This window comes from Streptomyces sp. NPDC048416, from assembly GCF_043200435.1.
Lineage (GTDB): Bacteria > Actinomycetota > Actinomycetes > Streptomycetales > Streptomycetaceae > Streptomyces.
In genome coordinates this window covers 55875-109649 of sequence record NZ_JBICXU010000023.1, presented here as the reverse complement: position 1 = coordinate 109649, position 53775 = coordinate 55875, and the positions used below count along the sequence as shown (strand labels likewise).

Annotated in this window: 66 protein-coding genes (2 of these 66 running past the window's edge); 25 read left to right on the top strand and 41 right to left on the bottom strand. The window is 68.0% G+C overall.

Going from position 1 to position 53775, the window contains the following annotated elements; all coding sequences use genetic code 11:
• From ACGFW5_RS25625 to ACGFW5_RS25495, 27 genes are all read right to left on the bottom strand, one after another.
• Positions 1-18 carry the 5' end (the start) of an adenylate kinase gene (locus ACGFW5_RS25625; RefSeq protein WP_393836617.1) on the bottom strand. 639 nt of this gene lie to the left of the window's left edge, so 18 of the gene's 657 nt are visible here — the first part of the coding sequence; the start codon lies at positions 16-18; its stop codon lies off the left edge, out of view.
• Positions 18-1331, bottom strand: a complete 1314-nt coding sequence (gene secY, locus ACGFW5_RS25620) for a preprotein translocase subunit SecY (RefSeq protein WP_393836616.1) — start codon at positions 1329-1331, stop codon at positions 18-20. The genes ACGFW5_RS25625 and secY overlap by 1 nt, the downstream gene beginning before the upstream one ends.
• A gap of 246 nt (positions 1332-1577) precedes the next feature.
• On the bottom strand, positions 1578-2033 hold the full coding sequence (rplO, locus tag ACGFW5_RS25615; RefSeq protein WP_120721896.1) for a 50S ribosomal protein L15: 456 nt from the start codon (positions 2031-2033) through the stop codon (positions 1578-1580).
• Position 2034: 1 nt separating this feature from the next.
• Positions 2035-2217: a 50S ribosomal protein L30 gene (gene rpmD / locus ACGFW5_RS25610; RefSeq protein ID WP_053682614.1), complete on the bottom strand. Its 183-nt coding sequence runs from the start codon at positions 2215-2217 to the stop codon at positions 2035-2037.
• A complete protein-coding gene (gene rpsE / locus ACGFW5_RS25605; RefSeq protein ID WP_267055816.1) occupies positions 2217-2819 on the bottom strand; it encodes a 30S ribosomal protein S5 in 603 nt (200 codons plus the stop codon). Before rpsE ends, rpmD begins: the two co-directional genes overlap by 1 nt.
• A 46-nt stretch (positions 2820-2865) precedes the next feature.
• Positions 2866-3249, bottom strand: coding sequence for a 50S ribosomal protein L18 (rplR, locus tag ACGFW5_RS25600; RefSeq protein WP_100578126.1), 384 nt, complete (start codon positions 3247-3249; stop codon positions 2866-2868).
• Positions 3250-3252: 3 nt separating this feature from the next.
• On the bottom strand, positions 3253-3792 hold the full coding sequence (rplF, locus tag ACGFW5_RS25595) for a 50S ribosomal protein L6 (protein WP_393836615.1): 540 nt from the start codon (positions 3790-3792) through the stop codon (positions 3253-3255).
• A gap of 21 nt (positions 3793-3813) precedes the next feature.
• Complete coding sequence (gene rpsH / locus ACGFW5_RS25590) at positions 3814-4212, bottom strand: 30S ribosomal protein S8 (protein WP_003966947.1); 399 nt, start codon at positions 4210-4212, stop codon at positions 3814-3816.
• A 223-nt stretch (positions 4213-4435) separates the two neighbouring features.
• Entirely contained in the window at positions 4436-4621 is a 186-nt protein-coding gene (locus tag ACGFW5_RS25585) for a type Z 30S ribosomal protein S14 (RefSeq protein WP_003948630.1), read from the bottom strand.
• Positions 4622-4626: 5 nt separating this feature from the next.
• Positions 4627-5184 carry a 50S ribosomal protein L5 gene (gene rplE / locus ACGFW5_RS25580; protein ID WP_053727613.1) on the bottom strand — a complete coding sequence of 186 codons (558 nt, stop codon included), beginning with the start codon at positions 5182-5184 and terminating at the stop codon, positions 4627-4629.
• Positions 5184-5507 (bottom strand): 50S ribosomal protein L24, encoded by a 324-nt coding sequence (gene rplX, locus ACGFW5_RS25575; protein ID WP_053727612.1) that lies wholly within the window; start codon positions 5505-5507, stop codon positions 5184-5186. The genes rplE and rplX overlap by 1 nt, the downstream gene beginning before the upstream one ends.
• A 2-nt stretch (positions 5508-5509) precedes the next feature.
• Complete coding sequence (gene rplN / locus ACGFW5_RS25570; protein WP_053727611.1) at positions 5510-5878, bottom strand: 50S ribosomal protein L14; 369 nt, start codon at positions 5876-5878, stop codon at positions 5510-5512.
• A gap of 114 nt (positions 5879-5992) precedes the next feature.
• Complete coding sequence (gene rpsQ, locus ACGFW5_RS25565; protein WP_100578124.1) at positions 5993-6277, bottom strand: 30S ribosomal protein S17; 285 nt, start codon at positions 6275-6277, stop codon at positions 5993-5995.
• Positions 6277-6501, bottom strand: a complete 225-nt coding sequence (gene rpmC, locus ACGFW5_RS25560) for a 50S ribosomal protein L29 (RefSeq protein ID WP_100578218.1) — start codon at positions 6499-6501, stop codon at positions 6277-6279. The genes rpsQ and rpmC overlap by 1 nt, the downstream gene beginning before the upstream one ends.
• Complete coding sequence (rplP, locus tag ACGFW5_RS25555; protein ID WP_053727610.1) at positions 6501-6920, bottom strand: 50S ribosomal protein L16; 420 nt, start codon at positions 6918-6920, stop codon at positions 6501-6503. The genes rpmC and rplP overlap by 1 nt, the downstream gene beginning before the upstream one ends.
• A 5-nt stretch (positions 6921-6925) precedes the next feature.
• Positions 6926-7768 carry a 30S ribosomal protein S3 gene (gene rpsC / locus ACGFW5_RS25550; protein WP_053727609.1) on the bottom strand — a complete coding sequence of 281 codons (843 nt, stop codon included), beginning with the start codon at positions 7766-7768 and terminating at the stop codon, positions 6926-6928.
• On the bottom strand, positions 7768-8115 hold the full coding sequence (gene rplV / locus ACGFW5_RS25545) for a 50S ribosomal protein L22 (RefSeq protein WP_004571827.1): 348 nt from the start codon (positions 8113-8115) through the stop codon (positions 7768-7770). Before rplV ends, rpsC begins: the two co-directional genes overlap by 1 nt.
• Before the next feature lie 43 nt (positions 8116-8158).
• Complete coding sequence (gene rpsS / locus ACGFW5_RS25540) at positions 8159-8440, bottom strand: 30S ribosomal protein S19 (protein WP_100578122.1); 282 nt, start codon at positions 8438-8440, stop codon at positions 8159-8161.
• 12 nt (positions 8441-8452) lie between these two features.
• Positions 8453-9289 (bottom strand): 50S ribosomal protein L2, encoded by an 837-nt coding sequence (gene rplB, locus ACGFW5_RS25535; RefSeq protein WP_120721901.1) that lies wholly within the window; start codon positions 9287-9289, stop codon positions 8453-8455.
• Between the two features lie 39 nt (positions 9290-9328).
• On the bottom strand, positions 9329-9643 hold the full coding sequence (gene rplW / locus ACGFW5_RS25530) for a 50S ribosomal protein L23 (RefSeq protein ID WP_053727606.1): 315 nt from the start codon (positions 9641-9643) through the stop codon (positions 9329-9331).
• The gene (rplD, locus tag ACGFW5_RS25525) at positions 9643-10293 is read right to left on the bottom strand and encodes a 50S ribosomal protein L4 (protein ID WP_189963079.1); all 651 of its coding nucleotides are present in this window, start codon (positions 10291-10293) and stop codon (positions 9643-9645) included. Before rplD ends, rplW begins: the two co-directional genes overlap by 1 nt.
• A gap of 4 nt (positions 10294-10297) precedes the next feature.
• Positions 10298-10942 carry a 50S ribosomal protein L3 gene (gene rplC / locus ACGFW5_RS25520; RefSeq protein WP_120721902.1) on the bottom strand — a complete coding sequence of 215 codons (645 nt, stop codon included), beginning with the start codon at positions 10940-10942 and terminating at the stop codon, positions 10298-10300.
• A gap of 14 nt (positions 10943-10956) precedes the next feature.
• Positions 10957-11265: a 30S ribosomal protein S10 gene (rpsJ, locus tag ACGFW5_RS25515; protein ID WP_003948644.1), complete on the bottom strand. Its 309-nt coding sequence runs from the start codon at positions 11263-11265 to the stop codon at positions 10957-10959.
• 554 nt (positions 11266-11819) lie between these two features.
• A complete protein-coding gene (locus ACGFW5_RS25510) occupies positions 11820-12761 on the bottom strand; it encodes a hypothetical protein (protein ID WP_393836614.1) in 942 nt (313 codons plus the stop codon).
• Entirely contained in the window at positions 12758-14578 is a 1821-nt protein-coding gene (locus ACGFW5_RS25505) for an alpha/beta hydrolase (protein WP_393836630.1), read from the bottom strand. Before ACGFW5_RS25505 ends, ACGFW5_RS25510 begins: the two co-directional genes overlap by 4 nt.
• A gap of 5 nt (positions 14579-14583) precedes the next feature.
• Entirely contained in the window at positions 14584-15021 is a 438-nt protein-coding gene (locus ACGFW5_RS25500) for a hypothetical protein (RefSeq protein WP_393836613.1), read from the bottom strand.
• Between the two features lie 190 nt (positions 15022-15211).
• Complete coding sequence (locus ACGFW5_RS25495) at positions 15212-15508, bottom strand: putative T7SS-secreted protein (RefSeq protein WP_393836629.1); 297 nt, start codon at positions 15506-15508, stop codon at positions 15212-15214.
• On the opposite strand from ACGFW5_RS25495, the gene ACGFW5_RS25490 reads away from it, so the two are divergent.
• Positions 15422-15619, top strand: a complete 198-nt coding sequence (locus tag ACGFW5_RS25490) for a hypothetical protein (RefSeq protein WP_393836631.1) — start codon at positions 15422-15424, stop codon at positions 15617-15619. The genes ACGFW5_RS25495 and ACGFW5_RS25490 overlap by 87 nt on opposite strands.
• 226 nt (positions 15620-15845) lie before the next feature.
• On the opposite strand, the gene ACGFW5_RS25485 is transcribed toward ACGFW5_RS25490, so the two are convergent.
• Together ACGFW5_RS25485 and ACGFW5_RS25480 are read right to left on the bottom strand one after the other, a co-directional pair.
• Positions 15846-16055 carry a DUF397 domain-containing protein gene (locus ACGFW5_RS25485; RefSeq protein WP_393836612.1) on the bottom strand — a complete coding sequence of 70 codons (210 nt, stop codon included), beginning with the start codon at positions 16053-16055 and terminating at the stop codon, positions 15846-15848.
• The gene (locus tag ACGFW5_RS25480; protein WP_393836611.1) at positions 16052-16930 is read right to left on the bottom strand and encodes a helix-turn-helix transcriptional regulator; all 879 of its coding nucleotides are present in this window, start codon (positions 16928-16930) and stop codon (positions 16052-16054) included. Before ACGFW5_RS25480 ends, ACGFW5_RS25485 begins: the two co-directional genes overlap by 4 nt.
• A gap of 155 nt (positions 16931-17085) precedes the next feature.
• Between ACGFW5_RS25480 and ACGFW5_RS25475 the strand changes: the two genes are divergently transcribed.
• The 6 genes from ACGFW5_RS25475 to ACGFW5_RS25450 all read left to right on the top strand — a co-directional run bounded on the left by ACGFW5_RS25475 (position 17086) and on the right by ACGFW5_RS25450 (position 23167).
• Positions 17086-17580, top strand: coding sequence for an ATP-binding protein (locus ACGFW5_RS25475; protein ID WP_393836610.1), 495 nt, complete (start codon positions 17086-17088; stop codon positions 17578-17580).
• Positions 17581-17833: 253 nt separating this feature from the next.
• The gene (locus ACGFW5_RS25470; RefSeq protein ID WP_393836609.1) at positions 17834-18688 is read left to right on the top strand and encodes a helix-turn-helix domain-containing protein; all 855 of its coding nucleotides are present in this window, start codon (positions 17834-17836) and stop codon (positions 18686-18688) included.
• A gap of 36 nt (positions 18689-18724) precedes the next feature.
• A complete protein-coding gene (locus ACGFW5_RS25465) occupies positions 18725-19633 on the top strand; it encodes a hypothetical protein (protein WP_393836608.1) in 909 nt (302 codons plus the stop codon).
• Positions 19634-20080: 447 nt separating this feature from the next.
• Entirely contained in the window at positions 20081-20671 is a 591-nt protein-coding gene (locus ACGFW5_RS25460; protein WP_359000875.1) for a Uma2 family endonuclease, read from the top strand.
• Between the two features lie 51 nt (positions 20672-20722).
• Positions 20723-20962 (top strand): hypothetical protein, encoded by a 240-nt coding sequence (locus ACGFW5_RS25455; protein WP_393836607.1) that lies wholly within the window; start codon positions 20723-20725, stop codon positions 20960-20962.
• Positions 20963-21088: 126 nt separating this feature from the next.
• On the top strand, positions 21089-23167 hold the full coding sequence (locus ACGFW5_RS25450; protein WP_393836628.1) for a PIG-L family deacetylase: 2079 nt from the start codon (positions 21089-21091) through the stop codon (positions 23165-23167).
• A 158-nt stretch (positions 23168-23325) separates the two neighbouring features.
• Here ACGFW5_RS25450 and tuf read toward each other — a convergent pair whose 3' ends face one another.
• The 5 genes from tuf to ACGFW5_RS25425 all read right to left on the bottom strand — a co-directional run bounded on the left by tuf (position 23326) and on the right by ACGFW5_RS25425 (position 28689).
• Positions 23326-24519: an elongation factor Tu gene (gene tuf, locus ACGFW5_RS25445; RefSeq protein ID WP_393836606.1), complete on the bottom strand. Its 1194-nt coding sequence runs from the start codon at positions 24517-24519 to the stop codon at positions 23326-23328.
• A 163-nt stretch (positions 24520-24682) separates the two neighbouring features.
• On the bottom strand, positions 24683-26809 hold the full coding sequence (gene fusA / locus ACGFW5_RS25440) for an elongation factor G (protein ID WP_100578110.1): 2127 nt from the start codon (positions 26807-26809) through the stop codon (positions 24683-24685).
• 39 nt (positions 26810-26848) lie between these two features.
• Entirely contained in the window at positions 26849-27319 is a 471-nt protein-coding gene (rpsG, locus tag ACGFW5_RS25435; RefSeq protein WP_014154599.1) for a 30S ribosomal protein S7, read from the bottom strand.
• Positions 27320-27321: 2 nt separating this feature from the next.
• Positions 27322-27693 carry a 30S ribosomal protein S12 gene (gene rpsL / locus ACGFW5_RS25430; RefSeq protein WP_003948652.1) on the bottom strand — a complete coding sequence of 124 codons (372 nt, stop codon included), beginning with the start codon at positions 27691-27693 and terminating at the stop codon, positions 27322-27324.
• A 549-nt stretch (positions 27694-28242) separates the two neighbouring features.
• Complete coding sequence (locus ACGFW5_RS25425) at positions 28243-28689, bottom strand: helix-turn-helix domain-containing protein (protein WP_393836627.1); 447 nt, start codon at positions 28687-28689, stop codon at positions 28243-28245.
• Positions 28690-29048: 359 nt separating this feature from the next.
• Between ACGFW5_RS25425 and ACGFW5_RS25420 the strand changes: the two genes are divergently transcribed.
• From ACGFW5_RS25420 to ACGFW5_RS25410, 3 genes are read left to right on the top strand one after another with little or no spacing between them, the layout of a single operon-like run.
• Positions 29049-29366, top strand: coding sequence for a WhiB family transcriptional regulator (locus tag ACGFW5_RS25420; RefSeq protein ID WP_393836605.1), 318 nt, complete (start codon positions 29049-29051; stop codon positions 29364-29366).
• Positions 29363-30334, top strand: coding sequence for a hypothetical protein (locus ACGFW5_RS25415; protein ID WP_393836604.1), 972 nt, complete (start codon positions 29363-29365; stop codon positions 30332-30334). Before ACGFW5_RS25420 ends, ACGFW5_RS25415 begins: the two co-directional genes overlap by 4 nt.
• Positions 30331-30567, top strand: coding sequence for a hypothetical protein (locus tag ACGFW5_RS25410; protein ID WP_393836603.1), 237 nt, complete (start codon positions 30331-30333; stop codon positions 30565-30567). The genes ACGFW5_RS25415 and ACGFW5_RS25410 overlap by 4 nt, the downstream gene beginning before the upstream one ends.
• Positions 30568-30771: 204 nt before the next feature.
• On the opposite strand, the gene ACGFW5_RS25405 is transcribed toward ACGFW5_RS25410, so the two are convergent.
• The gene (locus ACGFW5_RS25405; protein WP_393836602.1) at positions 30772-31071 is read right to left on the bottom strand and encodes a hypothetical protein; all 300 of its coding nucleotides are present in this window, start codon (positions 31069-31071) and stop codon (positions 30772-30774) included.
• A 626-nt stretch (positions 31072-31697) separates the two neighbouring features.
• Between ACGFW5_RS25405 and ACGFW5_RS25400 the strand changes: the two genes are divergently transcribed.
• From ACGFW5_RS25400 to ACGFW5_RS25385, 4 genes are all read left to right on the top strand, one after another.
• The gene (locus ACGFW5_RS25400; RefSeq protein WP_393836601.1) at positions 31698-32105 is read left to right on the top strand and encodes a hypothetical protein; all 408 of its coding nucleotides are present in this window, start codon (positions 31698-31700) and stop codon (positions 32103-32105) included.
• Between the two features lie 79 nt (positions 32106-32184).
• The gene (locus tag ACGFW5_RS25395) at positions 32185-32760 is read left to right on the top strand and encodes a phage tail protein (RefSeq protein ID WP_393836600.1); all 576 of its coding nucleotides are present in this window, start codon (positions 32185-32187) and stop codon (positions 32758-32760) included.
• A gap of 191 nt (positions 32761-32951) precedes the next feature.
• Positions 32952-33242: a hypothetical protein gene (locus ACGFW5_RS25390; RefSeq protein ID WP_393836599.1), complete on the top strand. Its 291-nt coding sequence runs from the start codon at positions 32952-32954 to the stop codon at positions 33240-33242.
• Between the two features lie 74 nt (positions 33243-33316).
• Positions 33317-33658: a hypothetical protein gene (locus ACGFW5_RS25385; RefSeq protein ID WP_393836598.1), complete on the top strand. Its 342-nt coding sequence runs from the start codon at positions 33317-33319 to the stop codon at positions 33656-33658.
• 15 nt (positions 33659-33673) lie between these two features.
• Here the strand turns inward: ACGFW5_RS25385 and ACGFW5_RS25380 are convergent, their stop codons facing one another.
• Positions 33674-34084 carry a hypothetical protein gene (locus tag ACGFW5_RS25380; RefSeq protein WP_393836597.1) on the bottom strand — a complete coding sequence of 137 codons (411 nt, stop codon included), beginning with the start codon at positions 34082-34084 and terminating at the stop codon, positions 33674-33676.
• A 125-nt stretch (positions 34085-34209) separates the two neighbouring features.
• Between ACGFW5_RS25380 and ACGFW5_RS25375 the strand changes: the two genes are divergently transcribed.
• The 11 genes from ACGFW5_RS25375 (at position 34210) to ACGFW5_RS25325 (ending at position 44296) form a co-directional block, all read left to right on the top strand.
• Complete coding sequence (locus ACGFW5_RS25375) at positions 34210-34788, top strand: hypothetical protein (protein WP_393836596.1); 579 nt, start codon at positions 34210-34212, stop codon at positions 34786-34788.
• 35 nt (positions 34789-34823) lie between these two features.
• The gene (locus tag ACGFW5_RS25370; protein ID WP_393836595.1) at positions 34824-35888 is read left to right on the top strand and encodes a phage tail protein; all 1065 of its coding nucleotides are present in this window, start codon (positions 34824-34826) and stop codon (positions 35886-35888) included.
• Between the two features lie 48 nt (positions 35889-35936).
• Entirely contained in the window at positions 35937-37094 is a 1158-nt protein-coding gene (locus ACGFW5_RS25365) for a hypothetical protein (RefSeq protein WP_393836594.1), read from the top strand.
• A 25-nt stretch (positions 37095-37119) separates the two neighbouring features.
• Positions 37120-38214 carry a phage distal tail protein gene (locus ACGFW5_RS25360; protein ID WP_393836593.1) on the top strand — a complete coding sequence of 365 codons (1095 nt, stop codon included), beginning with the start codon at positions 37120-37122 and terminating at the stop codon, positions 38212-38214.
• 47 nt (positions 38215-38261) lie between these two features.
• Positions 38262-39386 (top strand): hypothetical protein, encoded by a 1125-nt coding sequence (locus tag ACGFW5_RS25355; protein WP_393836592.1) that lies wholly within the window; start codon positions 38262-38264, stop codon positions 39384-39386.
• Complete coding sequence (locus ACGFW5_RS25350; protein ID WP_393836591.1) at positions 39383-40510, top strand: hypothetical protein; 1128 nt, start codon at positions 39383-39385, stop codon at positions 40508-40510. Before ACGFW5_RS25355 ends, ACGFW5_RS25350 begins: the two co-directional genes overlap by 4 nt.
• Entirely contained in the window at positions 40511-41224 is a 714-nt protein-coding gene (locus ACGFW5_RS25345) for a hypothetical protein (protein ID WP_393836590.1), read from the top strand. It abuts the gene before it with no gap.
• A 23-nt stretch (positions 41225-41247) separates the two neighbouring features.
• Entirely contained in the window at positions 41248-42699 is a 1452-nt protein-coding gene (locus ACGFW5_RS25340; protein WP_393836589.1) for a phage tail protein, read from the top strand.
• A 122-nt stretch (positions 42700-42821) separates the two neighbouring features.
• Positions 42822-43739, top strand: a complete 918-nt coding sequence (locus tag ACGFW5_RS25335; protein ID WP_393836588.1) for a peptidoglycan-binding protein — start codon at positions 42822-42824, stop codon at positions 43737-43739.
• Positions 43740-43803: 64 nt separating this feature from the next.
• Positions 43804-44046, top strand: a complete 243-nt coding sequence (locus ACGFW5_RS25330; protein WP_393836587.1) for a hypothetical protein — start codon at positions 43804-43806, stop codon at positions 44044-44046.
• The gene (locus ACGFW5_RS25325) at positions 44033-44296 is read left to right on the top strand and encodes a hypothetical protein (RefSeq protein ID WP_393836586.1); all 264 of its coding nucleotides are present in this window, start codon (positions 44033-44035) and stop codon (positions 44294-44296) included. The genes ACGFW5_RS25330 and ACGFW5_RS25325 overlap by 14 nt, the downstream gene beginning before the upstream one ends.
• A 66-nt stretch (positions 44297-44362) precedes the next feature.
• Here the strand turns inward: ACGFW5_RS25325 and ACGFW5_RS25320 are convergent, their stop codons facing one another.
• The 5 genes from ACGFW5_RS25320 to ACGFW5_RS25300 form a co-directional block, all read right to left on the bottom strand.
• A complete protein-coding gene (locus ACGFW5_RS25320) occupies positions 44363-48262 on the bottom strand; it encodes a DNA-directed RNA polymerase subunit beta' (protein WP_393836585.1) in 3900 nt (1299 codons plus the stop codon).
• 96 nt (positions 48263-48358) lie between these two features.
• Entirely contained in the window at positions 48359-51844 is a 3486-nt protein-coding gene (rpoB, locus tag ACGFW5_RS25315; protein WP_267055806.1) for a DNA-directed RNA polymerase subunit beta, read from the bottom strand.
• Between the two features lie 616 nt (positions 51845-52460).
• Positions 52461-52841 carry a 50S ribosomal protein L7/L12 gene (gene rplL, locus ACGFW5_RS25310; protein WP_393836584.1) on the bottom strand — a complete coding sequence of 127 codons (381 nt, stop codon included), beginning with the start codon at positions 52839-52841 and terminating at the stop codon, positions 52461-52463.
• A gap of 113 nt (positions 52842-52954) precedes the next feature.
• Complete coding sequence (gene rplJ / locus ACGFW5_RS25305) at positions 52955-53485, bottom strand: 50S ribosomal protein L10 (protein WP_393836583.1); 531 nt, start codon at positions 53483-53485, stop codon at positions 52955-52957.
• Positions 53486-53763: 278 nt separating this feature from the next.
• Positions 53764-53775, bottom strand: partial view of a hypothetical protein gene (locus ACGFW5_RS25300; protein WP_393836582.1) — the end only. The gene runs 915 nt beyond the window's last position; the window shows 12 of its 927 coding nt (coding positions 916-927); the start codon falls outside the window, past its right edge; it ends in the stop codon at positions 53764-53766.

Sequence of the window (53775 nt, the reverse complement as noted above, 5' to 3'; positions counted from 1 at the left end):
GACGAGGACGATTCGCATCAGCGGAGGAACCCTTCGTAATTGCGCTGCTGAAGCTGGCTCTCGATCTGCTTAACGGTTTCCAGACCCACACCCACGATGATGAGGATGCTCGTCCCGCCGAGCGGGAAGCTCTGGACGCCGCCGAAGATGATCAACGCCATTGTCGGTACGAGCGCGATCAGCCCCAGATACAGCGACCCCGGCCAGGTGATCCGGTTGAGTACGTAGCTCAGGTACTCGGCGGTCGGTCGGCCAGCCCGGATGCCCGGGATGAAGCCACCATACTTCTTCATGTTGTCGGCGACTTCCTCGGGGTTGAACGAGATCGCCACGTAGAAGAACGCGAAGAACACGATCAGCAGGAAGTAGCTGACGATGTAGTAAGGATGGTCGCCCTTGGTCAAATTGTCCTTGACCCAGGTCGCCCAGCCGGCCGTCGAGTTGGAGAACTGGACGATCAGCGCCGGGATGTAGAGCAGCGACGAAGCGAAGATGACGGGAATCACACCCGCCTGATTGACCTTCAGCGGAATGTAGGTCGACGTCCCGCCGTACGACCTGCGGCCGATCATGCGTTTCGCGTACTGCACGGGCACGCGCCGCTGGGCCTGTTCCACGAAGACCACGAGTCCGACCATGACCAGGCCGACGAGCAGCACCGTGCCGAACTCGATCCAGCCACCGGCGAGGTGGCCCTGCTTCTTGATGGCCCACAGGGAGCTCGGGAAGCTGGAGGCGATCGAGATGAACATCAGGATGGACATGCCGTTGCCGATGCCGCGGTCGGTGATGACCTCACCGAGCCACATGACGCAGGCGGTACCGGCCGTCATCGTGATCACCATGGTGATGGTGGTGAAGATCGAACGGTTCGGGATGATCTCGGTGGCGACCTGGCAGCCACTGAAGAGCGCGCCGTTGCGGGCCGTGGCCACAAGACCGGTGCCCTGGAGGATCGCCAGCGCCACGGTCAGGTACCGCGTGTACTGCGTGATCTTGGCCGTGCCCGCCTGGCCCTCCTTCTTGAGGGCTTCCAGGCGTGGGATCACCACGGTCAGCAGCTGCAGGATGATGCTCGCCGTGATGTACGGCATGATGCCGAGCGCGAAGATCGTGATCTGCAGCAGCGCGCCGCCGCTGAACATGTTGACCAGGCCGAACAGACCGCTGTTCTGCTGAGCCTGGTCCACACAGGTCTGCACGTTCTTGTAGTTCACGCCGGGCATCGGCACATGCGTACCGAGCCGGTAGATCACGATGATGCCGAGTGTGAAGAGCAGCTTCTTGCGCAGGTCAGGCGTCTTGAACGCCTGGGCGAACGCGGTGAGCACGGTGCCTCCTGCGACCCCCGCGCACGTGCGTCAGGGTGACGGTCTTGAGGTTCGACGAATAAGGAATGGAACGACTGAAAGGTCTTGATCTGCCAAAAATCCGTGCTGGGGCCGTCCAGGCACACAGCACGGAACTTAGACAGTGCACGCCACCATACCGGCGACCGTGCCCCCCTAGGAACGACCAACCGGGGATGCCCCATATGAGAGGCATCCCCGGTCGGATGTTCAAGCCATCAAGCTGTCTCAGACAAGCTCGGTGACGGTGCCGCCGGCGGCGGCAATCTTCTCCTTGGCGGAGCCGGAGACGGCGTCAACCGAAACCTGCAGCGCCACGGAGATCTCGCCCTGGCCAAGGACCTTGACGAGGCTGTTCTTGCGAACCGCGCCCTTGGCGACCAGGTCGGCCACCGTGACCTCTCCACCCTCGGGGTAGAGAGCGCCGAGCTTGTCCAGGTTCACGACCTGGAACTCGGTGCGGAACGGGTTACGGAAACCCTTCAGCTTCGGCAGGCGCATGTGGAGGGGCATCTGGCCACCCTCGAAGCGCTGCGGAACCTGGTAACGGGCCTTCGTACCCTTGGTACCACGACCAGCGGTCTTACCCTTGGACGCCTCACCACGACCCACACGGGTCTTGGCGGTCTTGGCGCCCGGGGCAGGACGGAGGTTATGGGCCTTCAGCGGGCTGTTCTCACCCATGTCAGTCGACCTCCTCAACCGTCACGAGGTGGCGGACGGTCTGCACCATGCCGCGGAACTCGGGGCGGTCCTCCTTGACAACCACGTCGTTCAGGCGCTTGAGCCCGAGCGAACGCAGGGTGTCGCGGTGGTTCTGCTTGCTGCCGATGTACGACTTCGTCTGCGTGATCTTGAGGCGGGCCATTAGACACCCGCTCCCGCACGTGCACGCAGCAGAGCCGCGGGGGCGACGGCCTCGAGGGGCAGACCGCGGCGGGCCGCGATCTCCTCGGGACGCTGCAGGCCCTTGAGGGCCGCCACGGTCGCGTGCACGATGTTGATCGCGTTCGAGGAGCCGAGCGACTTCGACAGGATGTCGTGAACGCCGGCGCACTCCAGAACGGCGCGCACCGGGCCACCGGCGATAACACCGGTACCGGGAGCAGCCGGCTTCAGGAGCACGACGCCCGCCGCACGCTCGCCCGTGATCGGGTGAGGGATGGTGCCCTGGATGCGCGGAACCTTGAAGAAGTTCTTCTTGGCTTCCTCGACACCCTTGGCAATGGCCGCGGGAACTTCCTTGGCCTTGCCGTAACCGACACCTACGGTGCCGTCACCGTCGCCCACCACGACCAGCGCGGTGAAGCTGAAGCGGCGACCACCCTTGACAACCTTGGCAACGCGGTTGATCGCGACAACGCGCTCAACGTAAGCGGTCTTCTCGGCGGCAGCGCCACCGTCGCGACCCTTCCGGTCCCGCCGCTCGCCGCCACCGGCACCGCTTCCGCGGCGCTGGGGTCCAGCCATTGGATTTACCTCTCTCTGTTACGTCCGTTAGTCCCGGAACCGGGGCTTAGAACTTCAGCCCGGCTTCGCGGGCGGCGTCAGCCAGAGCGGCAATGCGCCCGGCGTACCTGTTGCCACCACGGTCGAACACGACGGTCTCGACGCCCGCGGCCTTGGCGCGCTCGGCGACCAGGGCCCCGACCGACTTGGCCTGCGCGGACTTGTCGCCCTCGCCACCACGGATCGACGCGTCCAGAGTCGACGCCGACGCCAGGGTGTGACCCTTGAGGTCGTCGATGACCTGAGCGGTGATTCCGCGGTTGGAACGCGTCACGACGAGGCGCGGACGCTCCGCCGTACCCGACACGTGCTTGCGGATGCGGACGTGGCGACGTGCCTTGGCGGCACGCTTGTAAGCGTCGCCCTTGGCGATCTTCACACCGTATGCCATGGCTTACTTACCAGCCTTTCCGACCTTGCGGCGGATGACTTCGCCGGCGTACTTGACACCCTTGGCCTTGTACGGGTCGGGCTTCCGCAGCTTGCGGATGTTGGCGGCGACCTCGCCGACCTTCTGCTTGTCGATGCCCTCGACCGAGAACTTCGTGGGCGACTCGACCTTGAAGGTGATGCCTTCGGGAGCCTCGATGGTGATCGAGTGGCTGTATCCGAGCGCGAACTCCAGGTTGGAGCCCTTCGCCTGGACGCGGTAACCGACACCGCTGATTTCGAGCGCCTTGATGTATCCCTGGGTCACACCGGTGATCATGTTGGCCACCAGCGTGCGGGACAGGCCGTGCAGGGCCTTGTTCTGACGCTCGTCGTTGGGGCGGGTGACGTTCAGAACGCCGTCCTCACCCTCCACGATCTCGATGGGAGCCGCAACAGCGTGCGTGAGGGAACCCTTGGGGCCCTTCACGTGGACCGTACGGCCATCGATGGTGACGTCCACACCGGCGGGAACCTGGATGGGGAGCTTGCCGATTCGCGACATTAGCTTTTCCTCCGTTCCCGACTACCAGACGTAGGCGAGGACTTCCCCACCTACGCCCTTCTTGCCTGCCTGCTGGCCGGTGAGCAGACCGTGGGACGTGGAGATGATCGCCACGCCCAGGCCGCCGAGCACCTTCGGCAGGTTGGTGGACTTCGCGTACACACGCAGACCGGGCTTCGAGATCCGCTTGATGCCCGCAATGGAGCGCTCACGGTTCGGCCCGAACTTCAGCTCAAGGACGAGGTTCTTGCCGACTTCGGCATCCTCGACCTTCCAGCCGGTGATGAAGCCCTCCTGCTGGAGGATCTCCGCGATGTGCGACTTGATCTTGCTGTGCGGCATCACCACGGAGTCGTGGTACGCCGAGTTAGCGTTGCGCAGACGAGTCAGCATGTCTGCGATCGGGTCAGTCATGGTCATGAATCGGCCTTCGGCCTCTCTCGCCGCGGTTTCCTGTATGCGCCATCCCTCTCCCCACTCAGTGGCGGGACGGGTGCGGTGCGGGGACCTACGGCGTAGTAAGTCGTTATGGGCGGCGGACGCCCAACCCCACAAGCCTACGGCATGGGGAGTCGGGCACCCGCCGACCAGATACTTACCGAGAGCGTCCGGAAATTCCCAAGTCCCAAGGGACAGAGGGGAATTACCAGGAGCTCTTGGTCACGCCCGGCAGCTCGCCACGGTGAGCCATCTCACGGAGGCACACGCGGCACAGGCCGAACTTGCGGTACACGGAGTGGGGACGACCGCAACGCTGGCAGCGCGTGTAACCGCGCACACCGAACTTGGGCTTGCGGGCAGCCTTCGCGATGAGAGCCTTCTTCGCCATCTCGCTTACGCCTCCTTGAAGGGGAAGCCGAGGTGACGAAGGAGGGCACGGCCCTCGTCGTCGTTGGTCGCCGTGGTGACCACGGTGATGTCCATACCCCGGGTACGGTCGATCTTGTCCTGGTCGATCTCGTGGAACATGACCTGCTCCGTGAGACCGAAGGTGTAGTTGCCACGGCCGTCGAACTGCTTCGGCGACAGACCACGGAAGTCACGGATACGCGGCAGCGCGAGCGACAGCGTACGGTCCAGGAACTCCCACATGCGGTCACCGCGGAGGGTGACGTGGCAGCCGATCGGCTGACCCTCGCGCAGCTTGAACTGCGCGATGGACTTGCGGGCCTTGGTGACGGCCGGCTTCTGTCCGGTGATCGTGGTGAGGTCGCGAACCGCGCCGTCCATCAGCTTGGAGTCGCGGGCGGCGTCGCCCACACCCATGTTGACCACGATCTTGACGAGGCCGGGAACCTGCATGACGTTCTCGTACGAGAACTCCTCACGCAGCTTGCCCGCGATTTCCTCGCGGTACTTCGTCTTGAGACGCGGAGTGGTGGTGGTAGCCATCAGATGTCCTCACCCGTCCGCTTGGCAACGCGGATCTTGTTGCCCTCGTCGTCGAAGCGGAAACCGACGCGGGTGACGACCTTGTTGCCGTCCTTCTCCACGACGAGCTGAACGTTGCTCACGTGGATCGGGGCCTCGGTCGTCACAATGCCACCGGTCTGCGAACCGCGAGCGGTCTGGCCGGCCTTGGTGTGCTTCTTGACCCGGTTGACACCCTCGACCAGGACGCGGTCCTCGCGGGGGAAGGCCGCGATGACCTTGCCCTGCTTGCCCTTGTCCTTACCGGTGATGACCTGAACCAGGTCGCCCTTCTTGATCTTCATGCTTACAGCACCTCCGGCGCGAGCGAGATGATCTTCATGAACTTCTTCTCGCGCAGCTCCCGGCCCACCGGGCCGAAGATGCGGGTGCCGCGGGGGTCGCCATCGTTCTTGAGGATGACGGCCGCGTTCTCGTCGAAGCGGATGTACGAGCCGTCCTGACGACGACGCTCCTTGACGGTGCGCACGACGACAGCCTTGACGACGTCGCCCTTCTTCACGTTGCCACCGGGGATCGCGTCCTTGACGGTGGCGACGATGACGTCACCGATACCCGCGTAGCGGCGACCTGAGCCACCGAGCACACGGATGCAAAGGATTTCCTTCGCACCAGTGTTGTCGGCGACGCGCAGTCGCGACTCCTGCTGGATCACGTCTATCTCCTGATCGTCTGCCGGTTCCCGGCGGGGGCCACGGACCTCTTACGAGGTGCGGCCCCCACCGAGCCTGGCGGAACCACTCTGAGGGAAACCCCTCAGAGAATTTCCTTACTTGGCCTTCTCGAGGATCTCGACGATGCGCCAGCGCTTGCTCGCCGACAGCGGACGCGTCTCCATGATGAGGACGCGGTCGCCGACGCCGGCAGCGTTCTGCTCGTCGTGCGCCTTGAGCTTGTTCGTACGGCGGATGACCTTGCCGTACAGCGCGTGCTTCACACGGTCCTCGACAGCGACGACGACGGTCTTGTCCATCTTGTCGCTGACGACCAGACCCTCACGGGTCTTGCGGAAACCGCGCGCTTCAGTCGTCTCAGTCACATTCTTCTCGCTCATCAGGCGCTCTCCACCGTCTCGATGCCCAGCTCGCGCTCGCGCATCAGGGTGTAGATCCGGGCGATGTCCTTACGGACGGACTTGAGCCGACCGTGGTTCTCGAGCTGGCCCGTCGCCGCCTGGAAGCGGAGGTTGAACAGCTCTTCCTTGGCTTCGCGGAGCTTGCCGAGAAGCTCCTCGTCACCCAGCTCGCGCAGTTCGGACGCCTTGGTTCCGGCCGACATCACGCCTCACCTGCCTCGCGCCGGACGATGCGGCACTTCATCGGGAGCTTGTGAGCGGCTCGGGTGAGCGCCTCACGAGCAATCTTCTCGTTCGGGTAGGACAGCTCGAACATCACCCGGCCCGGGTGAACGTTCGCGACCCACCACTCCGGAGAACCCTTACCGGAACCCATGCGGGTCTCGGCAGGCTTCTTCGTCAGGGGGCGGTCCGGGTAGATGTTGATCCAGACCTTGCCGCCACGCTTGATGTGGCGGGTCATCGCGATACGAGCCGCCTCGATCTGGCGGTTGGTCACGTACGCCGGCGTGAGGGCCTGAATGCCGTACTCGCCGAACGCAACCGTCGTACCACCCTTGGCCATACCGCGGCGCTTGGGGTGGTGCTGCTTGCGGTGCTTGACCCTACGGGGGATCAGCATGTCGGTCAGGCCTCCGTTCCGGTGCTCTCAGCCGGAGCGGCGGCGGCGGGAGCCTCGGCCTTGGGGGCCTCGGCAGCCGGCGCAGCCTGCTGCGGCTTGCGGCCGCGACCGCCACGCTCGCCGCCACGACCACCGCGGCCACCGGCCGGACGGTCGTTGGCGCCACCACGGGCCGGGCGGTTACCCGCACGGGCCGCTGCGTTCTCGGCGCGAACCTCGGCGATGTTCTTGACGTCGCCCTTGTAGATCCAGACCTTCACGCCGATGCGGCCGAAGGTCGTCTTGGCCTCGAAGAAGCCGTAGTCGATGTTCGCGCGCAGGGTGTGCAGCGGCACACGGCCTTCGCGGTAGAACTCCGAGCGGGACATCTCGGCGCCGCCGAGACGGCCACCACACTGGATCTTGATGCCCTTGGCGCCGGCCTTCATGGTGCCCTGCATGCTCTTGCGCATGGCACGACGGAAGGAGACGCGGGAGGAGAGCTGCTCGGCAACGGCCTGAGCAACCAGCTGAGCGTCCATCTCGGGGTTCTTGACCTCAAGAATGTTCAGCTGGACCTGCTTGCCCGTGAGCTTCTCGAGGTCGCCGCGGATGCGGTCGGCCTCGGCGCCACGGCGGCCGATGACGATGCCGGGACGCGCGGTGTGGATGTCCACCCGCACGCGGTCACGGGTGCGCTCGATCTCAACCTTCGAGATGCCGGCGCGCTCCATGCCGGACGTCATCATCCTGCGGATGGCGACGTCTTCCTTGACGTAGTCCTTGTACAGCTTGTCGGCGTACCAACGGGACTTGAAGTCCGTGGTAATGCCGAGTCGGAACCCGTGCGGGTTTACCTTCTGGCCCATTACCGGGTTCCTTCCTTGCTGCTGACGACCACGGTGATGTGGCTGGTCCGCTTACGGATCCGGTAGGCACGGCCCTGAGCACGCGGTCGGAACCGCTTCAGGGTCGGGCCCTCGTCCACGTACGCCTCGCTGATGACCAGCGAAGAGGCGTCGGTGTGGTCGTAGTTGTGCGCGGCGTTGGCAATGGCGCTGTCCAGCACCTTGCCGACCGGCACGCTCGCGGCCTGCGGGGCGAAGCGCAGGACCGCCTGAGCCTCCGTGGCATCCATGCCACGGATAAGGTCCACCACGCGGCGGGCCTTCATGGGCGTGACGCGGATGTACCGCGCCTGGGCCCTGGCTTCCATGGTTGTCCCTTCGGTGTAAGTCATAGTCGTTACCCACCCCGCGTTAGCGGCGCTTCGACTTCCGGTCGTCCTTGACGTGGCCGCGGAAGGTGCGAGTCGGCGAGAACTCGCCGAGCTTGTGGCCGACCATCGACTCGGAGACAAACACCGGGACGTGGGTCTTGCCGTTGTGCACCGCGATCGTGTGGCCGAGCATGGCCGGGATGATCATCGAGCGACGGGACCAGGTCTTGATGACGTTCTTGGTTCCAGCTTCGTTCTGAGCGTCCACCTTCTTTACGAGGTGGCCGTCAACGAAGGGTCCCTTCTTGAGACTGCGCGGCATCTAAACCCGCTCCTAGCGCTTCTTGTTCGTCTTGCGGCGGCGGACGATGTACTTGCTCGATGCCTTCTTCGGCGAGCGAGTACGACCCTCCTTCTGACCCCACGGGCTGACCGGGTGGCGACCACCACTGGTCTTGCCCTCACCACCACCGTGCGGGTGGTCGACCGGGTTCATGGCGACACCGCGGACGGAGGGGCGAACGCCCTTCCAGCGCATGCGGCCGGCCTTGCCCCAGTTGATGTTCGACTGCTCGGCGTTGCCGACCTCGCCGATGGTGGCGCGGCAGCGGGCGTCGACCAGGCGAATTTCGCCGGACGGCATACGAAGGTGGGCCATCGTGCCCTCCTTCGCCAGCAGCTGCACCGAAGCACCCGCGGAGCGGGCGAACTTCGCACCGCCGCCGGGACGCAGCTCGATGGCGTGGATGGTCGTACCGACCGGGATGTTGCGCAGCGCCAGGTTGTTGCCCGGCTTGATGTCGGCCCCGGGGCCGTTCTCAACGCGGTCACCCTGGCCGAGGCCACGGGGCGCGATGATGTAGCGCTTCTCGCCGTCTGCGTAGTGCAGGAGCGCGATGCGAGCGGTGCGGTTCGGGTCGTACTCGATGTGAGCGACCTTCGCCGGCACGCCGTCCTTGTCGTGACGACGGAAGTCGATCACGCGGTAGGCACGCTTGTGGCCACCGCCCTGGTGACGGACGGTCACACGACCGGTGTTGTTACGGCCGCCCTTGCTGTGCAGGGGGCGGACCAGCGACTTCTCCGGCGTGGACCGCGTGATCTCGACGAAGTCGGCGACGCTGGAGCCACGACGGCCCGGAGTCGTCGGCTTGTACTTGCGGATACCCATTTCTCAGTCCTCGTCCGATATTCGGACCAGGGCGCTCCGTTAGGAGGCCTGGCCGAAGATGTCGATACGGTCGCCCTCAGCAAGGGTCACGATGGCGCGCTTGGTGTCGGCACGCTTGCCGAAACCGGTCTTCGTGCGCTTGCGCTTGCCCTGGCGGTTGATCGTGTTGACCCCGGTGACCTTGACCGAGAAGACCGCTTCCACGGCCTGCTTGATCTGGGTCTTGTTGGAGCCCGGCTTCACGATGAACGTGTACTTGTTCTCGTCGAGCAGCGCGTAGCTCTTCTCGGACACAACCGGCTTGACAAGAATGTCGCGCGGGTCCGTGAAGGTCTTGCTGGTGATCTCGGCCATCAGGCCTCGCTCCCCTCGTTGTCATCGGCCTTGGGGCCAGACACGAAGGACTCGAAAGCGGCCTGGGTGAAGACCACGTCGTCGGAGACGATCACGTCGTACGTGTTCAGCTGGCCCGGCTCCAGGATGTGGACCTGGGGCAGGTTGCGTGCGGACAGCCACGCGGCCTCTTCGGCGCGGTCGACGACCAGGAGCAGGTTGGCGCGCTCCGAGATCTTGCCGAACAGCGTCTTGGCGGCCTTGGTGGAAGCCGTGCCCTCGACCACGCCGGTGACGACGTGGATGCGGGAGTGGCGCGCCCGGTCGGAGAGGGCACCGCGCAGGGCGGCGGCCTTCATCTTCTTGGGGGTGCGCTGCGAGTAGTCACGCGGCTGCGGGCCGTGGACGACGCCACCGCCGGCGAACTGCGGCGCACGGGTCGAACCCTGGCGCGCGCGGCCGGTGCCCTTCTGGCGGTACGGCTTGCGGCCACCACCACGGACTTCGCCGCGGGTCTTGGTCTTGTGCGTGCCCTGACGGGCAGCTGCCAGCTGTGCGACGACGACCTGGTGGATCAGCGGAACGCTGGTCTTCGCGTCGAAGATCTCCGCGGGGAGCTCGACGGTACCGGCCTTGTCGCCTGCCGGCGAAAGGATGTCAATGGTGCTCATTACCTCAAGCCCCCTTGGCCGCGGTACGGACCAGGACGAGGCCGCCGTTCGGACCGGGGACCGCGCCCTTGATGAGGAGCAGACCCTTCTCCGCGTCAACCGCGTGGATGGTCAGGTTCTGGGTGGTGACACGCTCGTTGCCCATGCGGCCCGCCATGCGGACGCCCTTGAACACGCGGCCAGGGGTGGCGCAGCCACCGATGGAACCGGGCGAGCGGTGCTTGCGCTGGACGCCGTGTCCGGCGCCGAGGCCCTTGAAGTTGTGACGCTTCATGACACCGGCGAAGCCCTTGCCCTTGCTCTTGCCCGTGACGTCGACCTTGACGCCGGACTCGAACACCTCGGCAGTGATCTCCTGGCCCAGCGTGTACTCGCTGGCGTCAGGGGTGCGGAGCTCCACCAGGTGGCGGCGGGGCGTCACGTCGGCCTTGGCGAAGTGACCCTTGAGGGGCTTGTTCACCTTGCGCGGGTCAATCTCGCCGAAGGCGATCTGGACCGACTCGTAGCCGTCGACGTCGTTCGTGCGGACCTGCGTCACGACACACGGCCCGGCCTTGATGACGGTGACCGGGACAACCCGGTTGTTCTCGTCCCAGACCTGCGTCATGCCGAGCTTCTCGCCCAGGACGCCCTTGATGTTCTTGCTCATCTCGGCCCGTCCCTTCAGAGCTTGATCTCGATGTCGACGCCGGCCGGGAGGTCGAGACGCATCAGCGAGTCAACCGTCTTCGGCGTGGGGTCGAGGATGTCGATGAGGCGCTTGTGGGTGCGCATCTCGAAGTGCTCGCGAGAGTCCTTGTACTTGTGCGGCGACTTGATGACGCAGTACACGTTCTTCTCAGTGGGCAGCGGCACCGGGCCTGCGACCGACGCACCAGTGCGGGTCACCGTCTCGACGATCTTCTTCGCCGAGGAGTCGATGACCTCGTGGTCGTAGGCCTTGAGCCGGATGCGGATCTTCTGTCCCGCCATGGCTACCTAGTAGTCCTTTGTCTCGTAACGCTCTGGAACCCGGGGGTTCTACTGACTTCCGCCTCCGACCCACGCGGTCGGGCGTGTCGCACTCCCTCTACGCAGAAATCCCATACGGGATTTCCCAACCAAGGGGATGCGGGCCACAAGACCTCGCAATCGGGGGCAGAACACCCACCGGACGCCTGGCCGGAGCCCCGCTGACACTTCCCGGAAGATTCCCGTACGTCCGCCCCTGATCAGGGGCGACGAGTACTGTGGGACTCGCTTCCGGTCCTCCCGGCGGGAGACGCGCAGCATCGGCACTCAACCGAGCAACCCCGACAGTCTGCCATACCGGGACAGGGCCTGGCCAATCGCAGCCGGGAAGCGTACCCCACGTCACATGGGCTCACGCATTCGGCACGCGGCGTCTCTGCGCCGGCAGCCGCCCAGGCAGGCCGCACTCCCCGCCGTCCGGAATCATTCCGCGCCCCGACGCCGATGCTCCGGGGTCGCGCAAGTGGGCCTTCGCCGGGACTCATGTGCAGCCGTATGTGAGAGACGGAGCCGGTCTAAACCCGAGTGCTGGCGACCGGCAGCATAGGGGTGGTGACTGCAACGCGGATCATCCCGGTGTCGTCTGCCGCGATCTGCGCCACGCTGTGATCATCAGGATTGAGCCCCCTCAGCGCCGCTGCACTCTGCCTGCGCACGACCCATCCTGCTGCTTCGAAGTACGCCTGTCCCCGCGCCACGGCCCGAGTGGCTTCGTCGCGTCCAGTCACCTTTGCGGACCACGTGTGATGAAGGAAGGCGCGTCCGCGGTGGTCGTTGACCGGCCTCAGCCCATCCCCCGGGATCTGAGCATGTGGGGTGCGGAGGGCGTCATAAATACGGCTGGAGTGGCCCAGTACCCGGCGCTCGGCAGTGGGGTCGACCAAGGGGGCATGAAGAGATGCGACGTGCGCGGCAGGTGTGGCCGAACCCCCTGATGCTTGGAAGCACGGCGACGTAACCGTGATGGCGGCCAGCCCTTCACCCTTGGCCCGATCGAGAACGCCTGCGGTCGCGTCCATCCAGAAGTCGTCGTTCTTCGTTCGCAGGAAGACCGTGGGGAAGGGGTCGGACCAGTCGGGCGCACCGGCCGACGACTGATATGCGTATCCCAGTTTCAGCCAAGCCTCGGCGGCCTGCTTCACGAGGCTTTTCGCCGCGGTCCCCGGCACCCCGGTGAGCTGGTATCCGAGCCGGACCTGTACGCGATCGTCCTCGGTGTGGTCGTCATAAGCCAGGCACGGACCCACGGACGCCGGCCTGACGACCTTCAGAGTCGGTCGCGGTGTCATACGGTCCACCGCCTGATGAAGGATCTCTTCCGCACGCGCGATCGCCTGCTGGTCGTCCATGCTGACCTGCCCCGGTGTCGTTCCGTCGTTCTTCTGCATCCCGCATCCCGTCAGGATGAGGGCGACTGCCGCCAGCGCGACGGCCCAGCGCGCTCCTCGCAGATTCATGGCTTTCCTCCGGTCGCGATTTTCGCCGTGGAAGTGAGGGGCGCGTTTTCCCAGTACTGCGAGTGTGCTGGTATGCCATTCAAGCCCCAGTCCTCCCCGTCGGGAACAGAAAATACCTGCCCACCAAACTCGTCCGATGTGGGGTCATTCCCATACAGCACCGAATGATCATCGAAGAATTTCTCATACGCAAGCGGATTCAGCGGAGCGAGCCGGCCGGGGTTCGGCGGGGCCAAGTTGATGAGGTCATTCTTTGCCGTCGCCGACCATACGTGGTCGGCCGGCAGGTGCAGATCCTTGGCATGCTCGACACCGACACCCGGGCTGCCCACGAAAATGGCATTGTCCACAGGCAGCCCGGGATGATCCCGCAGAGTCTCACCTGCGACCAAGGTGCCATAACTGTGGCCCATCACCGTCGAGTTCACGTTGCCGCCGTTGCCGGTGCCGACCCCGGCGAGGAACTTACTCAGCGGTTCCCTAGCATCATCGGCCCACTTCGTCTCGGTGGCGTCGCCGAGAATGCTTTGCGGAGCGTCGTATCCCAACCACATGACGGAGGCTGTCTTGTGCCCGGGATCGATGTACTGGGCTCTCTCGTTCATCAGTTGGGCACGGTGCAGGTCGCCGTCAACAGAACTCAGTTTCGCCCCCGTTCCCGGCACGTACGTCACCACGTTGTCTGCCGTGTCGGGGTTCCCGAACGAAACTATGGCGTGTCCCAGCTTGTTGTTGTCGAATCCGAGAAGATAGCCGCGCTCCGCACCGTCGGACGACGGCTCCATCCGGGAGGTGATGCTGTCCATCCCGTTCAGCCTGTCTTGAAGCTCCTCTGTCCTCTCATTCCACTTCTTCCATTCGTCGGTTTCGACTTGCACACCCTTCAATACGGCTCCAGTGTAGGGATCGATGTAGGGGCGGAGGTGGTCAGCGGGTTCCTTTTTCATCCAGGCATCAAGTTGACTCTGCACACTGCCGTGCGTTTCTGCCAGCACAACGCGATTCACCTCGTCACGGACTGATGCGGGAATTCCGTCCAGTGCCCCGATGCTCGCCGGATACATGGCAATGTAGTCATCTCTCTCCTGATCGGAGAGCCCCTTCCACCAGTCCCTGTTGTGCGCTGGGGCGCCGTCCTTGGGCGGGGGCTTCATATGCCCCAGATATCCCTCCGCGTCCTTGTGGACCAGCTCCATGTCGTCCTGAGTGTCGCGCCAGTCTCCGTCCGACACCGTCAGATCGTCATCGGCCTTGAGCTTTCGCAGCGCGGGGGCCCACTTCTGATCGGTCTCCGTGGCCGCCTTGAGCGCCTCGGCGATGCGGTCGGCTATCTCCTGTGCGGGGCCGAAGTTGGGGTTGGGGTCGAAATGGGCCGCCTGCCGGTTGAGAGCGCGGGCCTGGTCCGAAAGCGTTCCATGTGCGGCGCCTGCCCCTGGTGGCGCCCCCCCAGGGTTGTCACCTGCCGCCGGGTAGCCAACCGAACCGTCGGAGCCGAGCGAGAAGTGCTTGGCCTCGGCATCCGCGATCGCGGCATTCAATGTGGCTTGCGCGGAGCGCATCTCGGCGGCAAAGGCGTCCAGGGCAACGCCGACCAGGCCGCACTCGACCTGGACGTACTGGTAGTCCTTCGACAGTTCTTGAAGCTGCTCCACCGCCGCGTCTGTCGCCTCGCCCTTCAGGCCCTTTCGCATCCCGGGGACAACCACGTTGTTCAGATGCTCCGTCGCCTGCGCGGCTATGTTGCCGACCGATCGGTACCCGCCCGCTGCCTCCTCGAACTCCGACGGCTTGAGGGCTTTGAGCGCTGCCAAGTCCATCGCGCTCACCGACCCGTTTCCTGGCCACCGACTGCGGGCGTGTCCTTGTACTGGACCTTCACCGCAGCCAGCGCAGCCTCAATCTCGTGGTCGCTCTTGTGTTGATCCGAGCCGGCCTTCCGGAGAAGGTCCTGCAATCCGTCACAGCGGTCGCCCAGCGCATGCAGGTACTTCTGCCAGGACTGGTGCAGCTCCCGCTGCGCGGCCGCACTCTCGCCCCCCACGTCCGCGCCCAGACCCCGCTGCCCGCCATCCAGCCCCGCCAGCGCCTTCGTGGTGTCTCCTGCGAGCAGGGCCACATCGCTGCCGGCGGCATTCCACACAGACCGGTCGGACCGCAGCCCCGCACCATCGTTGCCGCCACTGGCGCTCGCAAGGCGCATGGTGGACCGCTCCGCTGCTGCCGCCTTCAACTGTGCCCACTCCGCCGCGAAGGACGTCATTTCCCAAATCCCCCATGCCCCTGCCGGTTTCACGTCCCGGCAAGCCTAGGGAACCTCTCGCACCGCAACGTGAGTACTGCTACTCATTCGTCACGGGTACTTCGGCGCACCGTATCGAAGGCCCAGGCCCGCCTTCCCAACGCTGCTGTGCACGCGCGTCGTTGACTGAGCCATGCACGCCGTGAAACCCTCAGCCAGGGCATGGGCTGCCTCTGGGATCCGCGTACCCAACACGCGGACGGCAGCGGGCTATCGCAACAGCGCCACCACACGGCGACCCCGGCGGACCCTGTCGCGGTGAACCAATTGAACAGGTCGGTCTGACCGTGCTGCTTCTCATAAACATGGCGCGGAGGTCCGGCGCGACGGCATCGCCGAAGTCGTCGACCTGATCGGCCAGATGGTGCGCGCCTACCCGATCCAGAAGACCGCTGTCGGCATGCGCACCGTCGTCGACAGCACCGACCGCCTTCTTACCGGCGTCGATCCGCTTCTCGACCTTGCCCTGGCCCTTGTTCAGCAGGTGCTTCCCGCGGTCAACCAATCCCACGAAAGCCACCATCAGCCGTTGTTGCCTGGCAGAGGCTCACCGCGGTAGCCCCCTGACGCGTAGCGCCGCCCGCGCTCCCCCGGGAGAAGTACGACGCCGAGCTCCGCGGCGATCATTGCGCTGAGGCCAACCAGCTTCACCACCGAGGCGAACCCGGACGTCGCGAAACTTCAGCGACGGCCTGTCCCCGCAGCCGGACGCCGTCTTCTGATCTCCTACGCCAACGCACCCCCGCCCTCAGCATTAACCACATGGGCCGTGAGCAGTTGGGCGGTCAGCTCGCCGACGCGTACGTTACGAAGTCCGCCCACGCCTCCGGCGCAAGCGCGAGCTGTGGCCCCTCTGTGTTCTTGGAGTCACGGACGTGCACCATGCCGGGGGCGGCGGAGACCTCGACGCAGTCGTTGCCGTCACCGCTGCTGCTGTAGCTGCTCTTGAACCACACCAGAGCGGAGGCGTCCCGGGTAGCGGGGGTGACGATCATGTTTCTCCAAGCATCTGCTCGATGAAAGCCCGTGACTCTCGGGGCGTGAGTGCGTGGGCCCGGATCATGCCATAGCGCAGTTCCAGGATCCTGAGCTGCTTCGGATCGGACACGGGCCGGCCGTTGAATGCCCCCTCAGTGCGCCCCACCGCCGAACCGTCCGGAAACTTGAGCACCTCGATCAGCCCGCCTGTGCTGAAGTGTTCCTCGGAGTCTGTCGGCATCACCTGAATCGACACGTTCCGCAACTGCCCCAGCTCCATGAGCCGTTCGAGCTGCCGACGCCATACCATTCTGCCTCCGACCGGGCGGCGGAGCGTCACCTCTTCCTGGACGAAACCGAGAGTCGGCGCGGGCGACCTCTCGAAGACCGACCGACGGGCCATCCTTGCGGCCACCATGCGCTCCGTCTCCTCTTCCGAGTAGGCGGGAAGCCATGCGTCGAAGAGCGCTCGCATGTGCTCCTCAGTCTGCAACAGACCATGGATGTTGTGGTTGCTGTACAACCCAACCTCGACCGCCTGCGCCTCTGACTTGGCCAGTTCCCGAACCTTTTTCGGATACCTGACCTTCGCCACGTCCTCCTTCATCGCCGAGATCAGCCCGCCCGCCCCCAGGACCTCGTCCGCCTTGTCCAGATACTCAGGCTGAGGGATCCGCTTGCCTCCCTCGATCTTGTAGACCATGTCCTCGCCATACCCCACCGCCACCCCGAACTCCGCGGCCCGCATCCCCTTCGCCTCGCGTCGCAGCCTCAGCTGCCGCCCCACCGTCGCGACGACCGCCACACCCCAGTCGTCGTCCGGGTCCACCTCCCAGCCCGGCTCGTCCGCCTCGCCCTTGAGCCGGCCCTCAGCGCCATCCTCGTACTCCATCTCACACCCCTCCGCCGCACGTCCTAATCGCCTCGCCCCTTACCCGTACGGCCCGTGCCGACAGCCAAGACAACGCCGGACAAGCTCCGGACAGTGACCATACGGACCGGCTGAGTCACTATTCACGGTACGCACATGCCGCCACGCTCAGTCACGTGAACCAGGAAACCTCCACCCAACTCCCCGCCGCTGCCCGGCACTTCAGCGTTCTGCTGTCTTCCACCCCACGCGGCGCCCGCCTCGCCCGCATCCTCGCCATCTCCTGGCTGCGCGACTGGCGCCTGTCGCCCGGCGTCATCGACACCGCCGAACACCTCGTCGCCGAGCTCGCCGCGAATGCCGCCACCCACGGCCGGCTCCCCGGCCGGGACTTCCGGCTCGCCCTTGACGCCACCACGGACGTGCTCCGCGTCGAAGTGACGGACACCCGGGGCGACGACCTCCCCCGATACGCAACGCCACCGCCGCTCGCCGAATCGGGGCGCGGCCTGGTCCTCGTGGAGGCGTTCGCCGACCGGTGGGGCGTCAGCCTCGGCCCCGTCCCCCGCAAGACCGTCTGGGCCGAACTCGATCTGCTCCCGCAACCGCGACCACCGGCGCCACCGGAGCACGGCGGCCCGTGTTCCGGTGCGGCCAGCTCTCTTCTTTGAGAACCGCTTGAGAGAAAGAACCCCACCAAACCCCACCCCGCCCTCCCTCCCCCTCGCACATCCGTCCACCCACCGCGCAAACTCACTCACGCGGGTGAACATCAGCAACTGGGGTGGATTCGGGGCCAGTTGGCTGCTCTACGCTCAGCGCGAGCGACGCACCACCAAAACCACCCCAGACATGCGACGGCCCCCGCCGGGACTGGCATCCCGAGGCGAGGGCCTGACCGCCGAGGAAGAAGAGACCTTCCCGATGGATGTTCAGAACCCTAGCGCGCCCCCGCGCGCCCAGTCCCGAGTCCCGCGCAAAAACCACCCCCACCGACGCCCCCACGCCGGCATCGTTCACGACAACACCCGCCACACCACCCGCTTCACGGTGATCGGCAACCACCTCGCCCAGCACACCGAGCTGTCGGGGCTCGCGATCGGGCTCGCGGTGTACATCCAGTCGCTGCCCGCAGGCGCATCGGCCGACATCAAGACCCTCGCCGCCCGGTTCCCCGAGGGCTCGGCCCGTATCGCCGCCGCCCTGCGCGAGCTGGAAGCGCACGGCTACCTCCGCCGCACCCGCGAGCGCGTCCCCGGCGGGCGGATCGTCACCCGTACGGTCTCCTGCAACCAGCCCGGCGCACCCCGGGAGGCCGCCGCCCCGACCGTACGCAAGGCCGCCCCCGACAAGCCCCCGCCCCGCAAGCTCCTTCCCGCCGTACCTCGGCCCGCGTACCCGTCGCCCTGCCTGCTCCAGACCGCCACCGACCTCCTCGCCGGCCTCCGCCGCCAGGACCTCCGCCTTCTCCTCTCCACCGCCGATACGGAACACCTCGCCCCCGGCGTCGCAGCCTGGCTGGAACGCGAGGTCACCCCCACCGCCGTACGCCACGCGCTGACAGCGGACCTGCCACCCGACGACCTGCGCCGCCCAGCGGCCCTGCTGGCCCACCGCCTCGCCGCCCACTTGCCGCCTCCGCCACCGACCCGCGCGTCCGCGCCGGCCCTGGACGTACGGCATCCGCTCCAGACCTGCGACGGCTGCGACCGGGCCTTCCGCTCTCCCGCGCCGGGCCGCTGCCGCGGTTGCCGGGCTCCGTCGCCCCCGTCCTCCTGACGACCCACTCAAGAACAACGACCCGCAAGGAACCCCATGGTCAGCTCGCCCCACGAGGCGATGCACCGCGTCTTCCAGGAGTATCCGGAGCTCTTCGCCCGGGTCTCGGAAGTTCTCGGCGTCGGCTTCAAACCGCCCACTTCGATCACTGTCCTGCCCAACGACCTCACCGAGACCAGCCCTGTCGAACGCCGGGTCGACACGCTGGTGCGGCTGGAGATGGCGGATGACGAGCCGCTTCTTCTCGCCGTCGAGGCCCAGGGCAAGAAGGACCCGGCCAAGCCCGCGAGCTGGGCGTACTACGCCTCGTACCTGCTCACGAAGTACCAATTACAACCGGTGCTACTGGTCGTCTGCCAGGACCGTGCCACCGCCGAATGGGCGGACCGGCCGGTCAGCTTCGGCCCTCCCCAGTGGCCCACGCTCACCCTGCGTCCACTGGTCGCGGGCCCGCACAACATGCCGTTGATGACCGACCCCACGGAGGTCCGCAAAGATGTTGCCCTGGCCACTCTGGCCGCGATCACGCATGGCAAGAACCCGGACATCGGCGTCGTACTCAAAGCAATGACGACCGCTCTGGTGGACACGCCGGACGCCGTCAAGAATCCCGTCATCGAATTCATCTCACAGGGCCTGGGCAAGCTGCCCGCCGCAGCGCTATGGAGGAAACTAGTGGCCGTGGACCTTTCTTTCTACAAGTCGCCCCTCTTCGAGGAAATCCGTGACGAAGCCCGGGTCGAGGGCCGGGCCGAGGGTCGGGCCGAGGGCGAGACGCACCGGGCCGCCGAGGACGTCCTGGCAGTCCTGGCCGAGCGCGGCATCGACGTCCCCGAGGAAGCTCGTGAACGCATCACCGACTGTGATGATCCCGAGATCCTGCGCCGCTGGCTCCGGCGCGCCGTCACGGCTCCGACGGCTGAAGACATCTTCAGGGACGAGTAGCCAGGCCGCGGCGGGGAGGCCGACCCACGCCGTCACAGGCAGGCGTTCCGCCACTCGGGCCGAACGGCAAACGCCGCCACCCGCCGCATCCGCACCCCGCCACTACCCCGCGAACCAGTCCACCGTCAGCACACCTCGCTGATCTCCACCGAATCGCTGCCCCCGCCCCGCATAGGCAACCCCGCCATCGCTCCCCCTTTCACTGGGCGCGCCCGCCCTGGACACGTGGACCAAACAAGCGTGGGACGGGGCGCATGCCGACATGCGCCCGCACCCCCTCCAGACCTGCGAAACCTGCGACCGGGCGTTCCGCGCACACCTGCGACCGGGCGTCCCGCGCACCCAGTCCCGGGCGCTGCCATGACTGCCGCCCCGACCTGAAAAAGTCCACCTAGCATGAACGTGACGACCCTTGCCCTTGGGCAGCGACCACGAGGAGCGCACGCCATGAGCATCGCCCCGGACAACGCACGGCGGGACACACACCACCTGTACCGGACGATGCGGGAGTTCGTTGAGTCGATGGACGACACCCTCCCCGGCAAGTTCGAGATCACCAAGGAAGGGATCGTCCACGACATGATGGCGCCCGTCGGCCCCCATGAACTCACCGCCCTACGCGTGCGCAAGCGTTTGGAGAAGGTGATGCCGGACGAGTTCGTCGCCCATACGGGCACACCCGATGTGGAGATCGAGAACGAGAGAATCCTGCGGCATCCGGACATCATGGTGATCGCTGAAGCGGATATGGAGGTTCCGGCGTCATTCGACCCCCGCACCCTCATCGCCGCCATCGAAGTCGTCTCCCGCTCCAACCCCGACAACGACTGGGTCGGCAAGATGCGGGACTACCCCCTGCTCGGCGTCCCCGTCTACGCGATCTTCGACCCCCGCACGGGGACCGGCGCCGTCCTGTCCGAGATCCACTCCACCCCCGACGGCCCGCGTTACGCGACCCGCAAGGACTTCGTCTACGGCGAGGACGTCACCATCGCCGACTGGACGATCTCCACCGAATCGCTGCCCCGCTACCCCTGACGTACCCGGGCACGCAAGCCCGCCGCAGCGCCATAAAGGAAACCAGTGGCCGTGGACCTTTCTTTCTACAAGTCGCCCCTCTTCGAGGAAATCCGTGACGAAGCCCGGGTCGAGGGCGAGACGCACCGGGCCGCCGAGGACGTCCTGGCAGTCCTGGCCGAGCGCGGCATCGACGTCCCCGAGGAAGCTCGTGAACGCATCACCGACTGTGATGATCCCGAGATCCTGCGCCGCTGGCTCCGGCGCGCCGTCACGGCTCCGACGGCTGAAGACATCTTCAGGGACGAGTAGCCAGGCCTTGGCGGGGAGGCCGACCCACGCCGCAGGCATGCCCCGCCCCCTAGGCAACCCCGTCGCCCGCTCCCCCGTCTCACTGGGCGCGCCCGCCCTGGACGCGTGGACCGGGACGAGCGAGCGATGGACGGGGCGCACGTGGAGGAGACAGCAAGGCTCGGGGGGCCGGGGCGGCGGGTCGTGCTCGGGGGTGCCGTCGCCGCGGGGCTCGCCGTCACCGTCGCGGGGTGTGCCGTGCCCCCGCCGGGGCGGGGAAGGACGGCGGCCCCGGCCGCCCCGCTCTCCGCCCCGCGCACACCCCTCCTCCTCCAGATCCTCGCCCACCCCGACGACGACCTGTACTTCATGAACCCGGACACCCAGCACGCCCTGGACTCCGGTGTGCCGCTCGTCAGCGTGTACGTCACCGGGGGCGAGGCCAACGGCGACAACCGGGTCGTCAGCGACACCTCGCCGCACGTCTACGACAAGGCCGCCTATTCGTCCGCCCGGCACCAGGGGCTGCGGCAGGCGTACGCCGTCCTGCTCGGGCTCGACAAGTACGCCCCCTGGGAGAAGTCCGTCGCCGAGCTGCGCGGCGGGCACCGCGCCGAGGTCAACCGGCTCCAACACCGGGGCCGCAGCGTGGAGTTGGTGTTTCTCAACACCGCGATGCACACCCCGCTCGGGGGGCGGATGGGGCTGCCCAGCCTCTGGGAGGACCACCGCCTCCAGCTCCCCGTCGTCATCGCCGAGGGGTCGCCCCTCACCCGGGCCAAGTCCTACACGTACGACGACCTCGTCGACGTGCTGGCCGGGCTCCTCGCCGATTACTCCCCCACCCTCGTCCAGACCCTCGACCCCGACCCGGACATCCAGCACAGCTCCCCCGCCGACCGCGCCCACGACTCCGAGCAGCCCGGGTACGCCGACCACGCCGACCACACCGCCGCCGCATCCTTCGCCTGGGCCGCACTGATCCGGCACGCCGAGCGCGGCAACGCCTTCCTCGCCACCGCCTACCGCGCGTACTACAACCGCCACTGGCCCAAGAACCTCCCGGCGGGCGTCCTCGCCGAGAAGGCGGCGCACCTCGTTCCGTACGGCGGGAGCAAGGACTGGCAGTGCGGGAACCCCGGCGGCTGCGGGGACTACAACGTCGGCGGGAAGCGGCCGCTGACCAACTGGAAGGGCTGGGTGCGGTCCACCCACCACCGGCATCCCGGCGCCCGGCTGCTCGTCTCCGAGGACGGCGCCCATGCCTACGGCGTGCTCGGGCTGCGGGCGGTGCGCTGGAGCCGGAGCGGCGACGATCAGTGGGGCGCGCCGCAGGACCTCGGCGGATCGCCGCTCGCTCCCGTCCTCGGCGGCGCCACCCTGCCCGACGGACGACAGCTGCTGTTCGCGCTGCGCTTCTCCTCGCTCCAAGGGCGGGCCGGCGCCAACACCCGCGAGGTCGTGCTGCTCGAACAGGCCGCGCCCGGTGGGGAGTTCACCGCCTGGAAGGGGCTCGGCAACCCCGAGCGCGGGGACGACAGGGGGCGGCGGATCGGGCCGCCGGTCGCCGTGACCGCGCCGGACGGCCGCGTCCACCTCTTCGTGCGCAACGCCGACCGTGGCATCAGCTCCCGCATCCGGGGCGGGGACGGCGCCTGGTCGCCCTGGCGCGATCTGGGCGGGGAATCCGTACAGGAGGGTCTGAGCGGGGTCGTCGACGGGCGCGGGCGCGTGCATGTCTTCGCGGCCGGCGCCGACACCGTCCACCACTGGACGCAGAGCGCCCCGGGCGCGCCCCTCGGCCCCGTGCCGTCCCGGCTGCCGCTCGCCGTCGACCCGGTGGCGCCGGTCGTACTCGGTGACAGCGCCGGTGACGGCGACGGCGTACAGCTCCTGTACCGCACCTGCGCCGACCCGGCGAAGGCCCGCAAGGACCCCGGCTCCCCCGCGTCCCCGCGCCTCACCTCCGTACGCCTGGACGGCAGCCCGGCGCGGCCGGTCGCGCTCGACGGGTACGGCCCGGTCGCCGCGGCGGGCGGCCACGTGCTGGGCACGGACGAGCAGGGGCGGGTCCAACTCGCGGGCGCGCTCGCGGGCGCGGGGCGGGTGTCCAAGCGGACCCGGGGCGCCGTCCCGGTGGGGCCGCCCACGCTGTACGTCCGCGACGGGCACCCCCTCGCAATGGGTCTCGGCGTCGACGCCACGCCCTGGAGCTGGCGCCCGTAACGCCCCGAGCGCCCCACGCCTCGGCGGCGCCCCATGCCGGGCGCACGACGCCATCCGCGCACGACGCGACCCGCGGACAACGCGAAGAGCCCCGCACCTCGAAAGGTGCGGGGCTCTTCTGACAGCTCAGCGAGCTACCAGGTCAGACAGTCAAGTACTTACTTGACGATCTTGACGACCTGGCCGGCGCCCACGGTCCGGCCACCCTCACGGATGGCGAACTTGAGGCCCTCCTCCATGGCGACCGGCTGAATCAGCGAGACGTTCATGGAGGTGTTGTCGCCCGGCATGACCATCTCGGTGCCCTCGGGGAGGGTAACGACACCGGTCACGTCAGTCGTACGGAAGTAGAACTGCGGGCGGTAGTTGTTGAAGAACGGCGTGTGACGGCCACCCTCGTCCTTGGACAGGATGTACGCCTGGGCCTCGAACTCGGTGTGCGGGGTGACCGAACCGGGCTTGATGATGACCTGGCCGCGCTCGACGTCCTCGCGCTTGATGCCACGAAGCAGCAGACCGACGTTCTCACCGGCCTGGCCCTCGTCGAGCAGCTTGCGGAACATCTCGATGCCGGTGACCGTGGTGGTGGTCTTCTCGGTCTTGATACCGACGATGTCGACGGTCTCGTTGACCTTCAGGACACCACGCTCGATACGACCGGTGACGACGGTGCCACGACCGGTGATCGTGAAGACGTCCTCGATCGGCATCAGGAACGGCTTGTCGACGTCACGCTCGGGCTGCGGGATCGCCTCGTCGACGGCGGCCATCAGGTTCAGGACCGACTGGCCCCACTCCTTGTCGCCCTCAAGCGCCTTGAGCGCCGAGACCTTGACGACCGGCAGGTCGTCGCCCGGGAACTCGTACTCGGAGAGGAGCTCACGAACCTCAAGCTCGACGAGCTCCAGGATCTCCTCGTCGTCCACCATGTCGGCCTTGTTCAGGGCGACAACGATGTACGGAACGCCGACCTGGCGGGCCAGGAGCACGTGCTCCTTGGTCTGCGGCATCGGGCCGTCGGTGGCGGCAACCACGAGGATCGCGCCGTCCATCTGCGCGGCACCCGTGATCATGTTCTTGATGTAGTCCGCGTGACCGGGGCAGTCGACGTGGGCGTAGTGACGCGACTCGGTCTGGTACTCGACGTGCGCGATCGAGATCGTGATACCGCGCTGGCGCTCCTCAGGAGCCTTGTCGATCTGGTCGAAGGCCGAGGCCTCGTTCAGGTCCGGGTACGCGTCGTGCAGCACCTTGGTAATGGCGGCCGTGAGGGTCGTCTTACCGTGGTCAATGTGACCGATGGTGCCGATGTTGACGTGCGGCTTAGTCCGCTCGAACTTTGCCTTCGCCACTGGGGTCCTCCTGCGGAGTGGTTCTGGTACGCCTTACTCATCGGCGCCAGGTGATCTTTGCTGGGATGCCGGGTCCGCCCGGGGCATTCACCGTAAACCTGATGGTTTACGCCGAATGCCCCAGTGGCTCCGGTGACAAGCCTAAAGCGTGAACTCGGAAGAGTTACTCGCCCTTGGCCTTCGCGATGATCTCCTCGGCGACGTTCCTCGGAACCTCGGCGTAGGAGTCGAACTGCATCGAGTAGCTTGCGCGACCCGAGGTCTTGCTGCGGAGGTCGCCGACGTAGCCGAACATCTCCGAGAGGGGCACGAGGCCCTTCACGACGCGGGCGCCGCTGCGCTCCTCCATGGCCTGGATCTGGCCACGGCGGGAGTTGATGTCGCCGATGACTTCACCCATGTAGTCCTCGGGCGTGGTGACCTCGACGGACATCATCGGCTCAAGGAGCACGGGCGAAGCCTTGCGCGCGGCCTCCTTGAAGGCCTGCGAACCGGCGATCTTGAACGCGAGCTCGGAGGAGTCGACCTCGTGGTAGCCACCGTCGAGAAGGATGACGCGGACGCCAGTCATCTCGTAGCCGGCCAGGATGCCGAACTGCATGGCCTCCTGCGCACCCGCGTCCACCGACGGGATGTACTCCCGGGGGATGCGGCCACCGGTGACCTTGTTCACGAACTCGTACGACGCCTCGCCGCCCTCGATGGGCTCGATCGCGATCTGCACCTTGGCGAACTGACCGGTACCACCGGTCTGCTTCTTGTGGGTGTAGTCCACGCGCTCGACGACCTTGCGGATCGTCTCGCGGTAGGCGACCTGCGGCTTGCCGACGTTCGCCTCGACCTTGAACTCGCGACGCATACGGTCGACGAGGACGTCGAGGTGGAGCTCGCCCATACCACCGATGATGGTCTGGCCGGTCTCCTCGTCCGAGTGCACCTGGAAGGAGGGGTCCTCCTCCGCGAGACGCTGGATGGCGACACCCAGCTTCTCCTGGTCACCCTTGGACTTGGGCTCGATGGCGACCTGGATGACCGGTGCCGGGAAGTCCATGGACTCCAGGATGACCGGGGCCTTGTCGTCACACAGCGTCTCACCGGTGGTGGTCTGCTTCAGGCCCATGACGGCGACGATGTCACCGGCGCCCACCGACTCGATCTCCTCACGCTTGTTCGCGTGCATACGGTAGATCTTGCCGATGCGCTCCTTCTTGCCCTTGATGGGGTTCAGCACCGCGGTGCCGGCCTCAAGGCGTCCGGAGTAGATCCGGATGAAGGTGAGCTTGCCCAGGTGCGGGTCGGACGCGATCTTGAACGCCAGCGCCGAGAGGGGCTCCTCGTCGGACGGCTTGCGCTTGACCACGACCTCCGGGTCCTTGACGTCGTGGCCCTCGATGGCCTCGACGTCCAGGGGGGAAGGCAGGTAGCGGACCACGGCGTCGAGCAGGGGCTGGACGCCCTTGTTCTTGAACGCGGTGCCACAGAACACGGGGGTGACGGTGGTGTCGCCGCCCTTGCCGGACGCGATGGTGATACGACGCACCGCGGCGTACAGCTGCTCCTCGGTGGGCTCGACGCCCTCAAGGAAGAGCTCCATGATCTGGTCGTCGTTCTCCGCGACGGTCTCGACCAGCTTGCCGCGCCACTCTTCAGCGGCCTCGGTGTGCGTGGCCGGGATGTCGACGACGTCGTACATCTCGCCCTTGGTCGCTTCCGCGGACCACACGAGGGCCTTCATGCGGACCAGGTCCACAACGCCCTCGAAGTTGGCCTCGGAACCGATCGGCAGCTGCATCACGATCGGGGTCGCGCCGAGGCGGTCCACGATCATGTCCACGCAACGGTGGAACTCGGCGCCGGTACGGTCGAGCTTGTTGACGAAGCAGATGCGCGGGACGCCGTAACGGTCGGCCTGACGCCAGACCGTCTCGGACTGCGGCTCCACACCGGCGACACCGTCGAACACGGTGACCGCACCGTCGAGGACGCGGAGCGAACGCTCCACCTCGACCGTGAAGTCCACGTGGCCCGGGGTGTCGATGATGTTGATGGTGTGGTCGACGTCCTCAAGCGGCCAGTGGCAGGTCGTCGCGGCGGACGTGATGGTGATGCCGCGCTCCTGCTCCTGCTCCATCCAGTCCATCGTGGCAGCGCCGTCGTGGACCTCACCGATCTTGTACGACACACCGGTGTAGAACAGGATCCGCTCGGTGGTGGTCGTCTTGCCCGCGTCGATGTGAGCCATGATCCCGATGTTGCGGACCTTGGCCAGGTCAAGTGAAGTGGTAGCCATATCGGCTCAGTCTTCTCTCGGTCTCGATGTGGGTAGCGACTACCAGCGGTAGTGCGCGAAGGCCTTGTTGGACTCGGCCATCTTGTGGGTGTCCTCACGCTTCTTGACCGCAGCGCCGAGGCCGTTGGAGGCGTCGAGCAGCTCGTTCATGAGGCGTTCGGTCATGGTCTTCTCACGGCGGGCGCGGGAGTAACCCACGATCCAGCGGAGCGAGAGGGTGGCGGCGCGGCCGGGCTTGACCTCGATCGGCACCTGGTACGTGGCGCCACCGACACGGCGGGACTTGACCTCAAGAGACGGCTTGACGTTCTCAAGGGCACGCTTCAGCGTGATGACCGGGTCAGCGCCGGTCTTCTCGCGGAGGCCTTCCATGGCGCCGTAGACGATGCGCTCGGCGGTGGAGCGCTTGCCGTCCAGGAGGATCTTGTTGATCAGCGAGGTGACAAGAGGAGAGCTGTAGACCGGGTCGATGATGACCGGGCGCTTCGGGGCGGGGCCCTTACGAGGCATTCTTACTTCTCCTTCTTGGCGCCGTAGCGGCTGCGGGCCTGCTTGCGGTTCTTGACACCCTGGGTGTCGAGCGAACCGCGGATGATCTTGTAACGAACACCCGGCAGGTCCTTCACACGGCCACCACGCACGAGCACGATCGAGTGCTCCTGCAGGTTGTGTCCCTCACCCGGGATGTAAGCCGTGACCTCGATGCCGGAGGTCAGACGCACACGCGCGACCTTACGGAGCGCCGAGTTCGGCTTCTTCGGGGTGGTCGTGAAGACACGCGTGCAGACGCCACGGCGCTGGGGCGAACCCTCGAGCGCGGGCGTCTTGTTCTTCTCGACCTTGTCCTGCCGGCCCTTCCGGACCAGCTGCTGGATCGTAGGCACTACTTCTCCGGTTTCTGTGTGCCGTAGTAAAACTAACCTGGAACACGTCACCGACCCACGCGGTCGGGTGTGTCGAATACCGCGGACCCCCGCCGCGAAGGCGGGAGAAGCGCGGATTGCGGTGGCCGGTCCAGAAGCTCGCGCTGCGGACGTAGGCACGCAGCGGAGCCCAGGCACACCCCAGGCACAAGGTCTGAGCGTACCTACCGCATCGACTTGGGTCAAAACAAATGCCGTCCACGCCGACACGCCGGGCGCCGCACGATTCCCGGCCGCCCGCCCGTGAGCCGGATTCCCGGCCCTCCGGCGGGCGGCCGGGCGAGGGCCGGCTCCCGGGCGCCAGGACGGCGGTGACGGCCAACCTGGCCGACCGTAGCCGACCCTGGCCGCCGGGTTCCGCGACGGCGGTGACGGCCGTGACGGCCGACCGCGACCGACCGTGACGGGCGCCACGGCGGCGGTGGCGGCTGATGTGGCCGACTCTGGGCGCCGGGTGCCGCGACGGCGGTGACCGCCGACCGCGACTGATCGCGGCCGACAGCCGTGCGCTCAGCTGCTCGCCGAGATGTCGCGCTGCCGGGGCCGTACGCCCTCGGGCCGGGTCCGGCTCACCGCGATGATCATTTCTGCCATCTCGACGAACTGGCGCCGGTGGGAGTCCGGGATACCGAGGAGCGCGGCCGCCTCCGCGGGCGTAACGCGCCCCTGGTCGTCGCGTCCGCCGCCCTGCGCGGCGCCTTCGGGCAGCGGCAGGTCCTCGGCGGTCACCCGGCCCGAAGCGATCAGCATGTCCCGGAGCCCCACTCCGAGGACGCGCGCGAGGGCGCGCATGGTCTCCAGGTCGGGCAGGCTCTGCCGCTGGAGCAGCCGCGTCACTGCGGCCCGGTGCACGCCCGCGTCCTCGGCGAGCCGGGATCTGCCGCCGCCGCGTGGACTGTCGATGTCGTATCCGCGTTCGCGCATCAGGTCCTCGACCCAGCTCGCGAACCGTTCCATGTCAGAGCTCTTCTCACCCACAGCACGCTCCCTCCGCAACAACGCCGACCCTACCGTCCGTTCGCGCGCGCAATGACCAGCATGCTGCGCGTGTCCGCAACTAGCCACCCCGGTAGGCAAAAACCCGGCATTCCCAAGGGAAAGGAGGGCTAACGCCGTGGTGAAGGCGTGGTCATTGGGACGTTTGTTGCGAGCTCGCACGCAATATCGGTAGAGTTGATTGCGCCACCGCAACAAGGGAGACCGCAACCTCCCGTCGGAGATCTCAGCCTTCCCCCCGGGGTCCGCAACCTCCCCGCCGGAGCCCGCAACCTCCCCGCCGGCGATCTCGGCCTCCCCGTCGTCCCGAGAGGGATCCCATGCCCGCACCAGCGCTCGTCAGTCCCTCCCTGTCCCGCGGCGCCCACCCCGCCGCCCGGCGCACCACCGACTGGCGCACCCACGCCGCCTGTATCGGCCTGCCCGACCGCGCCGTCTTCGCCCGCGATCCCGAGGCCGCCCTGCCCGCCCTGCGCGCCTGCGCCATCTGCCCGGTCCGCCGCTCCTGTCTGGAAGCGGTCGAGCCGCGCCGCAGCTGGTTCGACGGAGTCAGCGGCGGACGACTGTGGCGCAACGGCCAGGAAGTCACCCTGCCCACCCGGCCCCGCGCCGTCCGTCTCCAGGAGCAGCAGTCATGAGCCACCGTCCCGACCCCGCCGCCGTCTGGCTGGGGATCCTGCGGCGCCAGTTCCCCGAACTCCACCGGGAACTCGCCCCGTCGCGGGGCGCCCGCCCGCTCGGCGCACCGCGCTCCGGCCGGCCCACCGCCCCCGCCGCGCCGATCCGCCTCTTCGTCTCCGACACCATCCGGGACATCACCGACGGGGTGGTCGAGCTGGAGGAGGCGGTGTGCGAGAAGCTGCGCCTGCCGCGTCCGCCGCGCGGCACCGTCCTGGAGCGGCTGCGCCGGCTGGTCGGTCTGCTCGACCGGATCGCCGCGCGGCCGGTCCTCGCCGAGCATGTACGGGGCGAGGCGCGCCGGATGGCGCGGCGCTGCTCCATGGCCCTGGGCGACGCCGAGGCCCCGGTCCGCGTCAGTGGCCGCTGCCCGCACTGCGACTCCGTCTCCTTGCGGGTCTTCCCGCACCACGAGGCCGTACTGTGCGTCAATCCCGGCTGCCGCTGCGCGGCCCCTGAGTGCGGCTGCCGTACGGACGAGGCGCACCGGCACTCCTGGGTCCGCGCCGAGTGGGAAGGGCTCGCGCGGGCGGCCGACGGCGACCTGGCGGAACTGACGTCGGCCCAGGACGCCGAAGCGGCTCCGGGGCGGACGGCCGAGGCCAGGGACGGGGTCGAGACCAGGGACGGGGTCGAGCCTCGCCCGGACGCGGTCCCCGCCGCGACCTCCACCGCGACCGACCCGACTTCCTGCGGCACCGGCGCGGCTAGTGGCGTGGCTCCCGCTGCGACTTCCGGCGGCACCGGCCCCGCTGCCGGCCCGGCCCTCGCCGCGACTTCCGGCGGCACCGGCCCCGCTACTGGCGCGGCCCGCGCCGCGAGTTCCGGCGGCACCGGCCCCGCTGCCGGCCCGGCTCCTGGCCCGGCTGTCGGCGCCGCGCCCCTTGCGGCCGGCTCCGCTGTCGGTGTCGCGGGAGGTGTCCGATGACCACGGTCGGCACGATGCGTTCGGCCGCCGGGCGCGCGCCGGGTGCCGCGGCGCTCATCACCACGGCGATGGCGGCCGACGAGGTCGCGGTGGCGCCCGACACCATCCGCAAGTGGGTCCAGCTCGGGCACATCGCTCCGGCCGGCCGGCGCGGGCGCTCCCACCTCTTCCATCTGGCGGACGTCTTCGCCGCGGAACGCGCGACCCGCAGGGCGCACGAGCTCAGGACCTGACAGCCGTACCGCTTCCCGGACGCACCCCGGACGCCGCCCGGACGCCCCCGGGACACCGCGTCCCCCGGACAAGACCCTACGGAAACGAGTGCCCCGCAACCGGTGTGGTTGCGGGGCACTCCTGCGTTCACCTGAGGGACGGCGCCCCACCGGGACCGGATCCCGCTCCCCCAGCGAGATGGGGTCCTGCCCCCGGCCGGACGGTCAACGCACCCTGGGCCGTGGGCCGTTGCGGCCGACCGGGCCCCGCACGTCCCAGGCGGGCACCTGGTAGACCTGCGCGTCGGCCGACGCGTCGTCGTCGAGGGTGGCCACGGCCTCCTGCCATCCGGCGACGAAGCCGCTCAGCTCGGCGTCCCCTATGACCCGCTCCGCCACCTTGCCGACGACCGCGGTGAGCGCCCGGGCGACCTCGGGAGTGAACGACCCGGCGGTGGCCGTGTCGGCGGCCACCTCAACGGTGGCGATCACGACGTCCGAGACGCGCTCGCTGTGCTCGCTCACCGCGTGATTCCTCCGCACCCCACGACCTGCTCGCTCATGCCACCCCCAGGTGCTCTTCGCCGGCTCATCGGCCCTTCCGTGCCACTCACCGGCATCTGTCACGAGATGCCCCGGAGTGGGCGTCAACCACAAACCTAACCCGTGGAACTGACACAGTGTTCCCTGTCTGGGCGCCTCCTCCCCCCTCCCGCCCGGGCGAGGGCGGCCGGGGGCGAGCCCGGAAGCCTGCCGGCAGCGGCGGCCGGGCCCCCGGCGATAGCCCCGGTCAGGGCCCTGGCCGGCCCCGGTCAGGACGTCGGCGAGCCCCGGCGAGGAGCCCGGCCGGCCCCGTGGCGCGTACCCGGGGACCGTCCCGCGAAGGCCTCTAATTGCGCACGAGAAACCTGAAGTTGCGCGCTCGCGCGATCTCGTTCACAATAAGTGCAGCGGCGGAGCTGTGCCCCTCGACCGGGCATCGGCGTCCGCCGTTTCGCGTGGGGCGACCCGGTACGCACGGCCGGACGGCAGCCCATGACTTCCGCCTTCCGCACTGCTCGCGCGGCCCTCTCCCACCGGCCGCCCCACGCGATCCGGTCGTCCGCCGGACGGCCGGGCCCTCAAGCCCCGACCACCGAAAGGAGGCTCAATTGAACGAGGCCCTGCTCGCGTTCCCGGATGTGGAACGCCTGATCGTCGACCACCTCAAGTACCTGCCGGAACTGTCCGGGGTGGCCATCGACAACCGGCCGCCCGCCGTCTTCGACGGTACGCAACAGGCGGTGCTGGTCTCCCGGACCGGCGGCGCCTGGGTCGACGACCTCCACCTCGACCAGCCTCTCGTCGAGTTGGAGGTGTACGGCCCGACCAAGACGGAGGCGCACACCCTGTCGCTCTCGGTCCGCGCCGCGCTCCTCCAGCTCCGCGGCACCACCTACGGCACCGCGGTCGTCACCGACGTCGTCGAGACCGAGGCCGTGCGCTGGCTGCCGGACTACAACCGGCCGGCCGGCAACCGCTACCGCACCACGGTGCGCCTCTCGCTCCGCCCGTCCTGACCCGCCCCCGCACCGAAGGGCCCCGCCGATCCGGCGGGGCCCTTCGTACATCCCGCACCACCCACCAAGGAGAACCAGCATGTCCGGAATGAACCCGAGCGAGATCCGTGTGGCCGGCACCGGCCGTATCTACCTCGCCAAGCCCGGTACCGACGCGCCTGCCGACACCACCGCCGAATGGGGCCCGGCCTGGCACGAGCTGGGTTACACCAGCACCGACGGCGTGAAGTTCGGCCGCAAGGGCAAGACCGCCAACATCGACACCTGGCAGTCGCTGACCCCGGCCCGCACGATCTACACCGAGCGCGAGCTCACCCTGAAGTTCGGCATGCTCCAGCTCAACGAGGACACCCTGCCGTTCTTCTTCGGCGGCGGCGCGGTCCAGGAAATCGCCCCGAACCTGGACCTCTACAAGTACGAGATCCAGAGCGACCAGGGCGAGGACGAGCGCGCGCTCGGCGTCGAGTTCACCGACGGCACCGAGGTGCACTACCGCTTCGTGGTCCCGCGCGGCCTGGTGACCGTCTCCGACGACGTCGACCTCAACCGCAAGGGCGCCGTGAAGCTGGGCGTCACCTTCACCGCGATGGCCTCGAAGCCGGACGCGCCGCTGGCGACGTGGCTGATGAAGGACAAGGCGTTCGGCACGAAGTAGCCCTTCAGGGCGCCGAGTTGGGCTCGCGCCTCCTTCGGGGCGAGCCCCCTTCCCGCCACATCGGGGCGGGCGCCGGTGCTCACGCGCCGGCCCCGCGCCGTCTCCGTACCACCTGAATCGGCGCCGCCCCTGGCCTCCCCTCCCCGGGGCGGCGCCACCCCCGCTTCCCTCGACTGCTTAGGAGCAGCACCATGTCCGGATTCGACGTCAACGCGGCCCGCGCCCAGCGCCTGGAGGCGCACGGGACCGCGTGGTCCTTCCAGTTGGACGGCGACACCTTCGAACTCCCCACCGAGATCGGCCACCGCACGGCCCGCGCCCTGCGCGACCTCGACGACAGCGACGTCGACGGGCTGCTCGGACTGCTGCTCGGCGAGGCGCAGTTCAAGAAGTTCCTGGAGCACGACATCACGATGCAGGACATCGCCGCGATCCTGGCGGCGTACGGCCAGGAGACCGGGCTCGGCCTGGGGGAAGACTGAGCCTCGACGCGTTCGTCGAAGAACACGCCGAGGCTCTGGAAGCCGATTTGCTGCGCCACTACGCCGTTGACCTCTTGGACTGGCACCGCGGCACCCTGACGTCCCGCCGCCTGGCCATCCTGGTCAAGCACCTGCCACGCGACAGCGCGGTCAACCGCGACCTGCACGGCGAGGCGGTGGAGTGGGACTCCTCCACGCACCTCCTCGCGGCCGCGGTGGACCACCTGGCGGTGGCGAACTGGATGACGGCGACGATCAATTCCGGCGAGGACGCGGACCCGCTGGACTATCCGGAGGCCGTGCCGCGGCCGGCCTCTGCGGGAGCCGCATCGACGGACGACCCGGATGGCGCGGCGGTCCCGGATTCGCCTGCGGAATTCCCCACACCGGGGCAGCTGTCCCAGTTCTTCGCCTGAGCCACCTCTATACGCTCACACCAAAACCGCGGCCAGGAGGAAGGCGATTCCGAGGGCCAGAAAAAGTACGATGGCTCTTCCATGGGTGAAACGCGGATAGACCCGCCCGGGGTAAACCACGTCCGCGCTCTTGGGGTCGTAGGTAATCTCAAGCACATCGTCCACTTTGTGGCGCGGCTCCCTGCCGCCAAGCAATCGGACATCCCTCTCCTCACCTCGCACCGATTTTCTGCGCAAGAGGTAGGAAAATTTGTCGCGCGACAGCCTCGTCACGAATATGCATCGGGCAGTGACGGTTACGCTCCGCCGATAAGAACGCGTATTAGAGATGGCAAGGGACGCGGCGAGAATTAACCATGCGAGCGCAGAAACAAGAAGCACCAACCGCCCGATAATCATCGTTTCAGGCAGGGCAAGAGTTGTCACGGCACGCCAGCTTTCCTGAAGGTTCGGAATAGTTTCCGCATTCTAGATCCCTGCGTGACGCCCCGTCAATTCATCGAGTCCCGACGAAAGGACTTCTCCCACCTGCCACGGAAGGGAGCATCCGGATGGCGACACTTGAAGAGAGGCTGAAGGACGCCGAAGCGGCTCTTGCCTCCAAGGCCGACAAGGCCGATCTGGAAAAGAAGGCCGACAAAGTCGGCCCGAACACCGGGTACAAGCAGGACAAGCTGCCGAAGTTGAACCCGTTCGACAGTGACTTCTGGGAGTCCAAGGAGTGGAAGGCGATCGGTCTTGAGGTTTTCGAGATCATCGTAGTCACAAAGGCGCTCACTCTCGCCAAAGTCATGCTTCCGTCGTTCTTCGATTCCAGCAAGCTGTTCGACACCCTCCTCGAAAAAAAGCTCAATATAAAGCGCAACGAGTGGGGCTTTCTATGGAAGGCCGGCGTCGACAAGACCGCCAAGGCGATTGAGGAACTCCAGCGCAAATCCGTCGCCACCAACAAGCGGGTGGACCGCCTCGACCGTCTCGCTGCCGACCAGAACCGCCTCCGCAGGGGGGCACGCGGTGAGGAGCGACGCCTCACCGGACAGCGCCGGGGAAGCTCTGCAGCAGATACCCAGGCTTCGAGAATCCGGGACCTGGAAGCGCGCGTCAACAGCTTGGTCAGAGTGCTGGGCTGAAACTGTTCACACAACGCAAAGTGGGTTGCTAGAGAATGTCTCTCGTACAATCCCTCACCAGAGCCTCCGGCTCTCTCAAAGGGTTCAAAACAGGAATCGACGGCGCCGGCCGCTCCGCCGGCACGCTCGGTAAGCAGGCCGGGACGGCCAACACCAACGTCGGGCGGATCAAGGGGGCCGCGCAGCAGTCCGCCAAGGAGCTCAAGGGGATGAAGACCGCCGCCGACCAGGCGGCGAAGTCGGTCGGGAAGGCCGGTAAGGAGGCCGGGACCGGCGGGGTCTCCATGGGCAAGTTGCAGGGTGGGCTCAAGAAGGCCGACGGCGGGTTCAAGGGGCTCAACAAGGCCATGAAGGGCAACGTCATCGGGATGTTGCTCGAACTCTTCGCCCCGCTCATCGAGAAGGTCGTCGCCATGGCGTCCAAGTCGAAGGCGATGCAGAAGATCATGAAGGTCGCCTTCGACGTCATCGGCAAGGTCGTCGACACCGTCATGAAGGCCATCGGGCCGCTCATGAAGAGCACCGGGAAGATCATTTCCCAGGTGTGGAACGGCATCAAGGGCGCGATCCTGCCCGTCGCCCTGTGGCTCGTCAGCTTCATTCCCGGCGCGTTCGACACCGTCAAGAACGCCCTGTCCAGCGCCTGGGGCGGGCTCTCCCGCTTCGCGGGCGGGGTGTTCGACGGCATCCTGTCGGCGGTGAAGTCCCCGCTCAACCTGGTCATCGGGCTCATCAACTCCGCCATCGGCGCGCTCAACGGCATCAGCGTCTCGATCCCCAGCTGGGTCCCCCTGGTCGGCGGCAAGACCTTCGGGGTGAACATCCCGCGCATCCCGATGCTGGCGGAGGGCGGCATCGTCGCGCCCCGCAGCGGCGGCGTCCCCGCGATCGTCGCGGAGGCGGGCGAATCGGAGGCGGTCATGCCGCTGTCCAGGCTGGACCGGCTGCTGAGCCGTACCGCGACCCAGGGGCGCATCCCGCTCGGCGGGTCGCGCGGCTACGGCGACGGGTTCCACATCGAGAACTACTACGCCACCCGGTCCACCGACCCCCAGGACACCGCCCGCGCCCTGCTGTTCCTCGCCAAGGCCCGCGGATGACCCCGCTCTCCATCCGCCGGCAGATACCCCCTGAGGGGAGGTCACCCCATGGCGACAGTACGTACCGGCGCCGACCCGCTCGCCAACTCCAGCGGCGCCTTCCGTAGCTTCGGCGCCGCGGCCGCGCAGGCCGCACGGTCCGTCGGGACCGCCCGTACGGGCGTCACCGACGCCACCCGGGCCGTCGACCGGATCAGGGCCTCCACCGCCCAGGCCGGCAAGGACATCAAGCAGTTCGCGACCGGCGCCGACACCGCAGGGCGCGCGGTGGCAGCGCTCGGCCGCCAGGCGCCCGGCGCCGGCACCAAGATCCTGAAGGCGTCGTCCGGCACTCAGCGGGCCTCCCGCGAGCTGAAGAACCTCAAGCTCGGCTCCGACGGCGTCGCCAAGGCCATCGGCCTCGCGGGCAAGGGGTCCGGCACCCTCGGCAAGGTCACCACGCTCTTCGGCGGCAATCTGAAGATCGCGGGCGGCGTCATGACCGCCGTCAACCTGGTCATGAAGGCCAACCCGTGGGTCCTGGTCGCCACCCTGCTCGCGCCGTTCGCCGAGCAGCTGATCGACCTCGCGCTGAACTCGCAGCTCGGGCAGCAGCTCATGGACACGGTCTTCTCCACCGTCGGCAGCCTGATCGAGACCGCCCTGACCTATGTCGCTCCCGTCATCACCGGGTACCTCAGCGTCGTCCTCGGTTTCTGGAAGGGCTTCGCACAGGTGCTGGCGCATCCCATCGACTGGATCACCAAGTCCCTTCCCAGCGGCTTCCGTTCGGTCAACTCCGCGATGGAGAGGGCCCTGCACGGCATGGGCGGCTTTTTGGAGAGCGGCTTCCAGATGGTCGTCGGCGTCGTCAAGGGCCCGCTCAACGGGTTGATCGCCTTCGCCAACTGGGTCATCGACGGCCTCAACAGCCTCAGCTTCTCGGTCTTCGGCAAGCACTTCGGCGTGGATCTCGACAGGATCCCGATGCTTGCCGCGGGCGGTGTGGTGGCGCCCCGCTCGGGCGGGGTGCCGGTGCTGCTCGCCGAGGCGGGTGAGGCCGAGGTCGTCCTGCCGCTGTCCACGCTCGACGCGCTCCTTGCCCGCACCGCCGAGGCCGCGCGGCCCGGTCTTCGCACCCCCCGCATCGAGCACTACCACGAGCCCGAGGGCCGCGGCCCGTACGGCATCGCCGAGGAACTGCTCTTCCTGGCGCACACCACGTAACCCAGAAGGTGAGGGCCAACCACCCATGCCCCCAGCACAGTTGACCAATACGACCGAACCTCCCGGCTCACTGATCACCCGCGACGGGCAGATCCAGTGGGCCGGACTTCTTTTCGGGCCCGGCACGGACTACGAGATCGCCGACGGCGGCCTCACCGGCTGGGCCGACCTGCCCGGCCTCGACAGCGGCGACGTGCTGCGGCCCGATCAGCACGGCGCCTGGCCGGGGGCCCAGTGGGCCCAGGCCCGCATCATCACGGCTCCCATCTGGCTGCTGCCCGACCAGCGCGACCAGGCGGCCGCCGTGGCGCGGCGCTTCCGCGCGGCGACCTCGGTGCACGTCGGCGAGCAGTGGCTCGCGGTGCGGCTGCACGGCGAGACGCTGGCCTGCCTCGCCCGGGTCAGCCAGCGCGCCATCCCGCACGACCGGATGTACGTCACCCGGGGCGCGGCGAAGGCGACCGTGCAGTGGGTCTGCGCCGACCCGCGCAGGTTCGCGCTCGCCGTGCAGTCCGTCCACACCGGTCTCCCCTCCCCCGAGACGGGTCTGACGTGGGAGCGTCCGCCCGCGCAGAAGCCCGACCCGAACCAGCCGCCGCCCACCCCGGACCACGAGACCCGTCCCGGCGGCGGCCCGGTGCCGGGCCCGAGCCCGCTCGCCACCGCGGCCGGCCCGGCACCCACCGGCCCGGCACCCACCGATCCCGCGCCCGCCGCACCCGGCCTCACCTGGCCGCTCGGCTGGGGCACCGCACGTTCCACCGGGCTCGTCACCGCCTTCAACGGGGGCGACGCCTCCGCCAACCCGGTCATCGAGTTCCGCGGCCCGGTCAGCGGACCGTCCCTGACCCGGCTCAGCGACGGGCTGCGCCTGGAGTACGACATCGTGCTGGCCGCGTCCGACGTGCTCACCGTCGACACCGGCGCCGGCACCGTCCTGCTCAACGGCACCACCTCGCGCATCCACACCGCATCGGTCTGGTCGACGCCGGAACAGCTCTTCCAGCTGGAGCCCGGCCAGAACACGCTCAGCTTCCGGTGCGCCTCCGGGACCGGCGCCCCCGCGGCGGACCAGCCGCAGCCCTCGGCGACGGTCACCTGGCGCGACGCGAACTGGTAGGCCGCGCCCGCCGCACCCCACCACCCGTACACCCCCTTGGAGATCGCATGAACATCGGCAGTGCCTGGCTGCTCAACAGCACCGACGGCAACGGCGGACAGACCCGGCTCGACACCCGGCTCGCCCCGATCGGCACCATGGCCCCCGACGGGCCGCTCGCCACCCACGGTGGCGTCATCCCCGGCTCTCCCGAGGGCCAGTTCCTCATGGCAGGGCTGTACGTCTACGGCGACAAGGCGGGCATGAGCGCGCTCGTGGCGCCGGGCCGGGCCGTCGTCCAGGGGGGCGCCGGCGCGGGCGCCTACCCCGTCTACATAGCGGAGTACACGAGCCTGACCTTCCTCGACGGCGACCCGGGGCTGCCCCGCGTCGACCTCGTGGTGGTGCGGGTGTACGACGACCCGAAGGACAACGGCGGCACGACCGCCGCCGTCCTTGAGGTCATCCAGGGCGAGTACGCCGCCTCGCCGGTCGCCCCCCAGGTGCCGCCCGCGGCGCTCGCGCTGGCCGAGGTGAGGGTGCCGGCCGGTACCTCGTCGGGCAGCGGCGGCATCGACTGGGCCACCGCCGTCAAGGACCTGCGCCGGCCCACCGCGGCGGTCGGCGGCATCATCCCGGCGGGCGGCGCCGCCTACCGCGGCTCCTACCCGGGCCAGTACCGCGACAACGGCGGCAGCCTGGAGCGCTGGAGCGGCACGGAGTGGCGTCCCTACCCCGAGCCGCGTGCGGTCTGGCAGGACTACACCCCCGCCTGGGGCCAGGCCACCGCCGGCGCTCCCGTGCCCAAGCTCGGCAACGGCTCGCTGTGGGGCCGGTACATCAAGGACGGCCCCATGGTGCACTTCCAGGCCGCGCTGAACATCGGCTCCACCACCGACTGGGGCGGCCCCAACAAGAACGGCAACTGGTACCTCAGCCTGCCGGTCCGCCCGGCGGGCCCGCACGGACTGACCGTCAACTTCCGCGCCCGCACCGGCGGCGACCCCGGCGGCTACTTCTACGGCGGCGCCGAGACCAGCACCGTCTACCACCCCAACGGTGTGGCGCGGAACTGGTCGACCATCCAGGCCAACGGCAAGCCCACCGGAGTGTGGGTCGACGCCGACGACCCGATGACGCCGGTGGCCGGCAGCTGGTACGAGGTGTGGGGCACCTACGAGGTCGCACCGTGAACCCGGTGACCCCGACGGGCACGGTCACCTACCGCGCCCTGTTCTGCGATCTGCGCACCGACCGGGTCATCGACACGCTGCCGCTCACCGAGGTCGAGTTCGACGACTTCATCGGCAAGCCCGGCCAGCTGCGCGCCACCGTGCCGCTGCCCGATGCGGCGCTGGCACGCCGGGCCCGCGAGGCGCTGCGGCCGGGCCGCACCGCGGTCTGGCTGGAGCGCGGCTCCGACATCTGGTGGGGCGGCATCCTGTGGACGTGCACGCCGGCCGGCGACGAGCGCGGCCGGCTCGACGTGGAGATCCAGGCCGGCACCTTCGACTCCTACCTCGACCACCGCATCCTCTCCACGGACCTGTCCTTCCCGGCCGGCACCGACCAGTTCGACATGGTCCGCGCCCTGGTGCGGCACGTACAGGAACAGCCCGGCGGTGACATCGGCATCACCATGGACGACCGCGCCTCGGGGGTGACCGGCAGCGCCTCGTACACCCGGACCGACCTGGCCCGGGTCCGGGAGCTGATCGACGCGCTGGGCGCCCTTCAGGACGGCTTCGAGTGGCGCGTCCAGTGCTACCGCGACTCCGCGACGGGCGCCCGGGTCAAGAAGCTCCAGCTGGGCCACCCCACGATCCGTACCGGTGCGGTACCCATCGTGCTCGACCGGCCCGGGCCCGTCATCACCTACAGCCTGCCGACCGATTCGACCGTGCAGGCCAATGTGTGGCTGGCCCGCGGCGAGACGGCCAACAACAACAACGCCGCGGCGTCGCTGCCCGAGATGTCGGACGCCGCGGTCGCCGCCGACGACCTGGACGCGGGCTGGCCCCGCCTCGAAGGGTCGTCGGACCACAGCGGCATCTCGGACCGGGCGGTGCTCAACAGCCTGGCCCGGGCCGAACTCTCCCGCGCCCGGCGCCCGCAGATCATCCCCGAGGTGACCATCCGGGTGGACGGCCGCATCTCCCCCGCCCTCATCGGCGCGTCGGTGCTGCTGCGCATCCGCGACGGCTGGCACCCCGACGGCACCGACCCGCGCTACCGGGTGGTCGGCCTGACCGTGACACCGCCGGGCCGCGGCAGCGGCGAGACCGCCAAGCTCTATCTGGAACTGGAGGACGCCTAGATGGCCGCGATCCCCACCGACCTCCTCGACCGCATCCGCGCCCTGGAACGCCAGGTACGCGCCCTGATGGGCAGCGCCAACACCCGGCCCGCCATGGACCGGATCAGCGGCGGCAACGTCGTCATCAGCGACGGCGGGCAGCTGGCCGTCCGCAACCGCGACGAGCAGAAGGGCGCCGAGCTCCTGTACATCGGGCAGGTCTCGCCGTCCCGGCCGGGCGGCGAGGAACAGCAGGGCTTCTTCGTGCGGCGCGACGACGGCTCCAAGGCGCTCACCGTGCACGCCGACGCGCCCGACCTCCAGCCCAACCAGTCGGTGAAGGTCTTCGACCGCAAGGGCAACGCCCTGTTCGGCGACGACACCGGCGGCGAGGGCCTGGCCCGCCCCTACATCCCCTATCCGCTGCCCACGCCCGAGGACACGGGCCACTGGGAGTCGACCGCCGCCACCGAGTGGACCACCCTCTACAACGGCAACGCGATCGTCCAGCACCCCCAGCTGTACTGCCTGGTCGCAGCGACCCAGGGCGGCGAGGTCCGGCTGCTCGTCAACGGTGTCCAGGTGGGCCCGAGCAGCGCCGGAACGCTGGAGTTCACCGCCCCCGTCACAGTCGCCTACGACAGCCCGGTGACCTTCCTGGTGCAGGCCAGGGCCACCGCCGCCGGCGCCACCGTGCGCTGCTCGCCCCGCGCGCTGTACGGCGTCAAGTCCTGATCCCCAGCTCTAGGAGCCATCCCGTGTTGCCCACCACCATTCCCACGGTGACCGTCACCGCCCGCTATCTCACCCCGGCGGGCGTCGCCCTGAACGGCACCGTCACCTTCAGCGCTCCCACCCTGCTCACCCACACCGGCAGCGACGTCATCCTGGGCGGCCCGATCGTCGCCCCGCTGGACGCCGACGGCCGCATCAACGCGGTGCTGCCGGCCACCGATGCCCCGGGCATGAACCCGGTGACCTGGCAGTACACCGTCACCGAGCAGCTTTCCGGGCTGCCCGCCAACCGCACGTACAACATCGTCCTGCCGGCCGCGCGGCCCACGGTCGACCTGGCCGACCTCGCGCCCGCCGACCCGAAGGCACCGGAGTACGTCGCGGTGCCCGGGCCTCCCGGGGCGCCCGGCGCGCAGGGCCCGGCCGGTCCCGCGGGCGCCCCCGGCGTCGTACGGAGCGTGAACGGCAGGAACACCGCCGACATCGTCCTGTCACCCGCCGACGTGCAGGCGGTCCCCGCGGCGTCGGTCGGCGCCCCGAACGGGGTGGCCGCGCTGGACGCGGCCGGGCGGGTCCCCGCGGCGCAGCTGCCGCCGGGCGCCGTCGACCCGGTGTCGTCGGTGAACGGCAAGAAGGGCGTGGTCGTGCTGAGTGCGGCCGACGTCAGCGCGCTCGACCAGGCGGCCGCCGACCTGCGCTACGTACGTCCCGAGGGCCTTCCGGTGCTGTCCGTCAACGACCGCACCGGCAAGGTGGTCCTGGACGCCGCCTCGCTCGGGGCGGCCCCGCTGAACGCGGCGGTCCTGGTGACCGGCGCGCAGAGCATCGACGGGGCGAAGACCTTCACGGCCGTCCCCGCGTCGGGCGCCGCACCCACCGCCGCGGCCCATCTGACGCGCAAGGACTACGTGGACGCCGTCGCCACCCCCGGCAGCTGGGCCCCCGCCGACGTGGGCTTCAAGGCATGGGGCTTCGATCCCGCGACGACGTCCGGCACCCGCTCGCAGTACTGCGGCGCCGGCTCGGTCTATCTGATGGGCATCCGCCTCACGACGCCCGCCACCCTCAACAACGTGGTCTTCTACTGCACCGGATACGTCGGCGGCACCCTCAGCGAGGCGACCTACGCCGGCCTGTACGACGCCAACGGCACCCGGGTCGGGCTGACCGGGTCACTCAAGGACGTGATCAAGGACAGTGCCACCGCGGTGTGCCCGCTGACCAAGGCGTATGACGCGCCGGCCGGCAACTACTGGGTCGCCCTGTTGATCAACGGCCCCACCGAGCCGACCAAGGGCCCCGCGTTCGCCATGGCCGCGGGAGCCGGCGACCGGCCGGCCGGCGCCGCCCGGATGCCCAACGCTTTCGCCCGCTACGGCCGGCTGCCCGCCACGGGCCAGGCCGCCCTGCCGACGAGCTTCGCACCCAAGACCGTCGTCAACGACACCAACGCCCTGTGGGCGGCCGTCGCCTGACCGGCGCCGCTCCCCCTCCTCTCCCCTGTTCTCCTCTCCTCTGTTCTCCCCTGTGACGGCCCCCCGCGCTCCGGCGCGGGGGGCCGTCGCGCTTCACACCCCCACCGAAGGGACCACCCACCATGTCAACTCCCCTGACCGCGGACGCCTTTGTCGCCGCCCTGCGCGCCGAAGGCGTCAATGTCGTCGAGGTCGACGGCTGGCGCGAGCACAACCGCAACCAGAAGGGCGCCTGGGGCCCGGTGAACGGCGTCATCGTCCACCACACGGTGAGCAGCGGCACCGACGCCTCGGTGCGGCTGTGCTACGACGGCTACGCCGAGCTCCCCGGCCCGCTCTGCCACGGCGTGATCGCCAAGGACGGCACCGTCCACCTGGTGGGCAACGGCCGCGCCAACCACGCGGGCGGCGGCGACCCCGCCGTCCTGAACGCCGTCATCTCCGAGGACTACGGCGACCGGCCCCCGGCCACCCATGAGCACGAGGGCAGTGCCGGCGCGGTCGACGGCAACGCCCACTTCTACGGCTTCGAGTGCATCAACCTCGGCGACGGCGCCGACCCCTGGCCCGACGCCCAGCTGGACGCCATCGAGCGGGTCGCCACCGCGCTGTGCCGGGTGCACGGCTGGTCCGCGAAGAGTGTCATCGGCCACCTGGAGTGGTCGGACTGGAAGAACGACCCGCGCGGTTTCACCATGCCCTCGATGCGCTCGCGCGTCGCCGCCCGGCTCGCGTCCGGCCCCACCGTCTACCGGCCCGCGAGCGTCCACGACGCGATGGGTTCGCGCGGCTACCAGCCGTTCCCCGGCGCCGGCTTCTTCGCCGAGGGCACCGACTCCGCGGTGATCACCGCGATGGGCCGACGGCTCGTCGCCGAGGGCTGCTCCGCGTACTCCGAGGGCCCGGGCCCGCGCTGGACCGGCGCCGACCGCGACTCCTACGCCCGCTGGCAGCGCAAGCTCGGCTTCCAGGGCGCGGACGCCGACGGCGTGCCGGGCCGCACCTCCTGGGAGGCGCTGAAGGTCCCCTACACCGGCTGACCCGCACCGCCGCCCGAGCCCGCAGCTCCCCCTCCCCGCCCCCTCCCAGGAAAAGAGAACCCTCATGTCCGAAGCCGCCAAGCGCACCCTGCGCACCGTCGTACAGACCGCCGTCGCCCTGGCCGTCGCGCTGCCCGCACTCGTGGACGCGTCCGGTCTGCCCGCCGACCTGCCCTGGATCGCCGGAGCGCTGGCCGTGGCCGGCGGCCTGGCCCGTGTCATGGCCCTGCCCCGCGTCCAGGCCCTGCTGCCGGGATGGCTGAGCACCGAGGGCGATGACACGGGTGCCGCCGATGGCCGAGTCTGATCAGAACGACCCGGTCGCGGTCGCGGTGGAGCTTGAGCGCCTGCGCGGCACCCTGGAGGCCGGTTTCGCCCGGGTCGACGGGGCGCTGGCCCTGCTCGTCCAGCGCAGTGACCAGACCGACCGCCAGCTCGCCGACCACGAGGCACGGCTTGACGCTTTGGAGCGTTCCCGCTGGCCGGTGGCGAGCATCGCCGCGCTCACCGCAGTGACGGGCACCGCCGTGGCCCTGTGGCAGGTGGCGGCCCACTGAAAACCCGAAGGGCGCCCACCCCGCGCGAAGCGGAGTGGGCGCCCTTCAGTACGTCAGACGTACGCCTTACTGGTTGTACGGACCGTAGTCGTAGTCCTCCAGCGGAACGGCCTGGCCGGAGCCGGTGCCGAACGGCGAGTAGTCGATGTCGTCGTAGCCGACGGCCGAGTACATCGCGGCCTTGGCCTCTTCGGTGGGCTCGACCCGGATGTTGCGGTAGCGGGACAGACCCGTACCGGCCGGGATGAGCTTACCGATGATGACGTTCTCCTTGAGGCCGATGAGGCTGTCGGACTTGGCGTTGATCGCCGCATCCGTCAGGACTCGGGTCGTCTCCTGGAAGGAGGCGGCCGACAGCCAGGATTCCGTCGCCAGCGAGGCCTTGGTGATACCCATCAGCTGCGGACGGCCGGAGGCCGGGTGGCCGCCTTCCGTGACCACACGACGGTTCTCGGTCTCGAACTTCGAGCGCTCGACGAGCTCGCCCGGCAGCAGCTCCGCGTCGCCGGACTCGATGATCGTCACGCGGCGCAGCATCTGCCGGATGATGATCTCGATGTGCTTGTCGTGGATCGACACGCCCTGGCTGTTGTAGACCTTCTGGACTTCGCCGACCAGGTGCACCTGGACCGCACGCTGACCGAGGATCCGCAGCACGTCGTGCGGGTTGGTGGCACCGACGGTGAGCTTCTGGCCCACCTCGACCGCGTCGCCCTCGCCGACCAGGAGACGGGCACGCTTGGAGATCGGGAACGCCGTCTCCTCGCTGCCGTCGTCCGGGGTGACGACGAGCTTCTTGGTCTTCTCGGTCTCCTCGATGCGGACGCGGCCCCTGGCCTCCGAGATCGGCGCGACACCCTTGGGCGTACGGGCCTCGAAGAGCTCGACGACACGCGGCAGACCCTGCGTGATGTCGTCACCGGCCACACCACCGGTGTGGAAGGTACGCATCGTCAGCTGGGTACCGGGCTCACCGATGGACTGGGCGGCGATGATGCCGACCGCCTCACCGATGTCGACCAGCTTGCCGGTGGCGAGCGAGCGTCCGTAGCAGAAGGCACAGGTGCCGACCGCGGACTCACAGGTCAGGACCGAGCGGGTCTTGACCTCCTCGACACCCGCACCCACGAGGGCGTCGATGAGCACGTCACCGAGGTCCACGTTGGCCGGCGCGATGACCTTGCCGTCGACGACGACGTCCTCGGCGAGCATGCGGGCGTAGACGGAGGTCTCGACGTCCTCGGTCTTGCGCAGCACGCCGTCGGCGCCCCGCTCCGCGATCTTGAGCTTGAGGCCGCGGTCGGTGCCGCAGTCCTCCTCGCGGATGATGACGTCCTGCGAGACGTCCACCAGACGACGGGTCAGGTAACCCGAGTCGGCGGTACGCAGGGCGGTGTCCGCCAGACCCTTACGGGCACCGTGCGTGGAGATGAAGTACTCCAGAACGGTCAGGCCCTCGCGGAAGGACGCCTTGATCGGACGCGGGATGGTCTCGTTCTTCGCGTTCGACACCAGACCACGCATACCGGCGATCTGACGCATCTGCATCATGTTTCCTCGGGCACCCGAGTCAACCATCATGAAGATGGGGTTCGTCTTGGGGAAGTTCGCGTTCATCGCCTCGGCAACCTCGTTGGTCGCCTTGGTCCAGATCGCGATGAGCTCCTGCGTGCGCTCGTCCTTGGTGATCAGGCCGCGCTCGTACTGCTTCTGCACCTTCTCGTCCTGGGCCTCGTAGCCCTGGACGATGGCCTTCTTGGCCTCCGGGACGACGATGTCCGAGACGGCGACGGTGACGCCGGAACGGGTCGCCCAGAAGAAGCCTGCCGCCTTCAGGTTGTCGAGCGTCGCCGCCACGATGACCTTGGGGTAGCGCTCGGCGAGGTCGTTGACGATCTCGGAGAGCTGCTTCTTGCCGACCGAGTAGTCGACGAACGGGTAGTCCTCGGGCAGCAGCTCGTTGAAGAGCGCGCGGCCGAGGGAGGTCCGCAGACGGAACGAGTCGCCCTGCTGCCAGGTCGTCTCGCCGTCCTCGTCGAGCGGCGGGGTCCAGCCACGCGGCGGGACGGTGCCGATCGGGAAGCGGATGTCGATCTTCGCCTGGAGCGAGAGCTCCCGGGCGTCGAACGCCATGATCGCCTCGGCGGTCGAGTTGAAGGCGCGGCCGGCGCCCTTCACCTCGCGCTCCTCCTCGTCCGTGGTGAGGAAGAAGAGGCCGAGCACCATGTCCTGGGTCGGCATGGTGACGGGGCGACCGTCGGCCGGCTTCAGGATGTTGTTCGAGGACAGCATCAGGATGCGGGCCTCGGCCTGCGCCTCCGCGGAGAGCGGCAGGTGGACGGCCATCTGGTCACCGTCGAAGTCCGCGTTGAACGCGGTGCAGACGAGCGGGTGGATCTGGATGGCCTTGCCCTCGACCAGCTGGGGCTCGAAGGCCTGGATGCCGAGGCGGTGCAGCGTGGGCGCACGGTTCAGCAGAACCGGGTGCTCGGCGATGACCTCTTCGAGGACGTCGTACACGACCGTGCGGCCGCGCTCGACCATCCGCTTGGCGCTCTTGATGTTCTGCGCGTGGTTCAGGTCGACCAGGCGCTTCATCACGAACGGCTTGAAGAGCTCAAGCGCCATGGCCTTCGGCAGACCGCACTGGTGCAGCTTGAGCTGCGGGCCGACGACGATGACGGAACGCGCGGAGTAGTCCACACGCTTGCCGAGCAGGTTCTGACGGAAGCGGCCCTGCTTGCCCTTGAGCATGTCGGACAGCGACTTCAGCGGACGGTTGCCGGGGCCCGTGACCGGGCGACCACGACGGCCGTTGTCGAAGAGCGCGTCGACGGCCTCCTGAAGCATGCGCTTCTCGTTGTTCACGATGATCTCGGGGGCGCCGAGGTCAAGGAGTCGCTTCAGGCGGTTGTTGCGGTTGATCACGCGGCGGTACAGGTCGTTCAGGTCGGAGGTCGCGAAGCGGCCACCGTCCAGCTGCACCATCGGACGCAGGTCCGGCGGGATGACCGGCACGCAGTCCAGCACCATGCCCTTGGGGCTGTTGCTGGTCTGAAGGAACGCGGAGACGACCTTGAGGCGCTTGAGCGCACGGGTCTTCTTCTGGCCCTTGCCGGTGCGGATGATCTCGCGGAGGCGCTCGGCCTCCTCGTCGAGGTCGAAGGTCTCCAGGCGCTTCTGCAGCGCAGCGGCACCCATCGAGCCGTCGAAGTACGTGCCGAAACGGTCACGCAGCTCGCGGTAGAGCAGCTCGTCGCCCTCAAGGTCCTGGACCTTGAGGTTCTTGAAGCGGCTCCACACCTCGTCGAGACGGTCGATCTCGCGCTGCGAACGGTCGCGCAGCTGCTTCATCTCACGCTCGGCACCCTCGCGCACCTTGCGGCGCACGTCGGCCTTGGCACCCTCGGCCTCAAGCTCGGCCAGGTCGCTCTCGAGCTTCTTGGCGCGGGCTTCGAGGTCGGAGTCGCGGCGGTTCTCGATCTGCTGACGCTCGACGGAGACATGCGCCTCCAGCGACGGCAGGTCGCGCGTACGGCGCTCCTCGTCCACGAACGTGATCATGTACGCGGCGAAGTAGATGACCTTTTCGAGGTCCTTCGGCGCGAGGTCGAGCAGGTAGCCAAGACGCGACGGGACGCCCTTGAAGTACCAGATGTGGGTCACGGGAGCGGCAAGCTCGATGTGGCCCATCCGCTCGCGGCGCACCTTGGCACGCGTGACCTCTACGCCACAGCGCTCACAGATGATGCCCTTGAAGCGGACGCGCTTGTACTTGCCGCAGTAGCACTCCCAGTCCCGGGTCGGACCGAAGATCTTCTCGCAGAAGAGTCCGTCCTTTTCGGGCTTGAGGGTGCGGTAGTTGATGGTCTCCGGCTTCTTGACCTCACCGTGGGACCACTGACGAATGTCGTCAGCAGTGGCGAGGCCGATCCGCAGCTCGTCGAAGAAGTTGACGTCGAGCACTTGTCGTCAATCCCTCTTTCGGGGTCGATTCTTCAAGATGGTCTGAGGGGGGTCCCGGGGAAGACGGGGGCTCTTAGCGAGCCCCCGTCAGACCCGTCAGACCTCTTCGACGCTGCTCGGCTCGCGCCGGGACAGGTCGATACCGAGCTCCTCCGCAGCGCGGAAGACGTCCTCGTCCGTGTCGCGCATCTCGATGGACATGCCGTCCGAGGACAGCACCTCCACGTTGAGGCAGAGCGACTGCATTTCCTTGATGAGCACCTTGAAGGACTCGGGAATGCCGGGCTCAGGAATGTTCTCGCCCTTGACGATGGCCTCGTAGACCTTCACGCGGCCGGTCACGTCGTCGGACTTGATGGTCAGCAGCTCCTGGAGTGCGTACGCGGCGCCATATGCCTCCAGCGCCCACACCTCCATCTCACCGAAGCGCTGGCCACCGAACTGGGCCTTACCACCCAGCGGCTGCTGGGTGATCATCGAGTACGGACCGGTCGACCGGGCGTGGAGCTTGTCGTCGACCAGGTGGTGCAGCTTGAGGATGTACATGTACCCGATCGAGATCGGGTCCGGGAACGGCTCGCCGGAGCGGCCGTCGAACAGGTTGGCCTTGCCCGAGGGCTGGACCAGACGGTCGCCGTCGCGGTTGGGGATCGTGGCCTCGAAGAGGCCGGTGATCTCGTCCTCGCGGGCGCCGTCGAACACCGGGGTGGCGACGTTGGTGCCGGCGGCGACCTGGTCGGCGCCGATCGCCTGAAGGCGCTGCGCCCAGTCGTCGGCCAGACCGGAGACGTCCCAGCCGCGGCTGGCGAGCCAGCCGAGGTGGATCTCCAGGACCTGCCCCGGGTTCATTCGGGACGGGACACCGAGCGGGTTGAGGATGATGTCGACCGGGGTGCCGTCCTCCAGGAACGGCATGTCCTCGATCGGCAGGATCTTCGAGATGACACCCTTGTTGCCGTGACGGCCGGCCAGCTTGTCGCCGTCCGTGATCTTGCGCTTCTGCGCCACGTAGACACGAACCAGCTGGTTCACGCCCGGCGGCAGCTCGTCGCCCTCTTCACGGTCGAAGACGCGGACGCCGATGACCTTGCCGGTCTCGCCGTGCGGCACCTTCAGCGAGGTGTCACGCACCTCGCGGGCCTTCTCACCGAAGATCGCGCGCAGCAGGCGCTCCTCCGGCGTCAGCTCGGTCTCACCCTTGGGCGTGACCTTGCCGACGAGGATGTCGCCGGCGACGACCTCGGCACCGATCCGGATGATGCCGCGCTCGTCGAGGTCGGCAAGGACCTCTTCGGAGACGTTCGGGATGTCCCGGGTGATCTCCTCCGGGCCGAGCTTGGTGTCACGGGCGTCGACCTCGTGCTCCTCGATGTGGATCGAGGAGAGGACGTCGTCCTGCACGAGGCGCTGCGACAGGATGATCGCGTCCTCGTAGTTGTGACCCTCCCACGGCATGAACGCCACGAGCAGGTTCTTGCCCAGCGCCATCTCACCCTCGCGGGTGGCGGGACCGTCGGCCAGGACCTGGCCCTCGATCACGCGGGCGCCCTCGTCGACGACAACCTTCTGGTTGACCGAGGTGCCCTGGTTGGAGCGGGAGAACTTGGCGATCCGGTACGTGGTGTACGTGCCGTCGTCGTTGGCGACGGTGATGTAGTCCGCGGAGACCTCCTGGACGACACCCGCCTTCTCCGCCTTGATGACGTCACCGGCGTCGACCGCGCAGCGGTACTCCATGCCGGTGCCGACGAGCGGCGCCTCGGACGTGATCAGCGGCACGGCCTGACGCATCATGTTCGCGCCCATGAGGGCACGGTTGGCGTCGTCGTGCTCGAGGAACGGGATCATGGCGGTCGCGACCGACACCATCTGGCGCGGCGAGACGTCCATGTAGTCGACCTCGGTGCCGGGCACGTAGTCGACCTCGCCGCCACGACGGCGGACCAGGACGCGCGGCTCGGTGAACCGCATCTCGTCACTGAGCGCGGCGTTGGCCTGCGCGATGACGAAGCGGTCCTCCTCGTCGGCGGTGACGTAGTCGACCTCGTCGGTGACCTGGCCGTCGACGACCTTGCGGTACGGCGTCTCGATGAAGCCGAACGCGTTGACGCGGCCGTACGAGGCGAGCGAACCGATCAGGCCGATGTTCGGGCCTTCCGGGGTCTCGATCGGGCACATGCGGCCGTAGTGCGAGGGGTGCACGTCACGGACCTCGAAGCCGGCCCGCTCACGGGAGAGACCACCCGGGCCAAGCGCCGACAGACGGCGCTTGTGGGTGAGACCCGACAGCGGGTTGTTCTGGTCCATGAACTGCGACAGCTGCGAGGTGCCGAAGAATTCCTTGATCGACGCCACGACCGGGCGGATGTTGATCAGGGTCTGCGGCGTGATCGCCTCGACGTCCTGGGTCGTCATGCGCTCACGCACGACGCGCTCCATACGAGCCAGACCCGTACGGACCTGGTTCTGGATGAGCTCGCCGACGTTGCGCAGACGACGGTTGCCGAAGTGGTCGATGTCGTCGGTCTCGACGACGATGTTCCGACCCGACTCGCCGACCGTCTCGGTCTCACCGGCGTGCAGCTTGACCAGGTACTTGATGGTCGCGATGACGTCGTCGGTGGTGAGCACGCCGGCGTCCAGCGGCTCATCCGCGCCGAGCTTCTTGTTCACCTTGTAGCGGCCGACCTTGGCGAGGTCGTAGCGCTTGGGGTTGAAGTAGAGGTTCTCGAGCAGCGTCTGAGCGGCCTCGCGCGTCGGCGGCTCGCCCGGACGCAGCTTGCGGTAGATGTCGAGCAGCGCGTCGTCCTGGCCCTGGGTGTGGTCCTTCTCCAGGGTGGCGCGCATCGACTCGTACTCGCCGAACTCCTCAAGGATCTGCTCGGTCGTCCAACCGAGAGCCTTGAGCAGGACGGTGACGGACTGCTTGCGCTTGCGGTCGATGCGGACACCGACCATGTCGCGCTTGTCGATCTCCATCTCGAGCCAGGCACCCCGGGACGGGATGATCTTGGCCGTGAAGATGTCCTTGTCGGACGTCTTGTCGATGTTGGAGTCGAAGTAGACACCCGGCGAGCGGACCAGCTGCGACACGACGACACGCTCGGTGCCGTTGATGACGAAGGTGCCCTTGTTGGTCATGAGCGGGAAGTCGCCCATGAAGACCGTCTGGGACTTGATCTCGCCGGTCTCGTTGTTGGTGAACTCGGCGGTGACGAAGAGCGGGGCCGCGAACGTGAAGTCGCGCTCCTTGCACTCGTCGATCGAGTTCTTCGGCGGCTCGAAGCGGTGGTCGCGGAAGGTCAGGGACATCGACCCGGAGAAGTCCTCGATCGGAGAGATCTCTTCGAAGATCTCCTCCAGACCGGACTTGGTGGGGACGTCCTGTCCGCTCTCGAGAGCGGCCTCGACGCGAGACTTCCAAGCGGCATTGCCGAGCAGCCAGTCAAAGCTCTCGGTCTGCAGCGCAAGAAGGTTCGGAACCTCAAGAGGCTCCTTGATCTTTGCAAAGGAGATGCGCAGCGGGGCGGTGCTGGCGCCGTTGTTCGTATTGGCGGTCGAGGCGTTGCGCGAGGCGGCCAAGAGGGGGTCCTTCCGAGGGCTCGGACTCACTACGCGCGTACCGGTCCCACGTGGGCACAGAGAGAGACGTTTCCCGATCTGACCGAAGACGGCCGGGCCGGGGCGGTTCCATCAAAGATGCTCAAGCGAGGGCATGCCCCTGGTGACGGGCAGGGGACAGCTAACAGGCAGCGCAAAGGGACAGTGTAGCCACTCGGCTCACTGATGTCCAGGGCGGATTTTTCGACACCCGCGTTGCTCTTCTCAAGTACCTCGGTACCTCGGTCGGCCGTGCGCCGCGCAGACGCAGATTAGTACTGCCCTCTTCGCCGTCGATCCATGCCTCGGATGCGGATCGTTGTGACGACGCGTCCTGAGAATTGCGCGCTGCGTGCGGTTCGTCAAGACCCCTCCGCTCCCCGGAGATCGCCGCGGGAGCCGTTGCGGGGCCTGCGCCTGCGTTCTCGCCGAGCAGACGGCGAAGATCACCATACTCCCCGAGGGGCCCCGTGCAAGGCAGGCGTCGCGGGTACGCCGAAGGGCGACCACCCGGATGGGTGATCGCCCTTGGCGGTGCCCAGCGGCGCGCGAGCGCGCCTGCCGGGCGGGTGCGGGACCCGTTGGGACCCGCGAGGTGTTACTTGACCTCGACGGAGGCGCCGGCGCCCTTGAGGGACTCGGCAGCCTTCTCCGCGGCCTCCTTGGCGACCTTCTCCAGGACGGGCTTCGGAGCGCCGTCGACGAGGTCCTTGGCCTCCTTCAGACCCAGGGAGGTGAGCTCGCGCACGACCTTGATGACCTGGATCTTCTTGTCGCCGGCACCGGTGAGGATGACGTCGAACTCGTCCTGCTCCTCGACGGCCTCAACGGCGCCGGGGCCCGCGGGGCCGGCAACGGCGACGGCCGCGGCGGCGGTGACGTCGAACTTCTCCTCGAAGGCCTTCACGAACTCGGAGAGCTCGATGAGGGTCATCTCCTCGAACTGGGCGAGCAGGTCTTCCTGGCTGAGCTTCGCCATGATGGGCGATCCTTCCACTAATTCGGCGGGTGCCGGATGTACATGTAGGCGGGCGTACGTTCGGCCCGCTGCGACCGTCGCCCTAGCGGGCCACGATCAATGCGCGAGCCGAATTACTCGGCACCGCCCTGCTCGGCGAGCTTGACGCGAAGCGCTTCCGCGGTGCGGACGAACTTCGACGGCAGCGCCTGGAAGAGCGAGGCAGCCTGAGACTGCTTGCCCTTGAACGCGCCGGCCAGCTTGCTGAGCAGAACCTCGCGGGACTCGAGGTCCGCGAGCTGCTTGATCTCATCGGCGGACAGCGCCTTGCCATCAAGGACACCGCCCTTGATGATCAGGTTCGGGTTCTCCTTGGCGAAGTCACGAAGACCCTTCGCCGACGTCACCGGGTCACCGGTGATGAAGGCAACCGCCGTCGGACCAGTGAACTGGTCGTCCAGCGACGTGATCCCGGCCTCGTTGGCCGCAATCTTGGTCAGCGTGTTCTTCACCACGGCGTACTGGGCGTTCTCACCGAGCGAACGACGCAGCGTCTTGAGCTGCGCCACGGTGAGACCCCGGTACTCGGTCAGCACGGCGGCGTTCGAGCTGCGGAACTGGTCCGCGAGCTCGGCTACCGCGGCAGCCTTGTCGGGCCTTGCCATAGAGCGTCGGCCTCCTTCCGGGTGATGAGGACCGCTCAGAAGGGGCTGAACAATACGAAACGCCCCGGCGCAGGCGCACGGGGCGTAGCTCAACCAGAATGAATCCTGGGAACTTTCCACGGTCACCTGCGCGGGTCGTCCGCATTGAGCGGATCCTTCGGCCACCGCCCCCTCGAATGAAGGCACGGCAACGACCAGCGGTCTTTGGCTTCTGGTGAAGCGTACGGTACGGCGTCCGTGTCAAGCAAATCCGCTCGTACGGACCTGGTGAAGCCCTGTCAGGCGCTCTT

What these genes read in the sequence shown, in the direction of transcription:
- ACGFW5_RS25365 (WP_393836594.1), top strand. Translation starts at nt 35,937, where the DNA reads ATGGCGACAGTACGTACCGGCGCCGACCCGCTCGCCAACTCCAGCGGC.
- ACGFW5_RS25460 (WP_359000875.1), top strand. Translation starts at nt 20,081, where the DNA reads ATGAGCATCGCCCCGGACAACGCACGGCGGGACACACACCACCTGTAC.
- ACGFW5_RS25330 (WP_393836587.1), top strand. Translation starts at nt 43,804, where the DNA reads ATGTCCGAAGCCGCCAAGCGCACCCTGCGCACCGTCGTACAGACCGCC.
- rplW (WP_053727606.1), bottom strand. Translation starts at nt 9,643, where the DNA reads ATGGCCGAGATCACCAGCAAGACCTTCACGGACCCGCGCGACATTCTT.
- ACGFW5_RS25390 (WP_393836599.1), top strand. Translation starts at nt 32,952, where the DNA reads ATGTCCGGATTCGACGTCAACGCGGCCCGCGCCCAGCGCCTGGAGGCG.
- ACGFW5_RS25510 (WP_393836614.1), bottom strand. Translation starts at nt 12,761, where the DNA reads ATGAATCTGCGAGGAGCGCGCTGGGCCGTCGCGCTGGCGGCAGTCGCC.
- rplC (WP_120721902.1), bottom strand. Translation starts at nt 10,942, where the DNA reads ATGAGCAAGAACATCAAGGGCGTCCTGGGCGAGAAGCTCGGCATGACG.
- ACGFW5_RS25345 (WP_393836590.1), top strand. Translation starts at nt 40,511, where the DNA reads ATGGCCGCGATCCCCACCGACCTCCTCGACCGCATCCGCGCCCTGGAA.
- ACGFW5_RS25500 (WP_393836613.1), bottom strand. Translation starts at nt 15,021, where the DNA reads ATGACGTCCTTCGCGGCGGAGTGGGCACAGTTGAAGGCGGCAGCAGCG.
- ACGFW5_RS25375 (WP_393836596.1), top strand. Translation starts at nt 34,210, where the DNA reads ATGGCGACACTTGAAGAGAGGCTGAAGGACGCCGAAGCGGCTCTTGCC.
- rpmD (WP_053682614.1), bottom strand. Translation starts at nt 2,217, where the DNA reads ATGGCCCGCCTCAAGATCACGCAGACGAAGTCGTACATCGGCAGCAAG.
- ACGFW5_RS25585 (WP_003948630.1), bottom strand. Translation starts at nt 4,621, where the DNA reads ATGGCGAAGAAGGCTCTCATCGCGAAGGCTGCCCGCAAGCCCAAGTTC.
- rplV (WP_004571827.1), bottom strand. Translation starts at nt 8,115, where the DNA reads ATGGAAGCCAGGGCCCAGGCGCGGTACATCCGCGTCACGCCCATGAAG.
- rplP (WP_053727610.1), bottom strand. Translation starts at nt 6,920, where the DNA reads ATGCTGATCCCCCGTAGGGTCAAGCACCGCAAGCAGCACCACCCCAAG.
- rplF (WP_393836615.1), bottom strand. Translation starts at nt 3,792, where the DNA reads ATGTCGCGAATCGGCAAGCTCCCCATCCAGGTTCCCGCCGGTGTGGAC.
- ACGFW5_RS25505 (WP_393836630.1), bottom strand. Translation starts at nt 14,578, where the DNA reads ATGGACTTGGCAGCGCTCAAAGCCCTCAAGCCGTCGGAGTTCGAGGAG.
- ACGFW5_RS25415 (WP_393836604.1), top strand. Translation starts at nt 29,363, where the DNA reads ATGAGCCACCGTCCCGACCCCGCCGCCGTCTGGCTGGGGATCCTGCGG.
- rplX (WP_053727612.1), bottom strand. Translation starts at nt 5,507, where the DNA reads ATGAAGATCAAGAAGGGCGACCTGGTTCAGGTCATCACCGGTAAGGAC.
- rplR (WP_100578126.1), bottom strand. Translation starts at nt 3,249, where the DNA reads ATGGCATACGGTGTGAAGATCGCCAAGGGCGACGCTTACAAGCGTGCC.
- ACGFW5_RS25420 (WP_393836605.1), top strand. Translation starts at nt 29,049, where the DNA reads ATGCCCGCACCAGCGCTCGTCAGTCCCTCCCTGTCCCGCGGCGCCCAC.
- ACGFW5_RS25355 (WP_393836592.1), top strand. Translation starts at nt 38,262, where the DNA reads ATGAACATCGGCAGTGCCTGGCTGCTCAACAGCACCGACGGCAACGGC.
- ACGFW5_RS25335 (WP_393836588.1), top strand. Translation starts at nt 42,822, where the DNA reads ATGTCAACTCCCCTGACCGCGGACGCCTTTGTCGCCGCCCTGCGCGCC.
- rpsG (WP_014154599.1), bottom strand. Translation starts at nt 27,319, where the DNA reads ATGCCTCGTAAGGGCCCCGCCCCGAAGCGCCCGGTCATCATCGACCCG.
- rpsS (WP_100578122.1), bottom strand. Translation starts at nt 8,440, where the DNA reads ATGCCGCGCAGTCTCAAGAAGGGACCCTTCGTTGACGGCCACCTCGTA.
- rplD (WP_189963079.1), bottom strand. Translation starts at nt 10,293, where the DNA reads ATGAGCACCATTGACATCCTTTCGCCGGCAGGCGACAAGGCCGGTACC.
- rpsC (WP_053727609.1), bottom strand. Translation starts at nt 7,768, where the DNA reads ATGGGCCAGAAGGTAAACCCGCACGGGTTCCGACTCGGCATTACCACG.
- ACGFW5_RS25485 (WP_393836612.1), bottom strand. Translation starts at nt 16,055, where the DNA reads ATGATCGTCACCCCCGCTACCCGGGACGCCTCCGCTCTGGTGTGGTTC.
- ACGFW5_RS25450 (WP_393836628.1), top strand. Translation starts at nt 21,089, where the DNA reads ATGGACGGGGCGCACGTGGAGGAGACAGCAAGGCTCGGGGGGCCGGGG.
- ACGFW5_RS25425 (WP_393836627.1), bottom strand. Translation starts at nt 28,689, where the DNA reads ATGGAACGGTTCGCGAGCTGGGTCGAGGACCTGATGCGCGAACGCGGA.
- ACGFW5_RS25395 (WP_393836600.1), top strand. Translation starts at nt 32,185, where the DNA reads ATGTCCGGAATGAACCCGAGCGAGATCCGTGTGGCCGGCACCGGCCGT.
- rpmC (WP_100578218.1), bottom strand. Translation starts at nt 6,501, where the DNA reads ATGTCGGCCGGAACCAAGGCGTCCGAACTGCGCGAGCTGGGTGACGAG.
- rpsQ (WP_100578124.1), bottom strand. Translation starts at nt 6,277, where the DNA reads ATGAGCGAGAAGAATGTGACTGAGACGACTGAAGCGCGCGGTTTCCGC.
- rplO (WP_120721896.1), bottom strand. Translation starts at nt 2,033, where the DNA reads ATGGGTGAGAACAGCCCGCTGAAGGCCCATAACCTCCGTCCTGCCCCG.
- ACGFW5_RS25490 (WP_393836631.1), top strand. Translation starts at nt 15,422, where the DNA reads ATGGTGCGCGCCTACCCGATCCAGAAGACCGCTGTCGGCATGCGCACC.
- ACGFW5_RS25410 (WP_393836603.1), top strand. Translation starts at nt 30,331, where the DNA reads ATGACCACGGTCGGCACGATGCGTTCGGCCGCCGGGCGCGCGCCGGGT.
- rpsE (WP_267055816.1), bottom strand. Translation starts at nt 2,819, where the DNA reads ATGGCTGGACCCCAGCGCCGCGGAAGCGGTGCCGGTGGCGGCGAGCGG.
- ACGFW5_RS25360 (WP_393836593.1), top strand. Translation starts at nt 37,120, where the DNA reads ATGCCCCCAGCACAGTTGACCAATACGACCGAACCTCCCGGCTCACTG.
- fusA (WP_100578110.1), bottom strand. Translation starts at nt 26,809, where the DNA reads ATGGCTACCACTTCACTTGACCTGGCCAAGGTCCGCAACATCGGGATC.
- rplE (WP_053727613.1), bottom strand. Translation starts at nt 5,184, where the DNA reads ATGGCTACCACCACCACTCCGCGTCTCAAGACGAAGTACCGCGAGGAA.
- ACGFW5_RS25370 (WP_393836595.1), top strand. Translation starts at nt 34,824, where the DNA reads ATGTCTCTCGTACAATCCCTCACCAGAGCCTCCGGCTCTCTCAAAGGG.
- rpsH (WP_003966947.1), bottom strand. Translation starts at nt 4,212, where the DNA reads ATGACCATGACTGACCCGATCGCAGACATGCTGACTCGTCTGCGCAAC.
- ACGFW5_RS25470 (WP_393836609.1), top strand. Translation starts at nt 17,834, where the DNA reads ATGGATGTTCAGAACCCTAGCGCGCCCCCGCGCGCCCAGTCCCGAGTC.
- rplB (WP_120721901.1), bottom strand. Translation starts at nt 9,289, where the DNA reads ATGGGTATCCGCAAGTACAAGCCGACGACTCCGGGCCGTCGTGGCTCC.
- ACGFW5_RS25480 (WP_393836611.1), bottom strand. Translation starts at nt 16,930, where the DNA reads ATGGAGTACGAGGATGGCGCTGAGGGCCGGCTCAAGGGCGAGGCGGAC.
- rpsJ (WP_003948644.1), bottom strand. Translation starts at nt 11,265, where the DNA reads ATGGCGGGACAGAAGATCCGCATCCGGCTCAAGGCCTACGACCACGAG.
- ACGFW5_RS25325 (WP_393836586.1), top strand. Translation starts at nt 44,033, where the DNA reads ATGGCCGAGTCTGATCAGAACGACCCGGTCGCGGTCGCGGTGGAGCTT.
- rplJ (WP_393836583.1), bottom strand. Translation starts at nt 53,485, where the DNA reads ATGGCAAGGCCCGACAAGGCTGCCGCGGTAGCCGAGCTCGCGGACCAG.
- rplL (WP_393836584.1), bottom strand. Translation starts at nt 52,841, where the DNA reads ATGGCGAAGCTCAGCCAGGAAGACCTGCTCGCCCAGTTCGAGGAGATG.
- ACGFW5_RS25465 (WP_393836608.1), top strand. Translation starts at nt 18,725, where the DNA reads ATGGTCAGCTCGCCCCACGAGGCGATGCACCGCGTCTTCCAGGAGTAT.